The organism is Mucilaginibacter sp. (assembly GCF_041663085.1).
Classification (GTDB): Bacteria; Bacteroidota; Bacteroidia; order Sphingobacteriales; family Sphingobacteriaceae; genus Mucilaginibacter.
Map to the genome: position 1 here is coordinate 173,014 of NZ_JBAZRC010000001.1, position 57,141 is coordinate 230,154.

The window sequence follows — 57,141 nt, forward strand, 5'->3', positions numbered from 1 at the left end:
TTTAAATGACATTAATCAGCTATTGGTCTGCCGGTTAAATAATCGCGAAAATGGAGTTCTATTCTTAATTAGGGTGGAAAAGCAAGGGAAAATGTGGGCCAAATAGTGCTAATTACCACAGTAAATTTACATGCGCGATAATTTATTTACGAAATTCAAACAGTACGATAGTCGAACTAAATAGATGAAAAAAATATTTATCCCTTCATGGAAGTCACGAGTTGAGCGAGATTGGCAATAAGTGTTTCCTGCTCCGATTCGCTCAATTGGCCTAATACCTTTTTTGCCATGATTTCTTTTCGGTTTTTGAATTCTTTAAAAGAGGCTTTTCCTTTTCGGTCAAGTTCAACTTTTACGACACGCCGATCGTCATTAGAATTATACCGTAAAAGGAATTTGTTGGTGACAAGTTTATCAACAATAGTGGTCAATGTACTCAGGGGAGCTTGTAAAAAATCAGCTATATCACTCATTTTAACACTCCGTTTTTCCCCGATAAAAGAGACAATGAATAATTCTTTTTCATTAAGATCCCCGCAGAGCTTGCAGCAATTCTCTGACTCACTTTTTATCGCACTGCTCAAATTATACATGATGGATATGAATTTTTCCTCTTTTGCCGCTTCTACTACCATATTGAATTTACAAACCTGACTTTAATTTTAAAGGATAATTTTACGCTACAAAAATAGACGATTAAATCAAAAAATACAGTATTCCATAGTCTGGCCATTTCCATTTATTCGTCGTCATACATTTTATCCTTATCCATCGGAAGGCGGGAAACCAAAAATGCACCCATAAACCCTGGATTACGTGACCTTTACCATACAATTTTACGACACAAGCATTTGTGATAACAGGGATTTGAGGTACCTATTTGCCTGGCCAATATCGCTTTGAAAGCGCTTCGGGTCAATATCCGGACTATCCTGAAGCCAAAGTTTGCTATGAACGATGACGATCTGCCTGAAAGTACCCAGTAAAGTATAAAAGATCATCCTGATATTTATATCCGGCTTAAATGACCCGTTGGTTATTCCCGCCTTAACAATTCCTTCCAATAGGCTGAACTGCTTCTCCGTGATTTCTTCGGACAATTGCGATGAACGTTCAATACTCCTGAGCAATTGCTCCTGGAGCATAATATAGGTACTCGTGCCATCTGCAAGTAGTTTAGCCGTGTAAAAATCAATTAACTGGTTAAGCTTTTCCATCTCCGTTAAACGCTGATCAGCAAGTTGCGCGCTTATGCTACTGAGATCATAGATGGACCTTTCGAAAATAGAGAGCAGTAATTGTTGCTTTGATTTGAAATAGTAGGATATCATGGAGCTATTAACTCCTGCCTCACGGCCCAGTTCCCTAATGGAAGTGGCCTGGAAGCCCTTTTTTGCAAATAATTTTTCAGCCGCTAGCTGAATTGCCGACCGCTTATCCCGTTCCATGGTCATTTTATCACTCCTGTATAACAATGTTTAAAAAGTCTCTTTCATTTTAAAAGCCTATGATCCTTACTTGCCAAATATATTATTAATTTCGCAATGTTCGAGTGTCGAATAATCTATAATTGGTAATAATGGCATGGGGTTAAAAAAGAAAGTAATGGAGCCTTTCAAATGCTACAGGTAACCACATTTAAGGCCATTTAAAATAAGACCGGAGACTGCTATAATTTGTTAGGTAATTATATTAGTTAAGTAGCCGCAGTGATGTCAATGGAGAGGAAAACCGATGAAAAAATTGAGTTTAAAGAAGTTATTAATCACGCTGTAAATGGTTGCGATATTCAAAACGGACGCTAAAACAGCGACTTGCAAAAAAAGTGTTAAAGGCACTTAATTCCAGCTTGCCCGGTTGCCTGTTTAATTTTGATCTGGATGATTGCGATTGTGTACAAGGTGAAAGTTATGGTTTTGAAATCGACGGAATCATTCAAATAGTGGGATCTCAAAGCGTTGAGATCTCACTATTTGATCAGCTATCGTTGTTTGACGACTGAAATAAAAAATGAAATGTTACCCTTCATTGGGTAGAGATGTATGCTGACGACTTGAAATATAGAAGATAACAAAATAAAATGCGGCTTTTAGGTAATGGCAAGAACAAAAGATTTTGATGAGTCAGAAGTGCTCAACAAAGCTATTTCAATTTTTTGGTATAGGGGTTATAATGGTACGTCTATGGCGGAACTGGTGAATGGCTTAGGGATCAGCCGGTCTAGCTTGTATGATACATACGGTAATAAACACTCCCTGTTTGTCAAAGCTCTGGAAAGCTACCATAATAAGGCCTTACACAGAATGAATACGATTCTTCACCAATGCACATCTGCAAAGGAGGGGATAAAACAACTCCTCGAACTTGCCAAAAGTGACCTGATGGGCGATTTAAAGCAAGATGGCTGCTTTTGGGTCAACGCGGCAGTTGAGATTGTACCGTACGACCCGGAAATAGAAGACATTATTACCCATTACAATCAGCAAGTGGAGGAAATCTTCCATAGCGCATTAAAAAAAGGTCAGGATAATGGCGAAATCCCATTGTGCATTAATACGATGGCTACTTCAAGGTTTTTTGCAAGTACTCTAAAAGGTTTAAGTGTTGTATCAAGGTCAAAAACAGACAATTGTGTTTTTGATGATACCATTAACGTGGCAATATCGGTAATAGCTGAATAGGCAACTAACCTACAGATATTTAGAAGTTTGATTATTTACTTGATAATGATTAGTGACGATATCGATAGGTCTATACATGGAAAAAAATTCATTTTTAATGTAAGGAATTGTTCGTTATGGCGACCAACTGCATAAACTAGTTATTCAATTAATTTAAAAAAAATGAAATCCATTAGAATATTTATAACCGTTGCGTGCCTGGGATTGGCAGCAGTGGTGACTCAGGCGTTTACCTTTATTAAAAGCGAAAAATTGACCAGGGCTGTGACACCGGGAAAAGGTTTTGCGGTAATTGAATTGTTTACATCCGAAGGCTGCTCCAGTTGTCCTTCTGCTGATGCACTTGTAGCCCGGGTGGAAAAGGAAGTAACCGACAAGCCGGTTTATATACTGGCTTACCATGTAGATTACTGGAACCGCCTGGGCTGGAAAGACGTTTTCAGCAGCGCTGAATACTCAGCCCGGCAGAACCAGTATGCTGACTGGCTAAATTTATCATCAGTTTATACGCCGCAGATTGTGGTAAATGGCCGTAAAGAATTCGTCGGTTCCGATGAAAGCACATTGCGCAATGCGATCAAATCTGACCTGGAAATAGCTTCGAAGTCCGAACTGGCTTTGAATGATATTAAAGTCAATGGTGACAATGCCACGGTACACTACACTACCGGCGCCGTTAATAACTCTGTCCTGATTGTTGCACTGGTGCAAAAGAACGCCACTACGAAAGTTCAACGTGGGGAAAACGGCGGCCGTACTTTATCTCATGTACAGATAGTTACCAGGCTAAAGAGTATTGCCTTAAACAATTCGAAAGACGGGACAGAAAACATCAGCCTGCCCCAAGGTTTTGATCCACTGAAATGGGAACTGATCGGTTTCGTTCAAAACAAAGCCAATGGTCAGATCACAGGAGCTACCAAAGCTCAATTTCCATCAGCAATGAGCGCTCAGGTCTCTAATTAATTCATATATATATTTAGCAATGGGTTTTAAGCCCATTGCTATTTTAAACCAATCGCCATCGAATAAAATTCTCCGGCAGAAAATGAAAGTAATCAAAGAAAAACATCCGCTTTTAATGCGCTGGACCCATTGGGTTAATTTTCCAATACTGACCATCATGATATGGAGCGGGATGCTTATTTACTGGGCCAATGATGAATACTCCATCACCCTCTTCGGGCACACCTTCGTGAAATTTTTCCCGGACTGGTATTATGACCTGCTGCACATCCCGGCGCGGCTGGCAGAAGGGATGGCCTTCCATTTCCTGTTCATGTGGTTTTTTACACTGAATGGAATATTTTACATCTTATACACCATCATATCCGGCGAGTGGCGCCAGTTGTTGCCTAACCGGCATTCCTTTAAAGAGGCCTGGCTGGTGATACTGCACGACCTGCACATCCGCAAGATGGCCCCGCCGCAGGACAAATACAACGCGGCACAGCGCATCGCCTATACTTCCATTATTGTCATGGGGTTCGGCTCAGTGATCACCGGGCTGGCAATATATAAACCGGTACAGTTTTATTATTTGACATGGCTTTGTGGCGGCTATCATTTGGCGCGTATCTGGCATTTTGCCCTGACCATTGGGTACGTACTATTCTTTGTCATACACATTGTACAGGTGATTTTGGCCGGGTGGAACAATTTCCGGTCTGTTATTTCGGGATTTGAAGTGATCGATGAACAACCTATAGCGTTAATAGAAACACCCAATGAAGATGAAAAAGCCTAAAAAAGAATTAACGATCGATCAGAAAATTAAGCGGAGAAATTTCCTCTCTTTCACCGTTTTCGGCGCTTTGAGTGCGTCGGCTTATGGCGGCTGGCGTTGGTTATATACCTCGCCCGAAGAAACTGCCGGTATAACCGCAGGTGCTCATAAACCGCTTCGCCGGGCATTGAATAAGACCGAAATTTTCTTTAGGAGACTGACATTTAACGAAAACCACCTGGTGAAAACCTATCCAAGATCAATGGCTGCCAAAGTCATCCGTCATAACAGTGATATAGGGTCGGAAGGGAAAATGCCACCTGAAGACTGGAAGCTGCACGTCAAGAAGAACTCCGGTGAAGTGTTACAGATCACACTCGATGACCTCATGAAACTACCCAAGACGGGGATCACTTATGACTTTAAATGCGTTGAGGGTTGGGACCAGATATCGCATTGGGAGGGTGTGCGGTTCATTGATTTTATCAATCATTATAACCTGCAACCGGAGGCTGAGTCTCAATATGTGGGTATGGAAACACCCGATCAGCAATATTATGTGGGCTTAGATATGCCGAGCGCATTACATCCCCAGACGCTGCTGGCTTATCAAATGAATGATGAATTATTGAACGGCAACCATGGGCAGCCGTTAAGACTGATCATTCCGGTTAAATACGGGATCAAAAACCTTAAACGGATCGGCACGATCACTTTCAGCAACACCCGTCCTAGGGATTATTGGGCGGAGCAGGGCTATGATTATTATTCAGGGTTGTGATAGGCTTTTAAAAGTTGATTTAACCGCTCCCGCAAAGCCCGGATTGATTTTGGGACCGTTTTTTATCAAATAAGGACTGATGACGGTGTTATCCAACTACCTTAAGTGTGCTTTTTGACTTGAATTACCGGACCAGCAATTGTCAAAACTGGGTGGAAATTCTCTTGCGGATACGGCTTAGTGATTGCGGTTTTACCCCGACAAACGAAGCAATATGATATTGGGAGATCCGCTGTTGAAGATCAGCATGGTTTTTTAAGAAGCGCTCATAACGAAGCTCAGGCGTCTCCATATACAAGGAACTGATATCCTGCAATAATTTTACGAACACCGCTTCAATGGCAACCCTGCCAAAGCGCTCCCCTCCGCGAACCGTCGCATAAAATACTTGCAGGTCGGCATGCGAAATCACAAAAATGATGCTATCCTCCAGGGCCTGGATGTTCTTTGAGGATGGGGCCTGCGGGAGAAAACTTTCATAATTGCACACAAATTCGTTTTCCTGTGAAAAATCATATATTTTTTCCTCTCCGTCATGATTGATATAGTATCGCAATAATCCCTTGGCCACAAATCCTACCTGTCTACAGATCCGCCCCTCTTCTAAAAAATACTCACCCTTTTTAAAGGTCTTTTCCTTAAATAATGTGGTGACGATAGCTATTTCTTCCGGGCTTAGCGCAATCACTTTTTGTATACTGTTAATTAGACTATTGATCATAGGGCATTGAATCTGGTGCAAATCAAAAATACACAACATGTTCGCATGTTGTGTATAAACCTGATTCGGCAAAGCCCATTACCTCGCGGACCTTAAAATTTTGGTTTCGACATTGATGATTTTGTTCCTATCGAATTCTGCGGTGTCAGCGGCAAACTCCGCGCTGTTCAAATAGCGTTCAGTCATTTCATCAACATCCGCATTGTCCGGAAAGGATACAAGGACGATGACCTGATTGGAGACGCCGGGTGTATGGCCGATCCAAACGCCTTTGACCTCAAAGCCGAACCGTGGAAGGTTTATCCTGTGTTTAGCCCAATTTGATGTGAAATATTGTGCGGCAGTTTCTTTATCCGCGAGGGTGTAAATTCGTAATTGGTCCATGATGTTGATTATTTTGATAGTTTTTTTATTTGAGGTTTGGCGTTCAATAACAGTGTGCCGACAATCGAACAAATCAGGGTCGCTACGATATGTGGTATAGCCTGCTGCACACCATTGTAGCTTTTGCTCAGAACGGTAATCATATCGGAAACCGGGATGATGGTCGCCACCACTAACATCATACCCAATGCCCGACGTTCTTTCATCAAAACCAAAGCGCATAACAGGATACCGGAAAAAATATCCCTGACACCTTTGATGTGGTGAAAGGAGTAATCTCCGTTGGCGTTAAAGCGGATGCCGAATGCGGCTGTTGCTGCTTCAGGAGAGAAGAAAAAGCGGGCTCCCAGGAAAATCATTCCAAGACCCAGTAAAAATGCGATGGCATAAGAGATTTGTGTTTTCATAATCATTTGTTTCTAATTAAATAATGAAACAAAATTATTATGCTCGCAACCGCCGTTCATGCACCTGGGTTAACAAATAAAAAAGCACTGATATTATATTATGGCCGGAGGGTGTAGGCCTTCAAAAGGACCGAAATCGAATTGGTATAATGCGCGTAACCTGAATGCGCACGAGAAAGTGGACTACTTTGGCAATTACGAATATCCCGAAGCGGTCATTATGATATCAGTGTTATCTTCGAGGCCTGTGTTAGAAGCATTAATATCAATATTCAAAGCCCCGGCGCTTGTCAGGGCTTTGAATGTATAAACTATAATTCAGGCGCTTCCGGGAAATCTACCGGCAATAGCGTAATCTTATGCAAATAATTGCTGATGATCTTGTCGCCGATAACGATGAGTATATCAATTAGGTTGGCCTCGTTGTACCCGGCGTTAAATAATGCTTCAACCGATTCTGCAGATGGCTCGCCACGGCTGGTTACGGATTCTTTTACAAATTCCGCGAGTGCGGCCAGCTTATGATCAAAGCTGATGGCAGCTTTTCTTATTTCAAGCACCTGCTCCTCTGTAAAGCCGTTCATTTTACCGACTACGGTATGCGCGGCCAGGCAGTATTTACAGTTATTGACCTGGCTAACGACCAGATTGATCACTTCGCGTTCCTTACCGTTAAGTGTGTTTTTACGCGACTGCAGCGCCAGGTAGTCGCCAAGCGCAGTATCGTTTTTAGCGAAATAGGCATAAAGATTGGGAACCATGCCCAGGTTCTTTTCCAGATTATCAAAAATGTGCTGATTAGTCTCTGAGACTTCTGCTTTGGTCGGTACAGTGAATTTTTTCATCGTTTGCTATCAATTATTTTTTAAATATTGCTCGTTTTAACTGGTCGCTATAGTTTATAGGCCTGTTAAACTTTAGATTGGTCGGAAAAGCTGCCATTTACTTTCAAAGTATTACGAAAAAGTAACTGATGTGACTGTTGTATGACGCTTCCATAGGACGCCGTTTTAAACCGATAATTTTGTAATCGTTAAAACCGGCAATTAAGCCATACCGGGTGGCCTTTTTTTGTAAGGCCGGCCTGATCTTTACGACTAAGTAAAAAATAAAGCAAACTAAATGTCATTACCTATGAATTTTGAAGAAAAAAAGATCCTGATCACCGGTGGATCAAGCGGTATAGGAAAAGCCATCATCGCCGAATTGTACCGTTTAGGCGCAAGAAATTTCGCTGTTGTCGGGCGTGACCCCGAAAAATTGAAAAAGCTGGGAACCAGGTTTCCTGAAGCGACATTTCTCTATCTGGAAGGCGATGTCGCTGACCTGGAACAGATCAGACATTTTACCACCACACTTACGGCACAATGGGGCAAGCTGGACATCCTCATTAATAATGCCGGGGTGGTCAGCGCCGGTCCGCTCGAGCAGATCAGCGATGAGGATATCATCGCACAGCAAAATATTAATGTTACCGGGTTGATCTTACTAACCAAATACGCCCTGCCACTACTAAAGCTAAGCCCCGAGGCGGCCATCATGAATGTTTCTTCAGGACTAGGCGCCATAGGCATGCCCTTTTATGCGCCGTACGCAGCTACCAAAGCGGCCGTACGACAATTTTCAGAAGCTCTTCGCCGTGAATTGAAGGATTTCCAGATCCATGTGATGACCGTCTACCCGGTCGCTACAGACACACCAATGATGGCAAGCGCCAACACCGGTAACATGGATACACCGGAAGCAGTGGCTGCTAACGCAATAAAAGGCTTGTCGAATGGCGAAATCGATGTTTTCATGGGCGGTGAACAAGCTGCGGCGAACCGTAAATTGAATTTCGAACATCCGCTGGAATTTGACGAAAAGGTAAAGGGAATGTACGATGCCATGCGGCAGCGAGCGACGAATCATCGTGCGATGTAAGCTTTGTTTTAGCTGGACGCTATAACCAGGCAATTGACCTTTAGAACAAGGTGCCGGTGTTGTTTTTCTTTTCACGTCCATCAAGCAAACCAGGCAACAACAGCCGGCTGGCCCACCGCGAAAAGAAGGTCATTCATTCATTTTGGTTACGAATGTCCTTGATCCGGTTATCTTGAAAATAAGATGATTGCGCAATTTTGTGATGTTAATTATTGAATTATTAAGTTTATGGGAAATCAGATCGAATCATCAATAAACAATCAGCCTGTCGCATTGGTGACGGGTGCTAACCAGGGCGTAGGCTCACAGATAGCCAAAGCGCTTGCTGCCGACGGATACGTCGTTTATGTAGGATCCCGCAACCTGAGCAACGGCGAAAAGGCCGCTGCCGAAATTGGCGTTAATGCGCATGCTGTCCAACTGGACGTAACGCAGCAATCCACGATCAATGCGGCAGTGGAACTTATAGAAAAAAAATCCGGCCGCCTCGACTTGTTGGTAAATAATGCAGGCATAGCACACGCCGGGAAGCCGGGCCGCACAGTAGAAGAGGTAATGGCATCCGGCAGGGCAGTCAACGTATCTTTGGACGAAGTGCGCACCGTTTGGGAAACCAATGTATTTGGTGTTATTGCGGTTACCCAGGCTATGCTGCCATTATTACGGAAATCAGCCGCGGCCCGTATCGTCAACGTATCCAGTGGCCTGGGTTCGCTGACCTGGATCTCCGACCCGGCTTGCTGGGCAAGAGATAACTTCGGCATAGTTTACGCAGCGTCTAAAACCGCACTAAATGCCGTTACCCTGGCTTTTGCCTTAGAGTTGGAAAAAGAGAACATCAAAGTTAATGCGACCAGCCCCGGCTATACAGCTACCGCGCTGAATAATTTCCAGGGAACTGATAGCCTGGAGGTGGGGTCTCGCGAACCTGTGCGTGTTGCGTTGGAAACAAATGGTCCGACTGGAACCTTTACAGGACCTGAAGGCCCGATGCCCTGGTAATTTTATTTATGACCGGCCACTGAGAAAGTCGCCGGTCATAGTTACTACCTTTCAAAATGAAAAGCGAAGCACCCCCAGTCAGTAAGATAGAATCCATAACAGAAATACACCGTATGCTGGGTATTCCCGGCCCGGGTCATCCGTTGATCAGTTTGCTGGATTCTTCAGAATTAATGAACCTATGCCAGTTCCCCGTAAGCTACGTTATTGGCTTTTATAAGATCACATTCGTGACGAAGCTGGCCGGTAAATTCCGTTATGGCCAGGGTTATTACGATTTCGACGAGGGAAGCTTGATGTTTACGGCACCTAACCAGGTGGTAGGCCATATTGAATCTTATACGGATAACGAAGGCTTGTCGCTGTTCATTCATCCCGATTTCCTGCAGGGTTATCCTTTAGCGGCAAAGATCAAACAGTTCGGGTTTTTCTCTTATGCGTCCAACGAAGCGTTGCACCTTTCTGATCAGGAAAGATCAACCATGCTGGCCATTTATAATATTGTTCGTGCAGAACTGAACAGCCGGATAGACGACTTCAGCCAGGAGGTGATCATTGCACAAATCGAATTGCTGTTGAGTTATGCCAAACGCTTTTACAAGCGCCAATTCCTGACACGGCAGATCGTAAATAATGACCTGCTCCGGCAGGTTGAAGACTTGCTGGATAGTTATTTTAATAACGATACAAATGTAATCCGGGGAATCCCCACTGTTCAATACCTGGCGGAACGACTGAATTATACCCCTAATTATTTAAGCGATATGCTTCGTTCACTCAGCGGACTGAATGCCCAACAGCATATCCATCAAAAACTGATCGAAAGATCAAAGGACCTGCTTTCCACCACCAACCTTGCGATCAGCGAAGTTGCCTATCAATTGGGCTTTGAGCACCCGCAGTCTTTCAGCAGATTATTTAAAATGAAAACTAAAGTATCTCCTGCAGCATTCAGATCAGCTTTCAATTAACAATTTAATCCCAGCAGTGATAATTAGCAGATAGATGAATCAGCAGTGTGCAGTCAGGATCACTGCACTATCTGGCATTTAAATAAGCCCGGGACTAACTTGTCATAACTTAATAGGCCTTTTGAACTGTTTGAAGCAGTTCATGCGGATACCCCATCGTTACGCTACTGACAGTTTTCCAAGCGTTCAAGCTGTTCCTGGTTTAAGTCAACATCAAGTGCCTTCAGGCTGTCAATTAAATGATGAAGTGTACGGGCACCAACTACCGGGAAAGCATTTTTGGTCAGCGTCCACGCCAATGCTACCTGGCCGGGAGTGGCATTAACTGCGGCCGATATAGACTCCAGCGTATCTAAAACATCCTTTTTAAAAGCATTTTCTATCGATCCGTCCAGCGCAGAAATTGTCAGCCTGCCAGTTTCCCCTTTACGGTATTTGCCAGTTAATAATCCTCCGGCTAAGGGGGAATACAGCATAGTGCCTAACCCGAAATGGGCTGCCATTGGCAGTAACTCCCGGTCTGCGGTACGTTGAACAAGGTTGTATTCGACTTGCAAGGCGGTCAATGGAAGTGCGCTGGCAATAGCTGATGCTTTCCAGGCAGGAAAATTAGCCAGTCCCGAGTATAGTATTTTACCTGATTTAACGAGGTCTTCCAATCCCCGGACCGTTTCTTCCAGTGGAGTAACGCCATCATCATAATGCGGCATATAAATATCTATGTAATCCGTATTCAGCCGCTTTAAACTCCCCTCTACAGCCTGACGCATAGCCTTGCGGTGATTTCCCAAATTAGCCGGTGGCGGGCTCGTTTCGCTGCTGCGTGTGTATTTGGTGCAAATAATGAAGTTTTGCCTTTGTGACCTCACAAAAGCGCCAACGATCTCTTCCGCTTGGCCTAATTGATACTGGTCTGCAACGTCAATAAAATTGCCGCCCGCATCGGTATAGGCGTTAAGGATCTTAGATATTTCATCAGCGTGGGCTCCGTAACCCCGGCGTTCGCCAAAACTTGCGGCGCCCAAAACGAGTTCACTGGCCGGAAGGCCGGATCGTGTTCCGAATAATTTGTACTTCATATCGCAAAACTCGCGTGATGTGCGGATAGTATCAAGTACGGCTAAATTCAGCCGTATCATATAAGACAATAGGATGACCTATATTTGTGTATGTACGAAAGGAAATTACCGCTGCAATTTGAATGCGGCCTTCACCTTTTTATGGAAGTAATGAACGGGAAATGGAAGATCAACCTGATCTGGTGTATTTACAATGGTATCAGGCGACCTGGTGAATTACATCGCAGAATACCCAAAGCCTCCCGGCGATTGTTGGATGTCCAACTGAAGCAATTGACAGATCTCGGTATCATTACGAAAACAATTTTTGATCAGCGGCCTTTAAAGGTCGAATATGAGTTGACATCACTGGGCCTCACCTTGATTCCTGTGATAGAAGTTACCGCACAATGGGGCGAAACTCACCGCAACGCGCTGGAGCCTTTGTTTCAGCTTTAAGATTTGCCTGATTCCAAGTCCTCGATGCAGAGCGAGCATTAAGTATATTGCAACATTAGTCGTCCGTTTAACCAGGCTTTCCATGCTATCTGTTCTAAAAGGACACCTATATGATCCTAAAGATGACTGTCTGAATGCTAATGAAGTCAGTCAGCTGCTGCATTTTTGCTGCGCGGCAAACGCATCGCCGGTGCGCAAACGGTTCCAAGTTCCGATCAAGCGCATTATTCAGGACTTCACTTGTTTACCCGCTTCGCTGGGAAAAGCTGCGCTTACCTTCACGCTGCCCTTGATACCTTGCTTGAGGACCACTTTGCCAACCGACCCGGTCAAAAGGCATAACCAGCCCTTCGGGAGCCTCGTCCGGCAACGGTAGCCGGAAGGGCTTTGTCCTTCAGCCCGGTTTAAGTGCCTTCAGCCTACACTTCCAGGTTTTTTATTCAGAGCCATCCCCGGACTGCTGTTAGTTTTTAATTCCTTTTCATTTAGCCTTTGCTTGAGGCGAATTTACCCCTCTTCAGCGGCCAAGGCCAGGCAAGTGCCGCTTAAAAAATCTCCACACCTCCGCTTTGCTCCGGGTCGTATTTTTTGCGGCAGCCTTGTTCCGCTCGCCCCCCGCGCAAGTATTCTGCCTCTATCAAAGGCCAAATGAGGGTTTTGCCGAAATGGTCATTGAAAAACAGATTTTTTAACAAATAAATTTTAAACGAGATGGAAATCACAGGAAGATTGGTAGCAGATGCTACCGTGAGAGCAGTAAACGAAGACAAAAAAGTAACAGGTTTCAGGGTAGCGGTTAACCGCCGTTACAAATCACAGGGGGAACAAAAAGAGGAAACCGCCTTTATCGATTGCACCTACTGGCGGGGTGAAAAAATAGCCTCTTTTTTAACAAAAGGCATGTTGGTGCAGTTATCGGGTTTTATGACCGCCGAGCCGTGGGTAAGCCGTGACGGTGAGCCGATGGCAAGCCTGCGCTTTCGCACCGAGGAAATCAATATGCTGACCAAATCGGCCAATAATGGAAATGAAAAGGAAACTGCTAAACAGGCAGGCGATAAAAATGGCATACTGAAACCAAGCGAACAATTCAATTAAACGATTGCAGACCAAATTAAAAACGGAGGTAATTGAATTCTGAACGATAAGTGATAAGGCCATGAATAGAAGAATGGATATTTACGATGTAGCGCACGAATGGGCGAACAATACGGATACGAACGCATCGGCAACATCAGCCAATTTGTTTTTTGCAGGTGGGGCGATTTATTCCTACGGCGACCATTTTATGATTGCCAAACACGTTTGGAACGAACAGGGCGAACATGCAGTGTTGTTTACCGAGCAGACGTACAGCAGGACAACAAGCAAACACGTTTCCCTTGTTGCAGGCGCATCCTCACATTTAACTAAACTGTTTGTACCCGACCCGTCATCTTCCAAAGCGGATTTATTTGAAAGTTGGCGCGAAGCGATGGTACAGGCTGCCCATAAGATGGGTTCGGCACGTAAACCCGCCAAATATATACTGGAAATACAGCAGATTTTCGAAAAGGCGAAACGCTACGCAGATTTTTTTAACTACCAACTGCCTGAAGAATTGGTAAAAATAGCAGGCGTTGAAAACCTGTCGCAGTTTGTAGACTACCTGCAACAGGAAAGGGAATTACGGGAAGCCATAGAAAAGAAAGAACAAAGAAAAAGGCTTTCCGCTCAAAAAAAGCAGTTGGCAGACTGGCGGTCGTTCAAAAAAGATTACCTGCGGATTTATGACGGTTTGGACTATTTACGCCTGAATGTAAAGACGGGGCAGATCGAAACCACGCAGGGTGTAAGGTTTACTTTATCCGCAGGGCATCAGCTATACCGGTTTGTAACGGCTGTCATCGCCAAAGGCGGTTGCACCAATTGCGGGGAACTATTCCTGGAAAGGTATGCCGTTAGCGAGGTGAACAAAGATTTCATTCGGGTGGGGTGCCATAAGGTCACCCTTAAAGAAATCAAATCATTTGCTAAGCAACAGGGGTGGCAATAAGCCACCCCATTTTAAACACTAAAATTTACGAAAATGAGAATGTACGAGAAAACAAGAAACGGCATTGAGTATATAGACGAGATTGCCAGTATCGAGGGAGCGGGTTTTGTATTATTCCCGACAGCGGAACAAACACCGAAAATGGTCAAAGAGGCCATAAGGGAAATATTTAATGACAGGGATGTGGTGTCTTTAAAGGTGGCTAATGAGAAAGATTGGGACGAGCGTTACCGCTCGGAAATATTCGCCCATCCTTTCTCCCGCCCCCTCCGTTGGTACGAGATTAATGCAGACGATCAAAGCGAGCTCCGTGCGGAAAGGCTTAAAGGCACTACGGTCTTGGATTACATCAACCGATTTGTTTTACCGTTCACGGCAGAAACCAAAGCAAGGAACATCGCACGTTACGGCGATAATATCATAAACTTATGAGAACGTATCAGCACTATAGCCTATCCTGCGCCCTGCTATTAATAGCTATCGGGCTTTTTATCCGCTATCAAATCGGCAGGCGCAGGTTTAACCGAAGGGGTATTGGCGGTTTACAACAATTCCCCACTTACGGCAGGTTCATGTTTATCATGGCCGTTGAAAGGGTTATTTATTTTATCGGAACACTCTGCCTGCTGACAGGTTTGGTTTTACTCGCCATCGCAGGCATTACACATCACTCTAAAATTTAACAATTATGAAAACGAATTTTTTTCAGCAAATAGCAGGATTAGGCTTTAAGGGTAATTTCCTGCTCAATATCAATCAGGATGAAACAGGGGTACAAACCGTATCGGTCGTACTCAAAAAAGATAAGGCTATCGACGGCTTGCCACCGATGCTTTTTAAGGCGACCGCTGACGAACTGGACGAGGGATTTTTTGAGCAACTGGCACAGCCTGTCAGGCAAACCGCAGGATTGATAAACAATATAGAAAGCTATCAAAAGGAACTGGAAAAGGCGAAGAAGAACGGCAAACCCGATAAGGCCAAAGCAGGCAAACCTGCTGAAAGCGACCCCGAGGACGACGAACAGGACGAGCAAAATAACCTGTTTACCCCGCCCGAGGACGACAAGCAGGCCAAAGCCGAAAAGAAACGGCTGTATGATGAAGCGATGGAAAAAGTAAAGCAACTGGCGCAGAATACCAAATATGCCGAAGCCCTTTCCAACCTGCCCGATGTAGCAGAATACCCCGACAAAGCCGAAGCCATCGAAAGCAAACGCAAAACCTTGCAGGCTGGTAAAGAAGCCTACGACAAATTAACCGCAAGTTTTAACGAATAATATAACTCCATTATGAAAGCGATGATTTTACCGAGGATTTTCCTGCACAAGGAGAACGGGCAGGAAATCCGGTTGACCGACCCCAACGACAGGTTCACGATTGCAGAGGTGCAGAATTTCTATGCAGGTACTTACCCCATACTGACCAACGCCAAAATTACCGGCCCTGAAATTAAAGACGATGAAGCGCAGTTCCGCTTTGAAAGCACGATGGGAACGAAAGGTTAAATTATGAAAAAGCAAACAGTAAACAGGGTTATTAAAATTAACAGGAAAGGCGACCAATGGAAAACACAGCAGTTATTCGGCGAACTGGCAGAGCGGTTAAACCGCCTGCCCGATGCAGACGAGGTCAGGCGCAACCCGCTCCGAAGCGCACCCGCAGGGCTGACGGAAATGGTTTTTTAAACCACAGTTTCCTGCCGTTTTGGTCTTTCACAGGTAACAGGGATAGGATTGCAGGGGAGTATTTTAACTCTCTTGCGAATCTCTGCAAATACTATGGGTTAGCTTACCCCAAAACGGATTTACCTTTCCCGCAGAATATTTATGCGTCTTGGGAAACAGTAGAAAAGCAGGTGCGGGATATTGACCGTGAAAATCATTGTATGATTATACAGGATAAGCATAGGCAGGCAGTACTATCCGTGGTCAAAACTTTGGATTTGAGCCATTGTCTTTTTTATATTCCTGTCAGGACTTACTGGCAATGGTCACAATGCGGGGAACAACAAGCCATCACCGAACTGGTAACGGTCATTTTCGCTTACCTGCATCAAGTGGTAGATATTCCTTTTTATGCCGAGAATGGCAGTTTTATGGATTACCAGTATGATACCTTAGAACAATGGATGAGTGAAACAGAGAACGAGGGAATGAATGACGAAGAAGATAAGGAATGGAGACAGCAACAGGAAGATACCCTGTATGAGTTAAGACGGGCGGGTGGTCATATCATGCCCATTATCAAAAATCCTGACTGGCTCGGTAAAATGGAAAGTGTCATTACTAACTACCGTCACCGGGATAAAAATGAACTGGAATGGGAACTACTGGCTATCGATTTTTTACAGCTTTACCGCCAGTACCCTAAACGCTCTTTAGCTGACGGCATCCACGAAGATTTGCTTTATCCTGACGAGGAAGAACGGATTACCATGTGGGAATACACCAGTTTCTATTGGAGCGACAAGGATTGTTTTCAGCATGAATTACTGGAAATGATCAACTGCGCATTTCAGGAAAGACCTGTCATGGATGAACCGACTGCCGTGTATTATTTCGATACCCTGCCCGAAACCGATAAAAAAGATTTTGAATTTGAGAACCGCCTGTTTGATTTGATTGAACGTTTACGGGACTTGTTAAATGCTTATGACCATGAAGAACATCACCCAACAGTTTAACAGCGGTTTCGAACCGTTCAAAGCCCTGCTGATTTATCGCTACGATAAAGCCGATGAAATCACCCAGTTCCATAGGGAGGAGAAAAGTACCGAGATTTATGTGGAAAGCTACGACATCGGTAGGAATGGCAAGCCCATCAATGCCCATCCATTGAACGAAAAGGAAGTGACCGCACTAAGCGATTTGTTGCAAACCTCTCAGGAGGCCAAGAGCAGCTACCTCAAAAGCAAGGGACTTTTGCCATCTAATATTTTGTATGTCAATCAGCAGGCGAATGGCTATGCTGTATGGCACACGCCACCGCAGGAAGTGAACCTGTTTTTTGTGGATGGACTGAATATACCGTCAGGTAAATTCCATGTGCCTGCCATGCTTTGGAAAGCCAATGCCGACCATTTAGCGGTTTACGGCTTAAAGGGCAAAACCAAACCGACAGAAAAGACCAAACTTTGCCACGCCCCATATTTGAACATATACACAAGCGGTCAGGTTTGTATGGGAACAGTGCAAATCAATATCGGTAAAAGCTCCAGCTTAGAGGAATTTACGAAAACATGGGAGCAGTATTTCTTTGACAGCAATTTTAGCCATTCCATCAGCGGGAATAACAGCACGAAAAGCAACACCTCCGAATTATGGCGTTCCCTTGCAGGGACAGGCAAGCCGTTCCCACAGGAAGAATTAATTAAAACCAGTTTAACCCTTAAACAAATCATCTAATGAGAGCCAGGAAAAATAGTAAACCTGCTGTACATATCGTACAAAAGGAATTATTACAACCGTACAATCCCGTTGTTGTTAACTTGATTGGAGCAGGCGGTACAGGCGGTCAGGTATTAACCGCATTGGCAAGAATGAACCATGCACTTAACGCATTGGGACATGCGGGATTATTCGTGCGCCTATTTGACGATGATACCGTAAATACCGCCAACCTCGGCAGGCAGTTGTTTACGACCGCAGAATTAGGTTTGCACAAATCAGTCGCCTTAATAAATCGTATCAACCGCTTTTTCGGCACAAACTGGCGCGCGGAAACTACCCGTTATGACAAGGCATCGTTAAAAGATAAAGATTTGGCGAGTGCCACGATAACCATTTCCTGCGTAGATACCGTAGATGCCCGTTATGAGATAGCAGAAATATTAAAACACCTGACTGATAAATACGGTGGCCGTAACCGTGTACAGTATTGGATGGATTTCGGTAACAGCCGTTCGAGTGGTCAGGTCATTTTATCGACCCTCGAAAAAATCAAACAGCCTGCATCTAAATTATACCGCCCTGTAGAAAACCTGCCGATAGTGACCGAGGAATTTAAAGAACTACTGAACGCTTCAGAAAACGCAGATGATACGCCAAGCTGTTCACTGGCAGAAGCCCTGACCAAACAGGATTTATTTATCAACTCCGCACTGGCCAACTGCGGGGCATCCCTGCTTTGGCAGATGTTCCGTGAGGGTATTCTGTTTAACCGTGGATTTTTCTTAAACCTCGCAGATTTCAGGACACAGCCGATTAAAGTCGCCTGAATTATTCAGGAGTATTTAATGCCCGCCAAATCCCCGGCGGGCGGGCATGCGCCCGCCCCGTTTCGCCCCGTAATTTATATGGGTAAATGATATGGGTGAAATTACGGGGCGCTCCATTAGCAAAAGAATCACCCTTCATTTAACGAAGATTCCCTACGCTGCCATTCAAATATATCCCTGCGTCAGGCAGCATCGGCACCTTTACCGATCTTGATCCGTTTACTTTTGACCTCACCGCTCAGCACTTTATTGATATCCTCAATATTGTAATAAAGGATTCCCCCGACTTTGGAAAAAGGTATCGTACCGTTTTCCCTAAGCGTTTGGAGGGTATTGTCGGAGATCTTAAGCAGGTTTTTGACCTGGTAACTCTTAAGCCATTTTTTGGGTTCCTCAATTGCCTGACCCAGCAGGCTCCTGATCTGGTTCATTAAGTTCTTGCCGAACTCCTGTAGATCTTCCTTGGTGATGATTTCTGCTGCCATATCTTGCTTGTTTAATATATAACGGATACAAAAATGGCATTTACCTCCTTAGGTTTAATCCGATTTCATCCGAGTCGGATAACAGATTTTATTATTAGGGCGCAAATTAAACAGACCATAGCAAGTGATTTTGTAATTTTATTACAGATCGGGTAAAGCATTGGAATAGATAGTTTAAATAGTGTTGCCCCTATGCTCTAATAGGCGACATAAGCAAACAATCATATGTTAAGAGACAATTTAAAAGATGGAAGGTACTTCGAGGAATACATTAATTATCAAACTGAAAGAATAAAAAAGTTTGAAGCCTTAGTTGAAAAAGTAGCATCAGAAAAAGGAACCGACGATCGAGGAGCATTAAATGCTTATATTCTTTACAAGGTTTTTATATTGATCAAATTAAAGCCATATGAACACACACATTGCTGATCAACTGATAGGGATGGCGCAGCGCGACCTGCAAGTGCGGGAAAAGCTATTAAACGAAGGCCGGCTCTCACCGGGCTATAGCCCCGATATGGAGCGGGTCCATAAAAACAATGCCGCACGGCTGGAAGAGATCATCGACGCAATCGGGTATCCGACAAGGTCAAAGGTTGGCCAAGAAGCCAGTGAAGCGGCATGGCTTATCGTGCAGCATGCCATCAGCGAGCCGGCACTGATGAAAAGGTGCTATGCGTTAATCGCTGAGGCCGGTGACGATGTAAGCCCGCAAAATCAGGCGTACCTTTACGACAGGATATGCTATTTTGAAGGCAGACCGCAAAAGTATGGCACCCAATTCGACGGCCGTGGCATGTATCCGGTCGAAGATAAGGTAGAAATGATGCGCCTGCGCGAAGCATTGCAGCTCAGGGCGCACGACGAAGACCTGATCGTCGAGTGTGCCGCCTACGATCATAACGTGGATCTGCACCCTGATGGTGATGATGAATTCAACCGCTGGCGAAAAGAGGTTGGATGGAAATGATTTTGTCTGAAAGGGCAAACACAGAAAATATTCACCAGATATAAGTAAAATGCCCAAATGCGGGATTTGCCTTGATCATGCGTTTTATAAAGTGACAGTTAAATCGTCCTTTTTTAACTGCATTTTTCGTATATTCGTGTAATGTCTGACGATTCGGTTTATCACCTTAATTTAGTTATTGACGATCTGACAAATAGTATCCGTCAGGTTGCCAATGGTGAAAGTTTTGAAACAGATATGTCGCTTGCGAAGAGTGAAGATATAAAGTTAGTCACTAAAAAAGGCGGCTGGCATTTTTCATGGAGGGCTGAATTTAAACAAACCGATCGGGAGGTTTATAAATTAACCTTGGCCGATGAACCGGAAATATTACAGGGACTGATCAGTTTAAGTGATATGGATGGTTATGTATATGTGCACCTGGCAGAAAGTGCGCCGATTAATTTTGGGGCTGATAAAAAGCACGAGGGTGTTGGCGGAAACCTTTTTGCCTATGCTTGCAAAAGGTCATGGGATGCGGGTAACGAGGGATTTATCTCCTTTCAGGCAAAAACAAAACTGATCAGTCATTATGAACAGGTTTTAGGAGCGGTACATAATGGCGGGCATAACATGATCATTTATCCGCAAGAGGCATTATTTTTGATTAAACAATATTTTAAAGTTTGAATTATGGGATATATCAGAGAACCAAAAAACGTTGACCTGGTTGTAGCGCCGTCGGTTTTTACTGAAGCTACCAGGCAAACAATTGCTCAGGCAATAGCACAATATAAAAAAACAGGACAAAAGCCTGTAAGCGTAAGAGTAGCAACACAGGGCTCTGTAAAAGTGCCCACACATATTGGTCGTACTAAGACGGCAGCCGTTCAACCTGAACGGGTTTCAAGAAAGAGGGCTAAAGCATAATTCCGGCTACTAACATTCTACATAGCAAAACACCCCGGCCTAAAAGACCGGGGTGTTGTTATTTATGCCGCTTGTATATATGTGGATATGATGAATGAGACCACCATTTAAGCGTAAGCAAAGCAATAAGATAAAGGTTGGACTTGTCACGCATTTTTCTTAAATTTTCAATAATATAGGTATTTCTGTGTCATTAAGCTTCAAAGCAATGGTGTAAGGCTTTTTTAGAACCGCCGGGGTTTGGTTTGGCCGAAACGGCAAATACCATTAAGGCCAGTCCGCAACGAAGCGTCGTAAGCGGTTAGTTGTTTACGGGCCTGAGCAGTGAAAAAACAATTGTGCACGCAGTGCGTGCACAATTGTTCTGTTGATGATTTGTTAAACGAATTGTGCAGATAGTGCCGCACAATTATGACACTTATCTTTATTTGAATTGTGTCCACGGTGTGGACACAATTCAAATTCCTACAACAATAAATTGTGTACGCACTGCGTACACAATTTATAACCGGAACTATTTAATTGCACATTTATCCGTAATTAATTCCTGTTGCTCTAATGAGCGCAATTGTGATCTCAACCAAAACCTTCAGGTTTATATCCGATCTGTGTCCTTGGCTTCTCTTTCTGTTCCATCAATTCATCTAAGTATTTAAAAACAACTTCCATATTGGCACTTTGATTTTTAAGTTGATTTTTAATTTTTTCAATTTCAGTTCTTATATCCGCATTATCTATTAGCAACATCCTTATTTTCGTAAAAATTCTTACGATCTGTATGTTGATCTGAATTGCCTGGTCGCTGTTTAGAACACTTGATAGCATTAAAACTCCATGCTCTGTAAAAACATTGGGTAATAACCGACGACCACCTCGGCCCTTTTTTGACATCACAAATTGTGATGTCAAAGATTCGTACTCTTCAGGAGTTAGTTGAAACATGAAATCACCAGGAAATCGTTTGATGTTTCTGGATACCGCTTGATTTAAAACACGGGTTTCAATCTGATATAAATCAGCAAGATCACTGGCAAGCATCACTTTTTGGTTCCTGATGTAATATATTTTATTCATGACAACCTCGTCAGGAATAAATGATTTAAAATCTTTCTCTATCATAATCGCATATTTTAAATTCAAACTTCAACTAACTCTGTAATTCTTTGATTGGCAATTAATCGTGCCTTCAATGCCTGCATATCCCGATTAACCTTTTTATCTTTCATCTTGGCGTAGATCTGTGTTGTGCTGAATTTGGTATGACCAAGCATCCTGCTCACTGTTTCCAGCGGAACGTCATTTTCAAGGGTAACGGTGGTCGCAAATGTGTGCCGCGCGATGTGGGTCGTCAACACCTTCTCAATCCCGGCCAGATCGCCTATCTCCTTTAAATAGGCATTCATTTTCTGATTGCTTTTTACAGGGAGTAACCGGTTCTCAACGATTCTGCAGTTGTGATCTGCATATCGGTTAATGATCTCTATCGCTTGCGGGATCAATGGCACATTAGACTCGATCTCTGTTTTTGTCCGGGTTGTTTTGACCCAGGTAACTTCATCTGCACCCGTGATAACATGCTGAGGTGTTAGCTTGTCGACATCTATAAATGCATAACCTGTATAACAGCAGAAGAGAAAGGTGTCCCTAACTTCTGCTAATCGCTTTACCTTAAATTCATAAGCTGCCAGGGCGCTGATCTCTTCCCATTCCAGTTCAACCCTTTTAACCTTATTGTATGTGCACTTGAACAAGTTAAATGGATTATGGCTCATCCATTGATTATTGACGGCGAGGTTAATGATCTTTTTTAAATTTTTGATGTACCGCATTGCCGTGTTATGCTCGATGCCGTCTACGGTTTTTAAATACATCTCCAGGCCGGTCACAAATGCGTAGTCAATGGATTCCAGGTAAACGTCAGGCTTCTTAAACCGAAACTGGATATACTCTGCCGTTTTCTTTCGCACTGTTTTATACTTGGTCAAAGTGGCCTTTACGAAATCCTTGTCTACTAACTTTTCAAGATCATTATTGTGCTCATCAAAAACCTCCAGGAGCATCCGGCGCTTTTCTTCTTCTCCGGTAAATTTGCGTTTGATCTTTTCGGCAGTTATAAAATCTTCGAGCCTCTTTAGATCTTCGAAAGCCCTGCGTATACCGTAGATCGATTCGGAAATGGTGGCATTGACATCTTTAGCATCCTGGCCGTTCCCTTTTAAATACCCGCTTTCTACATCCCACTTTTCGGGGTCGACTTTTCTGCCAAGTGAGATTTCCGAACGTTTGCCTAAATAGGTAATCCGCGCATAAAGGGGGACCATTCCCTGTGAATCTGTTTTCCGTTTGTCGGCCCAGATCAGGACCGAGAATTTCTGTACATTTTTCATTTGAATGAATTTTAAAATACTTGTTTAACTGTGATGGCTTGGAAACTCGCTTCCCGTGACCTTCTTTTTTAATATCAAGCGCTTTAAAATCAATCAATTAACCTCTTATTCGGTGACCTTTTTTAAGGTTGTTAAACAGGTCACCGAATTGGACACAAATACTGTAAAAACAGCATTTTTTGCCGGAACCGGAACCCTCGGACCAAACGCTTCCGTGCGTTTGAGCCCTTTTGATATTTCCCAAATTTCAGATCACTTCTGAAGCCAAAAATTTGATATAAATTGAGGTTTTTTGAGTCCAAAATTTATGATTATAATTATTTGACTATCAATTAGTTAATCATTGATTTGGTGACTAAATTAGGAGGTTTGAACCAGTCACCGAATAGGTCACCGGATGAGTCATAAATGCTGAGGTTTTATGCAATTTTTTGAGCAAAAAAAAACGCTTAGACCAGAAATCTAAGCGTTTTTGAGAGTTTTTAAGGCTCTTTTAGCGGAATGGACGGGACTCGAACCCGCGACCTCCTGCGTGACAGGCAGGCATTCTAACCAGCTGAACTACCACTCCGTTTGGGATTGCAAATATACGCACCTTTTTCTTTTACACAACTCTTTTTTAAAATTTCTCATTTTTATTGTTTTTGGCCTAATTGGCGTCAAATAGACGGTTTTTAAAAAATTACTTTAAATTCGTTTTTTAATACCCAATTATTAATCGTCCACGTAATTCTTAAAGAACAATAACATGCTGTTATTAGGCATTGATGTAGGCACCTCTTCGGTAAAAGTATGCATTGTTGATGCTGAAAACCAGCGCGTTATTGCTTCCGCGCAATATCCTGACGAGGAATCGCCCATCAAAACCCTGCAAACTGGCTGGGCCGAGCAATCGCCAGATATGTGGTGGCAGCAAACGCAGCAAGCCCTGGCACTTTGCAATAAAAAGGGTGGTTACAACCTTAAAAATATTTCTGCAATTGGCATTGCTTACCAGATGCACGGGCTGGTTTTGGTAGATAAGGAGCAGAAAATTCTGCGCGACAGCATCATTTGGTGCGATAGCCGGGCGGTAGAAATCGGCGATAAGGCCTTTACCGATATCGGTACCGAAACCTGCCTGTCGCATATGCTTAACTCGCCAGGCAACTTCACGGCGGCAAAACTGGCCTGGGTAAAACAAAATGAACCGGGAATTTACAAACGCATAGATAAGATCATGCTCCCCGGCGACTACATAGCCATGAAACTTACCGGCGAGATAACCACCTCGGCTTCGGCATTATCAGAAGGTATCTTTTTCGATTTTCAGTTTAATGGTATCTCAAAAGATATTACAGATTATTTTGGCTTTAGCGATACGCTGTTCCCAACCGTTAAGCCGGTTTTCTCGGCCCATGGCAGGGTAACGGAAAAGGTCGCCGCCTTATTAGGGCTAACAGCAGGCACCCCGGTTACCTATAAAGCCGGCGACCAGCCCAACAACGCCTTATCCTTAAACGTGCTGAAACCTGGTGAGGTGGCTGCAACAGCAGGCACCTCCGGTGTTATATATGGCGTAAGCGATCAGTTGGCTTTCGACCCACAATCGCGCGTAAACACTTTTGCACATGTCAATTATACCAATGAGCGTAAAAGGCTTGGCGTTTTACTTTGTATAAACGGCACGGGCAGCTTGTACCGGTGGATAAAGAATACATTCGGCACATCACTTAGTTATGAGCAGATGAATAAACTGGCAGAAGGCGCCCCGCCGGGCAGCAATGGCCTGCGTATACTGCCATTTGGCAACGGTGCCGAGCGAATGCTAAACAATAAACAGGTAGGCGCGCACCTGCACAATATAGACCTGAACCTGCATACGCCCGCTCATATCTTTAGGGCTGCGCAGGAAGGTATTGCCTGCGCCTTCAGATACGGGCTGGATATTATGCGCGAGAACGGCATGAACCCAACTGTGATCCGCGCAGGTAAAACCAATATGTTTTTAAGCAACCTGTTTACCCAAACATTTGTGAACGCTACTGGTGTTCCGGTAGAGCTTTATAACAACGATGGCAGCCTTGGCGCAGCATTAGGGGCGGGCATTGGTGCCGAGATCTTCCCTTCACAGGCAGAAGCATTCAGCAAGGCGGAGCGGGTTGGCTATGTGGAACCTACTGGTGCCGCTGCTTTCGAAAGCATATACCAGGATTGGAAAAACATCCTTGAACAGCACCTGGAAGTGAAGCAGGACGACAAGAATCAGGATGCAGGACGTGAACCTGTCAATAAATAATAAATCATTATATAAATCTACTACTATGAACATTGTAACCGGTGATAAAGAGTTTTTTAAAGGAATAGAACAGGTACAGTATGAAGGCCCAAGGTCTGATAACCCGCTGGCATTTCGCTGGTATGATGCCGACAGGGTGATCAACGGTAAATCCATGAAAGACCACCTGCGCTTTGCCTGTGCTTACTGGCACTCGTTCTGCGGTAACGGTGCCGATCCGTTTGGCGAACCAACCCACATCTTCCCATGGGCCGTAAAGGCTGATGCTGTAGAACGCGCCAAAGATAAAATGGACGCCGCATTTGAGTTCATCACCAAAATGAATTTACCCTACTATTGCTTCCACGATGTGGATGTGGTTGATTATACCAATGATGTTACGGAGAACGACCGCCGCCTGCAGGCTTTGGTTGAGTACGCCAAACAAAAGCAAGCCGCAAGTGGTGTAAAATTGCTTTGGGGCACATCAAACCTGTTTAGCAACCGCAGGTATATGAACGGGGCTTCTACAAACCCCGATTTTCATGTACTGGCACATGCCGGGGCGCAGGTAAAGGCAGCTATTGATGCTACCATTGCCCTTGGTGGCGAAAACTATGTTTTTTGGGGCGGCCGCGAAGGATACATGACCCTGCTGAATACCGATATGAAACGTGAGCAGGAACACTTCGCTAAATTTTTGCACACTGCTAAAGATTATGCACGTAAACAGGGCTTTAAAGGCACGTTTTTTATAGAACCAAAGCCATGCGAGCCAACCAAACACCAGTATGATTATGACGCGGCAACAGTATTGGGCTTTTTGCAGAAGTATGACCTGCTGAATGATTTTAAACTGAACCTTGAAGTTAACCACGCCACGCTGGCCGGTCATACTTTTCAGCACGAACTGCAGGTAGCTGCCGATGCGGGGTTGCTGGGTTCAATAGATGCCAACCGGGGCGATAACCAGAATGGCTGGGATACCGACCAGTTTCCGAATGATATTACCGAGGTTACTGAATATATGCTGATTATACTGCAAGCCGGTGGTTTTGCAGGTGGCGGTATAAACTTTGATGCCAAGATCCGCCGTAACTCTACCGACCCGGCCGACCTGTTTTATGCCCACATAGGCGGGATGGATGTTTTTGCAAGGGCGCTGATCATCGCCAACGACATTTTGCAGCGGTCGGATTATAAAAAGATAAGGCAGGAACGTTACGCTTCGTTTGATAGCGGCAAGGGTAAAGATTACGAAGCCGGAAAACTCTCGCTTGAAGATCTGCGCCAATACGCTATAGATAATGGCGAACCTGCAACCATCAGCGGCAAACAAGAGTATCTTGAAAATTTGATTAACCGATATATATAACTATTATTAGCCTCCCAATTTATAAACCTATTTTAAACCCCTTAGCAGATAAATGAAGACCCTATCTAACGGCGATTATGCTGTGTTTTTTATCTATTTTATAATTGTATCGTTATACGGATACTGGATCTACAGGCGTAAGCATAATGCCGACGCAACTTCTAAAGATTATTTCCTGGCCGAGGGGTCGCTTACGTGGTGGGCAATTGGCGCATCACTTATAGCCTCGAACATCTCTGCCGAGCAGTTTATCGGCACCAGCGGTTCGGCATTTAAAATGGGGCTGGCTATATCTACCTACGAGTGGATGGCGGCAGCTACCCTAATAATCGTAGCCATATTTTTTATTCCTATATACCTGAAGAATAAGATCTTCACCATGCCGCAATTCCTGCACCAGCGGTATAACGGCACAGTAGCTATGGTAATGGCTATTTTTTGGCTGTTGCTATATATCGTGGTAAATTTAATGTCTATACTTTACCTGGGCGCATTGGCCATAAGCGGCATCTCCGGAATTGATATAACAGTATGTATCACACTACTGGCAATATTCGCGGTTTTTATTACCCTGGGTGGCATGAAGGTGATTGGCTATACCGATGTTATACAGGTATTTGTATTGATACTGGGCGGGCTGGTTGCTACTTATTTGGCGTTAAACCTGATCAGCGAAAAATCGGGCACTACCGGTTTATGGAACGGGCTTAGCATTATGCGCACAGAGGCTGCCGACCACTTCCATATGATATTTGACAAAAGCAATCCTAATTATATGGAGATGCCGGGCTTATCGGTACTTATTGGTGGTATGATCATCGTAAACCTCAATTACTGGGGCTGTAACCAATACATCACCCAGCGCGCCTTAGGTGCCGATTTAAAAACAGCTCGTGCGGGTATCCTGTTCGCGGCATTTTTAAAATTGCTGATGCCTGTTATTGTAGTATTGCCGGGCATTGCAGCTTACCTGCTTTATCAAAAAGGGATGTTTCACCAGGAGATGATGAGCTCAAAGGGTGTTATGGATCCAAACAAAGCTTATCCATCGCTTTTAAATTTATTGCCTACCTACTTAAAGGGATTGTCGTTTGCAGCACTTACAGCAGCTATTGTGGCATCGCTTGCGGGTAAGGCAAACAGTATTGCCACTATATTTACTTTAGATATCTATAAAAAAGCCATTAAACCCGATGCTACCGACAAATCGTTGGTAAGGCTGGGTAAGATCTCTGTTGTGGTAGCTATGGCGCTGGGGGTAATTATGTCACTGCTTATTGGCGAACAGCTAATGGGCGAGGGTAAACAGGGGTTCCAATACATCCAGGAGTATACCGGCTTCGTATCGCCGGGCATATTTGCCATGTTCATCCTGGGCTTTTTCTGGAAAAAGGCTACTTCTAACGGCGCATTGTTTGCCACCATTGGCGGCTTCTGCTTCTCGGTATTTTTTAAGTTTTTACCACGCTACACCAATTTGGAATTTTTAAACCAGTTTGGATTTTCAAAGCTGAACGAAAAGGGTGTTTATGAGATCCCGTTTATTGACAGGATGGGTTTCGTGTTCCTGCTATGCGTTTTGGGCATGTACATCATATCAAAAATTGATCATGCCAAAGGTGTTAAAGCTAACGGACTGGAAATTGATGCCTCTATGTTTAAAACATCGCGCGCGTTTACTGCCGGTGCATTACTGGTAGGCGGTATTATTGTAGCGCTGTACTCATTCTTCTGGTAGTATCATTTAATTATATATCCAAAAGCGGCTTTGAAAATGGCCGCTTTTTTTATGTGTTGTTAATATCAAAACAAGCGCATACCATAATTTGTTGCTAATGTAAACCCATACGCCATGAACAACGCTGCCGATAATATACCGCCACAAACCGAAGGCGAAAAAACAGATGTTATCCACTTTGTAGATTGTGGATCTGCGCAGGAAGCACATCATTTGTTTCTTTTGGCTAAAGACCGCCTTAAAGATATCTCGCAATGGCATGTGTTGAGTGGCCCGCATTCGGCTAAGTTTGCCATAACAGATGCTGCAGGTAACGAAGTTTATAAAATGGCCGAAAAAGGCGACCTGTTTTATATTAACCTGCCCGCTCCCGGCCCGCTTGCCGGCGATGGGAAGGAATGGGTAAGGATAGAGGCGATAGAAGAGGTTGACGACGCCACCGCCGAAAGCGAATATATCACCATGACCGTAAGGCCTGTTGCCAGCCCTATGCACCCGGATAGGGCCATCGCGCACTTTTTTGCCCACCAGTCAACCAATACATTTATTGTAGAGCGGTACCTGACCCATGTTAGCGCGGCATCATACGGACGTAACGAAACGCCCAATAATAAGGGCGTTGGTTTGTATGATACCGTTCGTAATACCATCATCGCCCTTGCGGCCCGCGAAGGCCTCTCCGGGCCGCAATGGAAATCGCTGGTTAGCGGCATCTTAGAAAAGTAATAAATTTTATTTAGCTATCTTTTATTTAAACTAATGGCTAAGTTTATAGTCTAAATGTTTATCACACTTATAAACTTCACCAAATTGAAAAAAATAACCTTACTTACAGGAGCAGCTTTATTATGCTTATCCGGCGCCTTTGCCCAGGTGGGCGTAAATCCGGCAACTTCACCATTTATTTTTACTGATTTTACAACAGGAACCGTTTTCCAAAAAAACGGCGCAACACTTGATGCTGTACTTAACTACAACACCATAACCCAGGAGATGATGTTTGACCAAAATGGCAGCAAGCTGGTTTTAGATCAAAGCGGCAATATAGATAGCATTGCTATCCAGGGCCGTTTACTTGTACCCGGTAAAGTAGGTTTTTATGAAAAGCTTACAAAAACGCCCGTTGCCTTATATGCACAATACAAAGGTAAAATTGTTAAAGGGGATGCGCTTGGTGGCCGCATAGGCACCTCAAATTCAACCCTTAACGGCACACTGGGTGGCAGTAAGAGCAGTTCAGACAAACCCGGCAATTATGATATTAAACTGGCCGACGGCTATATAATGGATACGCAAAACATCTATTGGTTAAAAAAAGGTAACGATTATGTACCAGTACCTAATTTAAAAGCTTTCGCTAAGCAGTTCCCCGGTAAAGAAGCCCCTATAGATGCTTTTATAAAAGAAAACAACATTGCCTTTGGTAAGGTACAAGACATGATAAAGCTAACAGAGTTTAGCAATAAATAAGTTTTTTTTATCCCGTATAAATACTTTAAACACAGAAAGGCCCCTTTTATAAAGGAGCCTTTCTTATTATCAATGGGTAGCCTTAGTCCCTGTGTCCGCGGTCGTGGCCCCTATCATTACCATGGCCTTTGTTATTACCACGGTTATCATGTTTTACAATTTTAGTAGTATGTTTTACCACTGTGCGGTTCTCTACACGTACCGGGCGGTTACTATTTGACCAATGGTTACGGTATTTAACATCACGGCTATCACGTATTATGGTTTGGCCGGTACGGCCTCTGTAACCTGCGTATTTGGTACGATAGGTTGTTGCATGCACCCATGGGCGGGGCTCGTTCACAACAACTTTATAGCCGTTATATATATTGTAGTTACTATACCTTGGTGGTAAACTTGCCCTGCGTACCCAACTGTTATTCTCCAGGTATACATATTGATGGGCCGGTACATCATAATAGGTATCAATATCTGGCATGTAGTAATAATCGGCATGGTCGTAACCTGTTGGCCCCCACTCGGGCTGGCTGCCAATGTTAATGCTTAAACTAACTTGCGCACTTGCTGTTTTGTATGCTATGCAGCTTAAAAATATGGCTGCTGTAATAATTACCTTTTTCATAGTTGTATATTTTTGCAGGTATGACAGCTACCGCGAATTATAGTTTAATAAAAAGAAGGGGTATAACATGGATGTTACACGATTAGAGTCAAGATATAAGAATCAAGACACAAGACGTAAAACAGCAAAGCCTTTCAAATTAATTTGAAAGGCTTTGCTATCTTGATTCTTATGTCTTAACTCTTGATTCTTACATCAATCGTCACTATCATCTTTATCAGCCGCTTTTTTACCGGCCATGGCCAGCATCGGCTTGCCAATAGTTTTATAATCGCCTACGCCTTTTAGTATAGATGCAAGCTGTGTTTTATCCTGCATAACTTTTACAGCCGCGGCAAGCTCCTTGTCATATTTAAAGTTGGCTTCATAGCGGCCTTTTTCGTATTCGTAACGGGAAGCTATCTCATTTTCAATTACCTGCTTAATTTCATCCTTATGCAATTGCAGATCGTTTTTTTTACTGCTGGCCATTTTGGCCTTTAGCGCATCGTACTCGGCTTGTATTTCGGCAAATTGCTTCTCTTTTGTTGCCTGTGTTTTTAAGCTGTTCAGCATTTTTTCTGATACGGTGCTGTAGGTATAATTCTTCCCGTCTAAAAACTTAATAAAGTCGTCATAGTCCCCGTCCGTCAGCGCAAACGATTTTGGGTCGATAGGTTTTAAGTGCGTGTTACGGTATTTGGTAGCATAATCAAATATCAGCAGCTTACTTATCAGTGTTTGGGTAATGTTAGCAAAGCGTTCCTGCTTTATAAAAACATCCGGGTAAATACCGCTGCCATCATAAACCGAACGGCCATTTTTTGTTTTAAACTCATGAATGGCCGAATCTGCCACTTTTATAACGCTGCCGTCATCTTTGCGATGGGTGTAATCAATCTCCTGCACGCAGCGGCCCGATGGCACGTAATATTTGGCAACCGTAACCTTCACCAGACTGTTATACGGCAAATTAAAGGTTTGCTGCACCAGCCCTTTACCATAACTACGCTGGCCTATGATAATGGCCCTGTCAAGGTCTTGCAGGGCGCCCGCAACAATTTCTGATGCTGATGCCGAGCGGCTGTTTACCAGCACCACCAGCGGCAGGTTAGGCTCCATAGGGGTGCTAACGGTATTGTATGTAAAGTTTTTCTCTTTTATTTTACCCCTTTGCGATACCACCTGCACATCCTTTTGCACAAACAGGTTCACAATTTTAACAGCCTCCTGCAAGATGCCACCACCGTTCGATCGCAGATCAAGGATGATACCGTTAGGGTTGTTTTTCTTAATAGCGGTTAAAGCGGTAGTAACTTCATCGGCCGAGTTCTCTAAAAATTTGTTCAGCTTAATGTAACCCATGTTACCGGCCACCATGCCCGAGTAAACCACATTTGGCTGCTTTATCTCGTCGCGCACCAGGCTTTTTACTACCGGGGCTTCGGCATCGCGTTTCATTAATAATTTAATTGTCGCGCCTTTAGATCCTTTTAAAAGCTGGCTTACCTGGTCGTTGGTTTTGCCGGCAAGTTCAACATCGTTTATCTTCAACATTTGGTCGCCCTGGCGTATATCAGCCTTTTGCGCCGGGAAGTTGGTGAACACATCAGATATGTAAATCTTATTATCGCGAACAAAAATACTGGCGCCTATACCGCCGTATTGGGTACTTACGTAGTGCAGTTTATATTCTTCAATTTCAGACTCGGGCACAAACTCGGTGTACGGGTCAAGGCCATCCAGCATGGCATCAACGCCGGTTTTTATTAGTTTAGCCGAGTTGATATCATCAACATAGTTTATGTTAACCTCTTTATATACCGATGCAAATACATCCAGGTTTTTAGATATCTGGAAAAGATCGTCCTGAAAACTCCATACACTTATAGCCAATGCCAAAGCCCCTGCATACAATGCCGGTTTTTTGAATTTGCTTATAACCCTTTTATCCATCATCCTTAACCTCTTGAAATATAAATATATAAAAGCCTAACGGCTTTTTATAATAAACTGTTTTTAAAGGCGGTTAGTATCTATGTTTACCAAAGCTTTTGTAAGGGTAAACACCACGTATTTACGGTCGCGGTTAACCAGGTCCATTAAGCGCGTTATCAGGCTTTCTTCCTGCCCTTCGGTGTATTGCAACTGCTCGTCGGTAAGGTGGTTATATTTTCTTTGCACCTTTATTTTTATACGCTCCCAGTCTTTATTACTGATAGTTATCTCTGCCATAAAATAAATTATTTAGGCAAAAATATAAAAAATACACCGCAGCGTACGTTTAATATGCTGCGGCGTGTTAAACTTTTAAAAACAATACGCATCAAACCGTTTTTATAAACTAAAACCATACTACTATGAAAAAATGTTTTTTAAGCGTGGCCATACTGTTTATGGCTGTAATAAGTGCCAAAGCGCAGTTTTCGCTGGGTGCTAAAGCGGGTATCAATTTTTCCAAGATCAACACCAGCAACGTAAGCGAATCTACCATTACCGGTTACCAGGCCGGCCTGTTCGCCCGTTTTGGCAGCAGCCTTTACCTGCAGCCCGAGGTTTACCTGGGCAGCAGCGGGGGTAAATTTGATTTTAATAACAACGGCGGTACCGTTACTACCGAAGGTAAAGTTAGGTTCACTACTTTAAACGTGCCTTTATTAATAGGCAAGGGCTTTGGTGGCGATAACCTTAACTTTAGGGTGATGGCCGGCCCGATTTTTAGCTATGTGTTAGATAAAAACCAAAGTTTTAACGACAACGTAAGCGGCGCGTTTAATGATTTTGGCGACTACAAAAAAAGCACCCTGGGCTACCAGGTTGGCGGTGGCGTTGATATTGGCCACATTACTGCCGATCTGCGTTATGAGGGCGGCCTAACCAAAATAAACGAGAACTACGGCCAGCGCCAAAACATCTGGGCGTTAAGTGTAGGCTTTAAATTCTTTTAATAAAGATTAATAAATTCAAAATCAAAAGGTCGCGGCGTAAAGCTGCGGCCTTTTATTTTTTCAACCGGTGTTGTAAGCAGCCCGCTTATTTTAAGATATTTGTAAATCAAAGGAATAAAGCGCAAATGTTATTAGCCCGATACCAGAAAGATTTGATTGAAGCAGGATGTGACGAGGCCGGCCGTGGATGCCTTGCCGGGCCTGTGTTTGCCGCTGCTGTGATCCTTCCGCATAATTTTAAGCATAAGCTGCTTAACGACTCCAAACTAATAGCAGAAGAGGCACGTTACGATTTACGTGCCGAAATTGAGGAAAAAGCCATTGCCCATGCCGTAGCCTGGTGCGATAACGTAGAGATAGACGAGATCAACATCCTTAATGCTTCTTTTTTGGCTATGCACCGCGCTATTGATAAACTGCTTTGCATCCCCCAGTATTTAATTATTGATGGTAACCGCTTTACTCAATACCGCGATACCCCGCATGCCTGTATTGTAAAAGGCGATTCGAAATACTTTAGCATAGCAGCTGCATCCATACTTGCCAAAACCTATCGCGATGATTACATGAAGCAAATTGCTTTAGAGCATCCCGAATATGAATGGCACAGCAACAAAGGCTATCCCACCATCAGCCATCGTAAAATAGTGCTGAACCTTGGCCATACGCCATATCATCGTAAAACTTTCCGCGTAACCGCCCCCGAACTGGTTGATTTATAAAAGTTAATTGCCAAACCCTCCAAGGTTTAATACATTTGAGCAACCAATTTTACCGGCCTTGAGGATACTGATATTAACACACCGCGCCCCGTTCCCACAAAATGGGGGGTACCCTATTGTGGTAGGCAATACCATAAAGGGCCTTGTGGCCCTTGGGCACGATGTATCCCTGATATCCCTCAACGTAAAAAAGAATGCTATACAACCCGAAAGGGACGTGCTGCTTGACCAGATAAATTATATTGAATACAATATTGATATCCGCATTACAGCGGTTGAGGCGGTAAGTAACCTGTTCACCAAAAACTCTTATAATATAGACAGGTATTATAACGCCGGGTTTGAAAAACTGCTGTTTAGAAACCTAACCGACAATAAGTACGATATCATCCAGATTGAGGGCATTTTTGTAGCGCCTTACCTGGGCGTCATCCGCAAAAACTCAAAAGCGAAGGTCATTTTCAGGGCGCATAATATTGAGCACCAGGTTTGGCAAAAGCTGGCCCAGCAAAAAAGCGATCCCTTTAAACGCTGGTACCTGCAATTGCTAGCCCGCCGTATTAAAAATTACGAGCTGGAGCTATTTAATAAGTTTGATGGTATTGTGGCGTTTACCGAGCAGGATAAAGCTTCGATATTATCATACGGGGCAAAAATACCTATCGTAGTTTTGCCTATAGGGGTAGACCTATCTCTTTACAAGCCCGACCATACCAAAACCGATTTCCCGAGCCTGTTTTTCCTGGGATCGCTGGATTGGCTGCCCAACCGGGAGGGCATTGAATGGTTTCTTGATAACTTTCATAAAGACCTGGTTGATGGCCACCTGAAAGCAAAATTCTACGTTGCCGGCCATAACATCCCCGAGGAGTTTGATGATTACGAGGTACTGGGCAAAGTGTTCATCCACGGTGAGGTGGATGACGCGCTGGAGTTTGTGAACAGCAAAAGTATTATGGTGGTTCCGTTGCTATCGGGCGGGGGCATGCGGGTAAAAATTGTGGAGGGTATGGCCATGGAAAAATGCATCATATCTACCACGCTCGGCGCCGAGGGTATCAACATCAAAAATGGCAGCAATATTATCATCGCCAATAATGCCGATGAGTTTTACAACGCCATGCTTAAATGCATCACCGACGAGCATTATTGCCGCCAGATAGGCCGCAACGCCCGTAAGCTGATAGAGCAGCAGCACGATGTAAACACTATTACCCGCCAGCTTGCCGATTTTTATCAATCAATTGTGTAAACAGCCCCCTTCAATACAGCTGTATAGTTTATTATTTAACCACAGAGAGTTAGCAGAGAATCACAGAGATTTTCTGTGAATTATTTCGATGATCAACAGAATCTCTGTGCTTTTTCCTCCGGGCGCTCTGTGGTTAAAAGAACATTTGGTTATTACATGATCTATTTAGCCTCTCCCCAAACCTTCGCCGGGAAATTGGATCTGAATAGTAACACTATTTTGCTATTTTTGCCCCGATATTAAATAACATGAAGAACACAGCTTTAACACAAGTACATACCGATCTGGGCGCTAAAATGGTGCCATTTGCCGGATACAATATGCCGGTACAATACGTTGGCATTAATGCCGAACATGATACCGTGCGTAAGGGCGTAGGCGTATTTGATGTAAGCCACATGGGCGAGTTTATTTTAAAAGGCGAAAAAGCGCTTGACCTGATACAGCGGGTTACCAGCAACGATGCCTCAAAACTTTATGATGGCAAAGTGCAGTACTCTTGCCTGCCCAATGAAGATGGCGGTATAGTAGACGACCTTTTGGTTTACCGGATAGACGAGAAAACCTACATGCTGGTGGTTAACGCATCAAACATCGAGAAAGACTGGAACTGGATAAGCAAATACAACACCGAAGGTGTTGACATGAAAGATATCTCTGACCGTACCTCGTTATTGGCCGTACAAGGCCCTAAAGCTGCCGATGCGCTGCAAAGCCTTACCGATATCGACTTGGGTTCGATGGAGTACTACACCTTTAAAAAAGGCACATTTGCCGGTATTGATAATGTGGTAGTTTCTGCAACCGGCTATACCGGCGCAGGTGGTTTCGAGATCTATTTTGATAACGAGCACGCAGAATATATCTGGAACGAAGTATTTAAAGCCGGCGAGCCTTTCGGTATTAAGCCAATTGGGTTAGCTGCCCGCGATACCCTGCGTTTAGAAATGGGCTTTTGCCTGTACGGTAACGATATTGACGATACTACATCGCCATTAGAGGCCGGTTTAGGCTGGGTTACCAAATTCACCAAAGCATTTACAAATTCTGAAGCATTACAACAGCAAAAACAAGCCGGTGTTGAGCGCAAGCTTATAGGTTTTGAAATGATAGACCGCGGTATCCCCCGCCACGATTACGAGATTGTTGATGCCGACGGCAACGTTATTGGTAAAGTAACCTCAGGCACCCAATCACCATCGCTGCAAAAAGCAATTGGCCTGGGCTATGTAAAAAACGAATTCGCAAAAGAAGGCAGCGAGATCTATATCCTTATCCGCGATAATAAAGTAAAAGCACAGGTTGTAAAACCACCGTTTTATAAATAGGCGCGAAGCGCCGTCATTGAGTCATTAGGTCACTGCGTCATTTTTTGGATGAACGGTGACCTAATGTTTTTTTCAATGAATAATGACAAGTGACCAATGACTAAAAACTTAGACGTTTGCCTGACCCCGGCGCTGATACCAGTATATAAGGTAGAAGATTATACGGTGGTGATCATTGATATTTTCCGCGCTACATCTTCCATCTGTTATGGGATAGAGAACGGGGCGGAGGCTATTATCCCGGTATCGGAAGTAGAGGAATGTGCCGCTTATCGCGAAAAAGGCACCGGTTACCTGCTGGCAGCCGAACGCAATGGCGAGGTGGTTGCCGGTTTTGATTTTGGCAATTCGCCTTTCTCATACACCGCCGAAAAGGTGGCGGGTAAAACAATTGTGCTTACTACAACCAACGGAACCCATGCCCTGCATCTTTCGCGCAGTGCAAAGCAGATTTTGATAGGTTCTTTCCTGAATATTACCTCATTATGCACCTACCTAAAGGGGGTGGAGGGTAATATCCTGCTGGTTTGCGCCGGTTGGCAAAACAATTTTAACCTGGAGGACGCACTTTTTGCCGGTGCAGTTATCGAGCAACTGAAAGATAGCGGCTACACCTTAGACGACCCCGCCATTGCCGCTAACGACCTGTTCCAGATTGGTAAAAATGATATCAGTAAATACCTCGGCAAAACGTCCCATGGCGAACGCCTCCGCAAATTAGGTATCGAAAAAGATATTGCGTTTTGCCTGCAGGTTGATTTGACCACCGCCATCCCCGTACTACAAGGCGAGAAGCTGGTTAAACTTGTTTAACAGCCCTGCGCCTGCGCCATCTTTTAATGATTACAAATACTATTGCAAAAACAAAGCTGTCGCGAGTTTAGCGCAGCGTAACTCGTGATGCGGCACAAGGTAAGCTTTCAGCTTAACACACTAAACCATCAATAAAATTTCTATCATACCTTTCCCATCTGCATAATCGCGTGCGCTACTGTAAAGATAATGTTCCGGCTCATCAACCCACCCCGCAGTTACCGGGTTGTTATGAATATAATCTAATTTTTGATCGATAACAGTGTTGCTCCACAATTCAATAGGATGATTTCCTTGTTGCCAAAATTGATACGTTTCATTGTTTGAATTTTGCTTCCCTTCCCGTTCAAAAAACCACAATAGCCAGTCGCGTCTGCTTTCCTGAACGTTTTCGCTGATTGCTTTTAGCAGCATTTTAGAAGTATGTCTTTTTATATCTCTCAAGATATCCTGCATGGGTTGGCCTTTAGTGCCAATTATCAAATGGACATGATTGCTCATAATTACCCATGCATATAATTCAAGACCTTTGTTTTGAATACAATATTTTAGGCTGTCAACTAATATGTCCTTATACACCCTTCTTGTAAAAACATCTATCCATCTAACTACAGAAAACGTCACAAAGTACGGTCGCTCTTGATCATGAAATTTATAACCTCTACTCATTCCGTTAAATTAATAATATCTCTATAAAGCTGAAAGCTTTATCAATGCCGTGTCACGGGTTACGCTGCGCTAAACTCGCGACAGCACAGAGAGAAGCTGGTTAAACTTGTTTAACAGCCCTGCGTCCTCTCCACCTTTTTATCAATACAAACACCGCTGCAAAAACGATTAGTAACGGCCAGTTTGATATCAGGCCAAAAAACAAGTTCTGCAGAAAATCCCAGCCATTGGTCAGCGCACTTTTTAGCTTATAGCCAAAGCCATTACCGGCGGCAACCTGTTCGGGCTGTACGGTATAAAAAGTGATGTTTAACGAGCTATAGGCAACCTGTTTGCTCATGTAGTTCAACTGGCCCTGGGTAGCTTCGATGTCGCTGCGGATCTCGGTAAGTTTTTCTTCAATATCCAGCAGGTCGCGCATTCTACCGGCACGGCTTAACAGGTTCAGGTAACGTTTTTCCAGCTGTAGTTTATTATCCAGCCGGGCTTTGGTATCGATAAACTCCGAGGTAACATCTTTTACGCGAATGTTACGGCTATCTATCTTGGTTGCGGTTGATGATACTATGCTTAAAAATGCATCAAAGTTTTTGGCAGGGATGCGGATAGTGATGGTGTATTCCTTGCTGCCCAGTGCGCCATCGGTTGTTTCGCTGTCGTTTTCGGCATAGCCGCCTAAATGCTTTAAAGAGCTGATGATCTGCTTACGGGTTTTCACAACGTCGGAGCTCTCAAAACGGATATCGCCTTCTTTGATGATCTTCTTTTCGATCTCAGCAGCGTGAGGTGCTTCGGGCATTCTTTCGCCCGCACCTCCCTTGTCAGATACTTGGTTGGCTTCAGCTTCAACAGTCTCGTCGTCGGCTTTAATTACCGGGGCAGTAAATTTTTGTGATGCCATCGTTTTTTCGGCAGGAGGCGGTGGTATCATCACTTCTGATACTTTAACCTTTTCTTCCGATTGATGCTTACATGCTGCAAATACCAACCCGGTGGCAAGCAGAATAAATAACAGGTGCTTTTTCATAATAACATAGATTTGGTTAGTTAATAGCAAATCTACATTATTATATTTCGACTTTACAAATTAAACAGAATAATATTCTGTTTAATTTGCTTTTATAGAATTATATAACGTAGACGGCTATTTTAATTTCTCATTATTCTGGTGCCTGTCTGCATCGCGGATGTTTTTCTTTTGCATATTCTTCTCCAGCGCGTCAGTCAGGTCAATACCGGTTTGGTTGGCCAGGCAGATCAATACAAACAGCACATCGGCCATTTCATCTGCCAGGTTCACCTCCTTGTCCGATGCTTTAAAGGATTGCTCGCCGTATTGCCTTGCCATAATGCGTGCCACCTCGCCAACCTCCTCCATTAACATGGCGGTATTAGTTAGCTCATTAAAATACTGTACACCGGTTGTTTTTATCCAGTTATCTACAAGATGCTGCGCTTCTTTAATTTCCATAAAACAATATTACAATAATTTAGTAAAGGCTCGTTGAACAGTTTAATTCCCTCCCTGGGGAGGGGTGCGATGGTCTGTGTGGTAGCAGGGAGGGGTTATTCGTGATGTATATCGTAAAACCCCTCCCTGCACCCTCCCGTTGGGAGGGAATCGCGCAGGCCAATGCTTTAATTTATCCTGGGGATTGATTTCTGTATACAATCATCGCTTTGCAAGTTCCGTCCTCGCAGGGTCTTCTGAAAGAGACCCTGCGCCCGCATGCAAGGCATCGCTGGTTCATGATGTAACACGTTGCGAGATTTACTCACCCCGACATTGTTTCGCTCGTCGACCCTCTCTGCTTCGCAAAGAGGGTGGGGGAATTTGGATTTCTTAAACCCTCTTTACGCGCAGCGAAGTGAGGGTCGCGCACGTAGTGCCGCGGGGTGAATAAACTCGCCACCCTGCAACCACTCACCCAATCAACCACTCTCTACTCACCCAATCCCCAAAACCCTTATCTTTGCACCCGATATGACGATGAGTGCGGGTACCCCTTTCCAATTTTTAGATCAGGACCTTTTACTGTTACCACAAAAAGCTATTTACTGGCAGCAGGAAAAAGCCCTGCTGGCGGCTGATGTGCATTTTGGCAAGGTTGGGCATTTCCGTAAGGCCGGCATCGCCATCCCACGCAATATGGAGCAGGACGACCTGGCCGTATTATCAGACCTGATCCATGAGTACCATCCCGAAAAGCTGATCTTCCTGGGCGACCTGTTCCATAGCGATATGAATAACGACTGGGATTGGTTTGTGCTTTGGCGCAGCCAGTTCCCCAGGCTGCAGATCGTCCTGATAAAGGGCAACCACGACATCATCAGCGATAAACATTATACTGACCTTGGCATCACCCTCTATAAGGAGCTAATTATGGGCCCCTTCCTGATGCTGCACCACCCGCTGCCCGATCCGGAAGTAAAAGCCGAAGGCGGTTATGTACTATGCGGGCACATCCATCCCGGCGTTAGCCTGGTTGGCCGAGGCAGGCAAAGCGTTACGCTGCCTTGTTTCGCGTTTGGTAAAAACCAGGCTATCCTGCCATCATTCGGCAAGTTTACGGGTAAAGTGGCCATCCTGAGCCGCAAGGCCGATAAGGTATTCGGGGTGTTAAAAGACAAGGTTATCGCCATCGGCTGATCCAACAGGGCGTTTTGAGGCCGTTTATTGGCGAATGAAAGCGTTATAATATCCTTAGAATTGGTGGCAACACTTTGTCACCTGCGTTTTTTTACAACAACCTTATTATGAGTAGTTTATAAATTTCAACGGCGTTCACGGCAGTGAACGTGAACACTTGCAGAGTTTGGTAAACTTTCATAAGTGCCCTGCCCGGGCATGCGCCCGGGGATAATTAAATATTTTCGCCATAACTTATTGTTTTTCTATTAGTTATTCGTAAATTCAAAATACCAAATAACCCCAAAGTATGAAAAGCGTAAAACACATCCTTGCCCGTAAGGGCAGCAATGTTATTGCTGTGCCTGCCCAAACCACCGTTTTAAATGTGCTGAAGCTGATGTCGGAAAAAAATATTGGCTCGGTAGTGGTAACCGAGAACGATAATTATATTGGCCTGGTAACCGAGCGCGACTATGCCCGTAAGATCATACTAATGGGTAAACACTCTGATGATACTACCGTTGGCGAGATCATGAGCAATAATTTCCCAAAGATAACGCCTGAATCATCGGTAGATAGTTGTATGCTCATCATGAGCGAGAACAACATCCGCTACCTGCCGGTTTTTGATAAGGAAGAGCAGCTTTGCGGTATCATCTCTATTAACGATGTGGTTTACGAAACCATCCACTCGCAAAAAGAAACGATAGAGCAGTTGCACAGTTATATTCAATCAACATAACGGGCTTTTAAAACCATTCCCTTTTTTAAAAGTTACTTACTTGCAGGATGAACAGCCTGTAAATAAGTATGTCCTATTCTTCTAAACAACAAGCTACCCCCATTATGATAGGTGCCGAGGTTTTTATTGAACCCGGGCAAACACCCGAAGAAATAGACCTTTGGTTTCGCCGCCTGCAGGAAGCCGGCATGACGGTTACACGCATCCGCCTGTTTGAAACTTATATGCACCGGCCTGATGGCAAATGGGATTACACCTTATTTGATGAAGCCTACAAGGCAGCCGATAAATATGACATCAAAATTTATGGCAACCTGTTCCCGGCCACTGCCTTTACCGACCTGGGCGGATTAAAATTCCCAAAAGATGAAGACCACCTGGGCGCTATAGCACGATATATTGAGAATGTGGTTACTCACTTTAAACAGTTCAATTCCTGCTATGGCTGGGTACCCGTGAATGAGCCGGGGGTTGGCCACTTTCCGCAGGAGCAGTTCGCTACCGATAAATACCAGGCGTGGAAAAAAGAACAGGCCAACCCCGAATATACCAGCGGCGGTTATGATCATTTCGATTTTGCCGATGAGCGCTTTCACCTGTACTACAATACCTGGTTTTTGAAATGGCTTACCGATGAGATCCATAAGCATGATGCGGGGAGCATTATCCATGTAAATAACCACGCCATATTTAAAAATGTGGCCGAATATGATTTTACCAACTGGCGCGATTTTTTGACCAGCCTTGGCGGCTCGGCGCACGCCAGCTGGCATTTTGGTTATTTTAACCGCGGGCAATCTGCATTGGCTGTTGCCGCTAATTGCGAAATCATCCGCTCGGGTGCAGGCGAGATCCCCTGGTTTATGACCGAGCTGCAGGGCGGGAATAATACCTACAGCGGTTTTTTAGCGCTTTGCCCTACAAAAGAAGAAATAAGCCAGTGGTTATGGATAGCTATAGGCTCGGAAAGTAAGGGCGCTATATTCTGGTGCTTAAACCCTCGCTCGTCAGGTATCGAAGCCGGCGAGTGGGCCATGCTCAATTATCATAATGAACCATCCGACAGGCTGCAGGCCACCGCCGATGTAATAGAAATCGTTAACGAGCACATCGGCTTTTTTGAAGATGCAAAAGAAGTACCATCGGGCATTAATATCCTGTACACCCGCGAATCGCTTTGGATCGAAAAGAAACTACAGATGGGCGGCAAAAGCTATGAAGGGCGCGATGAAGGAGGGGTGATGAAATCGGCCATTGCCTATTTTGAAGCCTTGAGTGAAGCCGGGGTACAGGCCAATTTTAAAGAGATAAGTGAATTTGATTTTACGCACGGCGATTACAATGGGGTAGCCATCATTCTGCCACACCAAATTTCTATACCATCCAAATACTGGCCTTTACTGGAAGACTTTGTGCAAAAAGGGGGTAAGCTTATTGCCGATGGTTTAACAGGTTACTACGACGAAAACGCCGTTGCCACAATGCGCCTTGGTTTCCCTTTGCGTAATTTATTCGGTGCCGATGTGTTGGAATACAAAGCCATAGATGATATGGAAGAACTGGTTATTGACGGCGTTGTATTGCCTGCATACCAGTGGCGCGGCACTTTAAAACCATATAAAGCAACCTATTTATCCTACAAGGCTGGTGAGCTTTGGGCTACGCAAAATACCCTTGGCAAGGGTACTGTTTACTGGCTACCCTCGCTTATTGGCCTGGGCATTCGCATACTTGGCGATTACGGCCACCTCAACATGTTCCTTGCCAAATCACTTGATTATACCTCATTAAACCTGCCTTTTATTTTTGAAGAACCCCAAAAAGGCGTGTTGATGAAAGTAATGGGCAACGATAAAGAATGGGTAACCATCATCATCAATAAATCGGAAGTTCGGCGCGAGTTTAAGTTGATACTGAAAAACCCATCGTTACAACCCATCGTTATTTTTGCCAACAACGGGGGTAAAGCAGGGGGTACCCACATCAGCATAGAGGCCGAAGAAACGCTGGTGATAAAATGGGTTTAATCAGTTTACTGTTTCTTCTTTTTCATGCGCCTTGCCTCAGCAAGTGCCGCATCCTCTGTTACGCGATAGGCAACAATCCTGTTTATCAGGTCAACCGGTAGCGGTTCATCCAATGGGAATTGTACCGAACCTTTTGCGCCTTTATAAGCTGATAGCTCATCCTTAAAATGTGCTATAGCACCTGCGCCGGGATAAAAACCAATATGCTTATCCCAGCCGGCAAAGTAAACCAGCACGCTGTTAACTTTATATGCAGGCATGGCGTAACTTATTACCTCCTGCGCCTGCGGCACAGCTTTTTTTATAACCTGGCGTATCTGCTGTAAACGCTTTTGTACATCTGCCGGAAAGGCAGCTATATATTCATCCGCATTATTGGGTTTCTGCATGGCCATGGTATCAGGTTGGTTAACACTAATTTACAATTACCCCTGTTTGCTCATATCCATAAACAGCGCATTCCAGCGGTGGCCATCGGGGTCTGTAAAGGCGCAGCCGTACATCCAGCCCTGTATTTCGGCAGGCGGGGCAAAAACGTCACCACCGGCAGCGGTTACTTTTTGGGCTATTTCTTCAACCTCGGCACGGCTTTCGGCGCTAAAAGAAAATATTACTTCGGTGCCTTTATTAGTATCTGCTATAGCATTTTGAGTTGCTCCTTTAAATACATTTTCTACAATAAGCATCACAATAGTCTCTTTATCTCCTACTACAAGCGGGGCCATTGTATCGCTGTTACCTGGTCCGTCTTTAAAAGAAAAGCCAATAGCTGTAAAAAACTTTCTTGAAAGGTTAAGATCCTTAACCGGCAGGTTCATCCATAATTCCTTAGTCATGATGTTAGTTTTAATGGTAAATAATTATATATCAAAGATATGGCGGCTAATGCATATGCAGGGGGTGTTATTGCGACCATTTAAAGGGTAAATACCGACATTTCGTTACATATCTGCTAAAACGTTATTCGTACTTATCTGTTTAATTGATTAATAGTCTAATAATAATTAGGAAACGACAAATGTTTTTTCATATTTGTTTAAATATTTACCCTATACAACATCTCACCAGTGAATATTGACCTTACTAACTGCGATAGAGAACCTATCCATATCCCCGGGAAAATCCAATCTCATGGGTTTTTGATTGTTATTAACCAGGATGACCTTATCGTTTATCATAGTGATAATATTGCAGATTTTATCCCTGATATTACGCCTAACCTATTAGGGAGGTGTATCAGTACCATTGAGCCCATTATAGGAAAAAACGAACCGCCAAACTTCATTCATCAGCTTACAACATTTGGTAAAACTAATGGGTTTGATCAAACCAATCCCTTCAATACAGATATACGGGGCAAGGCTTTCCACCTGATCATATCTGCTACAGCAGATTTCTACTTACTGGAGTTTGAACCTGCGTACTCTGACAGTGCTACCGACGTACAAAAAATGATAGGCCGTTCGATATCTGAGATGCTTGCCGACAAAAACCTTCAGAACCTTTTAAACAATAGCGCCAAACAGGTAAAAAATGTAATCGGATACGACAGGGTAATGATTTATCGCTTTGCCGAGGATGGGCATGGCGAGGTTATAGCTGAGGCTAGAAATGCTGACCTGCCATCATGGTTAGGGCTGCATTATCCCGCATCAGATATACCTAAACAGGCCCGCGAACTATATAAGGTAAATTTAACCCGTTTAATTGCCAATGTGCATACCACGCCCGCGGCTATTTTAACGGTAGCAGATAACGAAGTGCCGTTGGATATGACCAGCTCGCATTTACGTGCGGTTTCACCCATTCACATCCAGTATCTTAAAAATATGGGGGTCGAATCCAGTTTCAGTATTTCGCTAATATACAAGGGCGAGCTTTGGGGCCTTATTGCCTGCCATAATTACTCGCCAAGGTTTATAGATTACCGTTCGCGCGAGTCGGCTAAGCTGATAGGGCAGATCTTATCATCAGCCCTTGAATTTAGGCAAGACGAGGAGAACCAGCTTATCCAGGAACTTTTTAAGAGCGCGGTTGACCAGCTAAGCCGATTGATGTTAAAGGATAATAACATTGACAATGCTTTAACCGCCCATAACGTAACCCTGCTTAACGCGGTTGATGCTACCGGTGCCGCTTTGATATTTGAGAACAACATAACAAAACTTGGTATTACCCCAAACGACCAACAAATAACCGGGCTGGTTAGCTGGTTAAAAACCCATATAACCGACAATTTTTATTACACTAACCAATTGCCATCAGAATATTCAGCAGCAATGTTGTATCGTGATATAGCATCGGGTATAATGGTTACCACCTTATCGCGCGAGTTTGGCGAATACGTTATATGGTTTAAGCCCGAGCAACTGGCAACAATTACCTGGGCGGGCAACCCCGAAAAACCGGTAGAAGTAAACGCTGATGGGATCTCACATATATCGCCCCGTCATTCTTTCGAGGCATGGTCGCAAACGGTATCGGGTACCTCAAAAAAATGGACGAACGAGGAAATAAAATCTGTTGTACGTTTACGTAGCGAGATCACTTACGCCATCAATCAAAAAGCCGGCGCCATTCGCCTGCTTAACGAAAAACTGAAACAGGCATATGAAGAACTGGATACCTTTAGCTTCACCATATCGCACGACCTGAAGAACCCGATATCGACCATAAAAAGTTTTTCGCAAATATTGCTGCGCGATAAAGACATGAAGCCTCAATCGGTTAAAATATTAGAGCGGATAAATAAAGGCGCCGATAAAATGAACAACATGATCAACGAGGTGCTGGATTACTCCCGCATTGGCCGGTCGGAACTGGTTCTCTCGGATATTGACCCTGCGCCGATGATACATGATATTGTACGCGACCTGTTGTTGATATATGATATTGACGAAAGCTGTATCACTATTGGCCCTACCCCCAAAATACAGGGCGACGCGGTAATGTTATCGCAGGTATTCTCAAACATCATCAGCAACGCTGTAAAATACTCGATGATGGCCGATCTGCAAAATGTACGTATTGCCGGTACAGAGGGTGATAACGAAGTGATATACACCATTACAGACAACGGTTTAGGCATAGATATAAAACAACTGCCGCGTATATTTGAACTCTTCCACCGTACCGATAATGTGGGCGATATAGAAGGATCGGGGGTGGGCCTTGCCATTGTAAAGCGTATTGTAGAAAAACACCGCGGTAAAATATGGGTAGATAGTGAACCCGGCAAAGGCTCAACTTTTTATATCGCGTTTAATAAATAGGGAATTACATGTTAGGAGACGCGAAGTATCGCGTCTCTACATCAACCGGATCAGTGCGCTTTTGCAAACCACTCGCCAAACTTCAAAAAAGTTTCGTTAGCGGCAGCTATCACCACGGCTTCCTGCCCGGGGTTTTGGGCCTGGTTGTTTAGAGCTTGTTTAAAGGTGCCCCACATCTGTTCGGTTTTATCACCATAGCCTGAAAAAAAGGACATGCCCTTGTCAAAGCCCAGTTGTTGCTGCATCATTTTACTAATGATCTTACCACCCAGCGTAGAACCCTCAATAACGTATAAAGCGCCAAGGGCCTCTAAATGATCATTGATTCTTGGCAGGTAATTTCCTGTTGCTTTTGCAGGTACGCCATCACCCAGCGCCAAAATATCGTCTGCTATTGCCTGGGTTTTGCGCCGTTGCGTACTATCTGTTAGCAGGGTACCATCAATAGTTTTATTAATTTGTGTTTCCAATCCGCCAAAATAGCCGTAAAACAACTTTAACAGGCCGGCATACTCCTGCGCCGAACGGATGGATTTTAGCCTGCCAATCAGCGCTTTTTCTAATATTTGATGATTTTGTTTGGTTTCCTCTTTTAATTTATCTGATAGCATGCTTTTCTGTCAATTTTTATACAAATAAAACCGTGCCGAATCGCCTCTTTGTATGGCATTCAATGCTGCAGACCTTTCTTCGAATGCGGCAAGTTCCTGGGGGGTGAACACTGTTTCTATAGGATATGTTTGATGCGTATCGGGTTCCATTAAAGGGATACCCCGTTCATACAATTCGCTACCCCAAAACTGGAACGCGGTAGAGTCAAAGATCGTTTGCTTTATGGTAAAGCCGGCTTTCTCGGCCAAAAGGTCCATACTTTTTAAAGTATGAAGCACAAAATGCCTTGGCGCATCTAACTGCACCCAGTTCTCTTTATAAATATCCCATACTTCGCCCAAAATGGGGATACATACTAAAAACACGCCCCCCTTTTTTAACAACCGGTGGCATTCCTTCAATTCCTTAACCTGCTCATCCATATGTTCTAAAACATGATGGGTAATCAGCACATCATAAGTGTTTGAGGGTAATTCAGAAAGGTCCTTTTTTAAAACTTTAACGCCATAACCGTGGTCTATCTCGTGGCCTATAAATTTGTCAACGCCGGTAACATGCTGAAACCCCTCATTAAATAACAAGGAAATAAGCTGGCCTTTGCCGCACCCAATATCCAGTATTTTTGCATTGGGCATGGTGTTAATGGGTTTAAGGTACCCCAGTGTTTTATTGTCTGATGTTTTGTATTTCTTCCTCATGCGCATACCACCCCTTAGCCGCTTTAAAAAGGGAAGCCGCTTTAACGGTGGTATTATTTGGTTAAACGACATGTAATATGGCGGGTAATGTTTATTAATATCAGCTGGCACCTGCAATATCTGGATGCAGCCACAATTAGGGCATTCTCCATACGGGAATTCCTCGCGGGTGCCAAACATCATTTCTTTAAAGGTGTACTTTGGGTTTAAAGGGGTACTACATACCCTGCAGTTTACTGGCGTCATATTATACATTAGGCTGAATTTCAAAGTTAGGATAATTTTAAAACTACTCTCCTCATGTACGCAAATGCCTCATGGATGTATAAATGCTTAAACACTTGCTATTTACAATTATAATAATTAGCATTGTGTAATAATGACACAATAATTATTGCGATCATTATATAACCAATTATCATAGCTGTTAATCCCTTACGCTAAAAACTTTTTATGAATAAAAACTACCTGCTGCTGCTGGCATTATTGCCTGCCGCTGTATCTGCACAAACCAAATGGACCGAAACCAAAAACGGCAACATTGCTTTTGTAAGCAATAAAGGCGGGCAAAGCCTTGGGTATTCAACTACATCGGGTGTTAAAATTTTAACCGTTAATGGCCTCGCCTTTAAAGATTTGAACAAGAACGGCAAGCTGGATAAGTATGAAGACTGGCGCCTGCCGGTTGACGTACGAGCAAAAGACCTTGCCTCAAAGATGAGTGTTGAACAAATTGCCGGGCTGATGCTGTACAGTCGCCACCAGATGATCCCCGCTGCACCGGTTGGGCCGTTCGCAGGTTTTTATGGCGGTAAGCCATTTGCCGAAAGCGGCGCTAATCCGTTCGACCTGTCAGATCAGCAGAAACAGTTTTTAGAAAAAGATAACGTACGCCACGTGTTGGTTACATCGGTACAAAGCCCGGAAGTAGCCGCCAAGTGGAGCAACAATGCGCAGGCATTTGTAGAAGGTATTGGCCTGGGAATACCGGCCAATAACAGTTCAGACCCACGCCACGGCACTGTGGCTACTGCCGAGTATAATGGCGGTGCAGGTGGCACTATTTCTATGTGGCCGGGTTCGCTTGGCATGGCAGCTACGTTTAACCCTGCCGAAACCCAAAAATTTGGCAAAATAGCCGCGCAGGAATACCGCGCGCTGGGTATAGCAACAGCACTATCTCCACAGGTTGATATCTCTACCGACCCACGCTGGAACCGGGTAAGCGGCACCTTTGGCGAAGACCCGCAGCTGGCTGCCGATATGGCCCGTGCTTATATCGATGGTTTTCAAACCTCAACGGGTACAAAAGAAATAAGCGGAGGCTGGGGCTACAACAGCGTTAACGCCATGGTGAAACATTGGCCGGGTGGCGGTGCGGGCGAAGGTGGCCGCGATGCGCATTACGGCTTTGGCAAATATGCCGTTTACCCTGGCAATAATTTTAATGAGGCCATGATCCCTTTTACACAAGGCGCGTTTAAGCTTGCCGGTAAAACAGGTATGGCTGCTGCAGTGATGCCTTATTACACGATCAGTTTTAATCAGGATACCAAAAACCACGAGAATGTGGCCAATAACTACAATAAATACATCATTACTGATCTGCTGCGCAACAAGTATCATTACGATGGTGTGGTTTGTACCGATTGGCTGGTTACCGGCGATGAAACGGTTATCAACAGTTTCCTGTCAGGTAAATCATGGGGGATGGAAAAAGCTACCATTGCCGAACGCCATTACAAAATACTGATGGCGGGAGTAGATCAGTTTGGTGGTAATAACGATATGGGCCCGGTTTTAGAAGCTTACAAAATGGGCGTAAAAGATCATGGCGAAGCTTTTATGCGCGCCCGGTTTGAGCAATCGGCTGTGCGTTTGTTAAGGGGGAGTTTCCGAACAGGATTATTTGAGAACCCTTACCTGGATGTTGAAGTGACCAAAAAAACCGTGGGCAACCCCGAATTTATGAAGGCGGGTTACGAGGCGCAGCTAAAATCTATTGTGATGCTGAAGAACAAGGCGAACGTGTTGCCCCTGCAAACAGGCAAAACAATTTATGTGCCTAAGAAATTTACCCCGGCAGGTAAAAACTTCCTGGGGATGCCTTATCCCGAAAAAACAGAATACCCGGTAAATATAGAGACCGTTAAAAAGTATTTTAAAGTAACCGAAAACCCTGACGAGGCCGATTATGCCCTTGTATTTATTGCCAGCCCTATTGGCCATGGCGGTTATAGCGAGGATGATGCCAAAAGCGGGGGCAATGGCTACCTGCCGGTATCTTTACAATATGGCAAATACACCGCCGAAACTGCCCGCGAAACCAGTATTGCAGGCGGAGACCCTTTAGAAACATTCACGAACCGCAGCTACAAGGGCAAATCAGAAACATCAACCAATGTTACCGACCTGGCCATGGTAACCGATACTTACGCCAAAATGAAAGGCAAGCCTGTTATTGTATCGGTGAACCTGAATAACCCAATGGTTTTTGCCGAACTGGAAAAACAGGCCAGTGCCATTATTGCCGATTTTGGTGTACAGGGACAAGCTAACCTTGATATCCTGACCGGCAAAGCAGAACCATCAGCTTTATTGCCGCTGCAAATGCCATTGGATATGAAAGTTGTAGAAGCACAATTTGAAGATGTACCGCATGATATGAAATGCTACACCGACTCTGAAGGCCATACTTACGATTTCGGTTACGGCTTAAACTGGAAAGGTGTTATTAAAGATGCCCGCACAGCAAAGTATAGTAAACCGGCTGTAAAACCGTAAATTGGTTTTAGTTTATTATTTTAACCACAGAGTTCACAGAGATTTACACAGAGAGCGCAAAGAAGCTTACTAAAAAACCTTTGTGGCTTTTCCTTTGTGTACTCTGTGGTAAAAAACCTTAATCCTAAATTATGAAGCGCTTAATTATCTTATCATTATTCCTTGTAACTGCTTATGCTGTAAACGCTCAAAGCGATCTCAAAATAGTAGAAACCGATGCCGGTAAAATATCAGGAACGGTAAGTGAAGATAAAAGCGTCAGTATATTTAAGGGGATACCCTTTGCCGCGCCGCCCGTTGGCGAACTTCGCTGGAAAGCCCCGCAACCGGTAACCCCATGGGCTGGCGTTAAGGAGTGTACCGATTTTGCCAAAAGCCCTATACAGGGCAAACCAAACGAATTTGGCGTTTATACCCGCGAGTTTTTGATCAAAGACGAACCCCTAAGCGAGGACTGCCTTTACCTGAACGTTTGGACGGGCGCAAAAACATCTTCCGAAAAAAGGCCGGTGATGGTTTGGATCTACGGTGGCGGCTTTGTAAGCGGCGGTACCAACGTGCCTATTTATGACGGAGAAGCATTGGCTAAAAAAGGCATCATACTGGTAAGCGTTCCTTACCGTGTTGGAATATTGGGTTTCCTTGCTCACCCGGAACTGACGAAAGAATCGCCTGATCATGCATCTGGCAATTACGGGTTAATGGATCTGCTGGCTGCATTAAAATGGATTCAGAAAAATATTGCGGCTTTTGGCGGTGATCCGTCTAATGTAACCATTGCAGGGCAATCTGCAGGATCGATGGCTGTAAACAGTTTGGTGGCATCGCCCTTAGGTAAAGGCCTGTTCAAAAAAGCTATTGCCGAAAGCGGCGCCAGTTTTATTGCAGGACCATTTGGCGGCACTACCCTGAAACGGGCAGAGGTGGCCGGTGTAAAATCTGCCGAAAGGCTTGGCGCAACATCGTTAGCCGATTTGCGTAAGCTGCCCGCCGAAACATTACTTAAGCAATTTGGCGGCGGCCCTATCGTTGATGGCTACGTACTTCCGGAAAGTATCGGTGCAATTTTTGCCGCAAATAAAGAGAACGCTGTGCCTGTACTCACAGGTTGGAATGCCGACGATGCATTTCTTGGTCCGCTTAAAAACGCGGCAGAGTATACCGCCGATGCAAAGAAAAAATACGGTAACAAAGCCACGGAATTCCTGAGACTTTTCCCGGCATCAACAGATACGGAAGCAGAGGCTTCACAGATAGCTATTTCCCGCGATCAAATTTTCGGTATACAAAACTATACCTGGGCAAAGGTGCAAAGCGCAAAAGGCAAAGCAAAGATTTATGTATACCGCTTTACCCGCCGCCTGCCCGCTACCGAAGCATTTAAAAAATACGGCGCTTTCCACACCGGCGAAGTGGCATATGTATTCAATAACCTAAAATTCCTGCACCGCCCGTTTGAGCCTATCGATCATCAACTGGCCAATACCATCTCATCTTACTGGGTAAATTTTGTAAAAAGCGGCAACCCTAATGGTACAGGACTACCTGCATGGCCCGCATTTAATACCACCACTAACCAGGTAATGTACCTGGGCGAAAAACCCGCGGCAAAATCATTAGCAGATAAAGCCGCGCTTGAGTTTATGGTGAAGGATGTGAAGTAAAAAAATGAGTGAGTCATCCTGAGCATGTCGAAGGACACAGGGGCATAGTCAGTTAATGGTTCGACAAGCTCACCATGACAAGTTTCTCACGTCCGTGCAATAACATGGCGGCAAATTGTATTATTACAAACCGTACCTTTAGATAAACCCGTAATACACCTATCATGAGAATCTTTACCAGGCTTACCATACTCCTGCTGTGTTTTATCGTTTCCAACTTATCCGCGCAAAACATTAATCCTAATCTGCTGAGTAAACAATGGAAAGCCCAATGGGTCACCGTACCTAATGAGCCCAACAACGGATACGGTGTTTATCATTTTCGCAAGAGTGTTGACCTCCCTACCAAACCCGCCAGGTTTGTGATCCATGTATCGGCAGATAACCGTTACAAACTTTATGTGAATGACAAGCTGGTTAGCATGGGCCCAGCCCGTGGCGATACCTATTACTGGAATTACGAAACCATCGATATAGCCCCTTATTTAGAAGGGGGCAAAAACACTGTTGCCGCTTTGGTTTGGAACGATGGCGACACCCGCCCCGAAGCCCAGATCTCGGAACGCACGGCGTTCATATTACAGGGCGATACCGAAAAAGAAGAGATCCTGAACACCAACAAAACCTGGAAGGGTATCCGCAATAAAGCGTATGCGCCGTTAACGGGCGTGGGCTACTCTACCTACTACGTTGCCGGACCGGGCGAAATGCTGGATATGCACGAAACTATAAAAGATTGGACAGCCAACAGCTTTAATGACGGCCAATGGCTGCAAGCTCAAAAAATAGATAATGGCAACCCAAAGGGCATAGCCAATGCTTTTGGATGGATGCTGGTACCATCGCCCATCCCTCAAATGGAATTGAAAACGCAGCGGCTGGCATCCTTGCGCAAATCAAAAGGCTTTACCGCCCCGGCTGGTTTCCCGGCTTCAAAAACCGCAGTTACTATCCCGGCAAACACCACCGCATCTATGCTGCTGGATCAATCTTTTCTGACCAATGCTTATTTAACCCTGAATATGAGCGGGGGCCACAAAGCCGGCATTTCCTTCACTTACTGCGAATCGCCGATGGTGAACGTGGGCAACACCTATCAAATGGTAAAGCCTAACCGCAACGATGTAGATGGGTATAAATTTGTTGGCCGTAAGGATAGCATCACTGCCGATGGCTCGGCAAACCAAAGTTTTACAACGCTGGCTTTCCGCACGTTTAGGTACATATTGGTAAACATTACCACCAAAGACCAGCCACTAATCATTGATGATATTTACGGAACCTACACCGGTTTTCCTTTTAAACTAAATGCCAAAATACAAACCGGCAACCCCGAAACCCAGCAGATCATGGATATTGGCTGGCGCACCGCCCGCTTATGCGCGGTAGAAACCTACTTTGATTGCCCTTACTACGAGCAACTGCAGTACGTTGGCGACGGTCGCATCCAGGCCATGGTTTCTTACTATAACACCGGCGACGACCGCCTTGCCCGCAACGCTCTTAACCTGATAGACCACTCGCGCATTGCCGAGGGGATAACGCTGAGCAGGCACCCGTCATACAGTCCGCAGATCATATCTACCTTTTCGCTTTGGTATATCAGCATGCTGCACGATTACTGGATGTACCGCAACGACCCTAAATTTGTAAAAGATAAGTTGGACGGCGTGCGGCAGGTGCTGGCGTTCTTCAGCAAGTACCAACAAGCCGATGGCTCACTAAAAGATTTACCTTATTGGAAATTTGTAGACTGGATAAACAAAAACTCATCCGACAAAAAAGGCTGGGATTTTGGTCAGTCCCCAAAAGATGGCAATGGCAACTCGGCAATATTGGATATGCAGTTATTATGGACATACCAACAAGCTGCCGAAATGGAGGCCCAACTTGGACTGCCTGTTTATGCGCAGCAATACCGCGCTAAGGCAGCGCAGCTAAAACAAACCATTCAAAATAAATACTGGGTTGCCGGTAAGGGGCTTTATGCCGATACCAAAGATAAAGACACTTACTCGCAGCATGCAAATACACTTGCTATTTTAAGCGGGGTATCAACTGGTGCCAACGCCAATGCCCTTGGTAAAAAGCTGGAGAGTGACGCCAGCCTGGTAGAATCGACCATTTATTTTAAATACTATGTACACCAGGCCATGGTAAAAGGTGGTTTGGGTGATGATTATATGAGCTGGCTGGATATTTGGCGCAACAACATCAAAATGGGCCTCACCACCTGGGCCGAGATCTCTGACCTGGAACATAACCGGTCCGACTGTCACGCCTGGGGGGCCAGTCCTAATATCGAATTTTTCCGAACGGTGCTGGGGATAGACAGCTATGCGCCGGGTTTCAGCAAAATAAAGATAGAACCGCATTTGGGCAAAATGGAAAACGCCTCCGGCGAGATGCCGCACCCTAATGGGACAGTGGCGGTTAATTATGCTAAAACCGGTGCCAAATGGAACATCAGCATCAATCTGCCTGTAAAAACGGATGGGGTTTTGGTTTGGAAGGGAAAGAGTTATTATTTAAAGGGCGGGAGGAATACGCTGATTATATAATTCATTAAGACCCTGCTGTCGCGAGCTTTCATCTGTGGTAAGCTGAAAGCTTACCCTGTGCTTTATCACGAGTTACGCTAACGCTAAACTCGCGACAGCAGGCATTTTGTAGAGGCGGGAAATTTCCTGTCTCCTTTATCACACCTATAACTCTCAATTCCGTTGCTTCAATGTCATAAAACCCAATTAATAAAAACCGCTTTAGGGTAATGGGGTTAGTATTACAACGTGTTCGCTGATAAAATAACACCCGCATTACAATTATGTTATGCGTATGCTGTTTATTTGGCGTTTAATATTATAGCTAAATAATATCTATTTATTATTAAAAATGTGATATTTACGCACTGAAACCTGCTTATACAATTCAACCCATATCACCGGTTACATGAAAACAACGCCTTCTAAGTTAAAAATCCTTTCAATTGATATCGGTGGCTCCAGTATTAAAGCTACTATCCTTGACAGTAAGGGCAACCTTACCATGGATTATAAAAAAACAGCAACCCCCAAACCGGCTAATCCCGAGAATGTGGTTAAGGCTATTAATGCACTGGTGAAAGATTTTCCGGCTTTTGATAAAATATCGGTAGGCTTCCCTGGCTATGTACGCAACAGCATTGTAAAAACAGCGCCAAACCTGGGTAACGATTACTGGAAGGATGTTGATTTTAGAAAACTGCTGCAGAACGATTTGGGCAAAGATGCACAGGTTGTGAATGATGCCGATATGCAGGGCCTTGGCGTAGTAAGCGGCAAAGGGCTTGAAATGGTAATTACCCTGGGTACAGGTTTTGGCACCGCTCTGTTAATGGACGGGCACCTGTTGCCGCACCTGGAGGTATCACATCACCCTGTATCAAAAGGCCGCGATTACGATCAGTATATTGGCGATAAGGCGCTTGATGAAATAGGCGAAAAAAAGTGGAACCGCCGCATCAAAAAGGTTTTTGAAATATTAAAAACCGTATTCAACTACGACTATTTATATATAGGCGGCGGCAACTCTGACCTGCTTGATTTTAAGCTGGACAAAAACATGAAAATAGTAACCAATGCCGACGGCATTAAAGGCGGGGCCAAATTGTGGCAGGAGGATAAGCACCCCGTTACACATACCGCAATGGCAACCCCAACCAAATAATCATCTTTCTTTACTTACAACAATGGAAAAACAAAACAAAGAACTGGAACAATTAGCAATAGATACCGTAAGGATACTTGCGGCAGATGCAGTACAAAAAGCAAATTCGGGCCACCCGGGCACGGCAATGGCTTTAGCCCCAATGGGCCATGTACTTTGGACCAAGTTTTTAAATTATAATCCCAAAAACCCTGATTTTGCAAACCGCGACAGGTTTATCCTTTCTGCCGGTCACGCTTGTATCTTACAATATAATTTCCTGTACTTAACAGGGTATGATCTTTCTTTAGATGATATCAAACAATTCCGCCAGTTAAACAGCAAAACGGCAGGCCACCCCGAGTACGGTTTGGCACCGGGCGTTGATGTTACAACCGGTCCGTTGGGCCAGGGTTTTGCAAACGGTGTTGGTTTTGCCATTGCCCAAAAACATTTGTCAGCACGTTATAATAAACCAGGTTTTGATCTTTTCAACTACAACGTCTACTCAATAGTGAGCGATGGTGATATGATGGAAGGTGTAACTTCTGAAGCGGCTTCACTGGCAGGTCACTTACAGTTGGGTAACTTAATTTACTTATACGACGATAACCACATCTCTATTGAAGGCAGCACTGATATAGCCTTTAACGAAGATGTTAGCGCCCGTTTCCGCGCCTATGGCTGGCACGTACAGGATCTGCCGGATGTTAACGATACCCATGCCTTAGAGCTG

The 57,141-nt window shown here is 44.3% G+C and carries 61 protein-coding genes and 1 tRNA gene (1 of these 62 only partly in view); 41 read left to right on the plus strand and 21 right to left on the minus strand.

The genetic code is table 11. The annotated features are described in order from the left end of the window. Positions 1–197 precede the first annotated feature (197 nt). Together WC615_RS00775 and WC615_RS00780 are read right to left on the minus strand one after the other, a co-directional pair. Positions 198–635: a MarR family winged helix-turn-helix transcriptional regulator gene (locus WC615_RS00775; protein ID WP_372976236.1), complete on the minus strand. Its 438-nt coding sequence runs from the start codon at positions 633–635 to the stop codon at positions 198–200. A gap of 201 nt (positions 636–836) precedes the next feature. Next, positions 837–1,454: a TetR/AcrR family transcriptional regulator gene (locus WC615_RS00780; RefSeq protein ID WP_372976237.1), complete on the minus strand. Its 618-nt coding sequence runs from the start codon at positions 1,452–1,454 to the stop codon at positions 837–839. Positions 1,455–2,096: 642 nt separating this feature from the next. Between WC615_RS00780 and WC615_RS00785 the strand changes: the two genes are divergently transcribed. The 4 genes from WC615_RS00785 to WC615_RS00800 all read left to right on the plus strand — a co-directional run bounded on the left by WC615_RS00785 (position 2,097) and on the right by WC615_RS00800 (position 5,188). Then, the gene (locus WC615_RS00785; protein ID WP_372976238.1) at positions 2,097–2,681 is read left to right on the plus strand and encodes a TetR/AcrR family transcriptional regulator; all 585 of its coding nucleotides are present in this window, start codon (positions 2,097–2,099) and stop codon (positions 2,679–2,681) included. 162 nt (positions 2,682–2,843) lie between these two features. Beyond that, on the plus strand, positions 2,844–3,647 hold the full coding sequence (locus WC615_RS00790) for a DUF1223 domain-containing protein (protein ID WP_372976239.1): 804 nt from the start codon (positions 2,844–2,846) through the stop codon (positions 3,645–3,647). Between the two features lie 82 nt (positions 3,648–3,729). Beyond that, positions 3,730–4,428 carry a cytochrome b/b6 domain-containing protein gene (locus WC615_RS00795; protein WP_372976240.1) on the plus strand — a complete coding sequence of 233 codons (699 nt, stop codon included), beginning with the start codon at positions 3,730–3,732 and terminating at the stop codon, positions 4,426–4,428. Beyond that, the gene (locus WC615_RS00800) at positions 4,415–5,188 is read left to right on the plus strand and encodes a molybdopterin-dependent oxidoreductase (protein WP_372976241.1); all 774 of its coding nucleotides are present in this window, start codon (positions 4,415–4,417) and stop codon (positions 5,186–5,188) included. The genes WC615_RS00795 and WC615_RS00800 overlap by 14 nt, the downstream gene beginning before the upstream one ends. Before the next feature lie 142 nt (positions 5,189–5,330). Here the strand turns inward: WC615_RS00800 and WC615_RS00805 are convergent, their stop codons facing one another. The 4 genes from WC615_RS00805 to WC615_RS00820 all read right to left on the minus strand — a co-directional run bounded on the left by WC615_RS00805 (position 5,331) and on the right by WC615_RS00820 (position 7,545). Then, entirely contained in the window at positions 5,331–5,909 is a 579-nt protein-coding gene (locus WC615_RS00805) for a Crp/Fnr family transcriptional regulator (RefSeq protein ID WP_372976242.1), read from the minus strand. 78 nt (positions 5,910–5,987) lie between these two features. Then, complete coding sequence (locus WC615_RS00810) at positions 5,988–6,293, minus strand: NIPSNAP family protein (protein WP_372976243.1); 306 nt, start codon at positions 6,291–6,293, stop codon at positions 5,988–5,990. 8 nt (positions 6,294–6,301) lie between these two features. Continuing rightward, on the minus strand, positions 6,302–6,700 hold the full coding sequence (locus WC615_RS00815; RefSeq protein ID WP_372976244.1) for a DUF4267 domain-containing protein: 399 nt from the start codon (positions 6,698–6,700) through the stop codon (positions 6,302–6,304). 311 nt (positions 6,701–7,011) lie between these two features. Next, positions 7,012–7,545, minus strand: a complete 534-nt coding sequence (locus WC615_RS00820; RefSeq protein WP_372976245.1) for a carboxymuconolactone decarboxylase family protein — start codon at positions 7,543–7,545, stop codon at positions 7,012–7,014. Between the two features lie 289 nt (positions 7,546–7,834). On the opposite strand from WC615_RS00820, the gene WC615_RS00825 reads away from it, so the two are divergent. The 3 genes from WC615_RS00825 (at position 7,835) to WC615_RS00835 (ending at position 10,596) form a co-directional block, all read left to right on the plus strand. After that, positions 7,835–8,623, plus strand: a complete 789-nt coding sequence (locus tag WC615_RS00825) for an SDR family NAD(P)-dependent oxidoreductase (protein WP_372976246.1) — start codon at positions 7,835–7,837, stop codon at positions 8,621–8,623. Between the two features lie 228 nt (positions 8,624–8,851). After that, a complete protein-coding gene (locus tag WC615_RS00830; RefSeq protein ID WP_372976247.1) occupies positions 8,852–9,625 on the plus strand; it encodes an SDR family NAD(P)-dependent oxidoreductase in 774 nt (257 codons plus the stop codon). Between the two features lie 56 nt (positions 9,626–9,681). Further along, positions 9,682–10,596, plus strand: a complete 915-nt coding sequence (locus WC615_RS00835) for a helix-turn-helix domain-containing protein (protein ID WP_372976248.1) — start codon at positions 9,682–9,684, stop codon at positions 10,594–10,596. Between the two features lie 164 nt (positions 10,597–10,760). Here WC615_RS00835 and WC615_RS00840 read toward each other — a convergent pair whose 3' ends face one another. Beyond that, positions 10,761–11,735 carry an aldo/keto reductase gene (locus WC615_RS00840; protein ID WP_372976249.1) on the minus strand — a complete coding sequence of 325 codons (975 nt, stop codon included), beginning with the start codon at positions 11,733–11,735 and terminating at the stop codon, positions 10,761–10,763. A gap of 30 nt (positions 11,736–11,765) precedes the next feature. Between WC615_RS00840 and WC615_RS00845 the strand changes: the two genes are divergently transcribed. The 11 genes from WC615_RS00845 (at position 11,766) to WC615_RS00895 (ending at position 18,366) form a co-directional block, all read left to right on the plus strand. Further along, positions 11,766–12,113, plus strand: a complete 348-nt coding sequence (locus tag WC615_RS00845; RefSeq protein WP_372976250.1) for a winged helix-turn-helix transcriptional regulator — start codon at positions 11,766–11,768, stop codon at positions 12,111–12,113. A gap of 711 nt (positions 12,114–12,824) precedes the next feature. Next, the gene (locus WC615_RS00850; RefSeq protein ID WP_372976251.1) at positions 12,825–13,211 is read left to right on the plus strand and encodes a single-stranded DNA-binding protein; all 387 of its coding nucleotides are present in this window, start codon (positions 12,825–12,827) and stop codon (positions 13,209–13,211) included. Between the two features lie 61 nt (positions 13,212–13,272). Further along, positions 13,273–14,148 carry a hypothetical protein gene (locus WC615_RS00855; RefSeq protein WP_372976252.1) on the plus strand — a complete coding sequence of 292 codons (876 nt, stop codon included), beginning with the start codon at positions 13,273–13,275 and terminating at the stop codon, positions 14,146–14,148. A 33-nt stretch (positions 14,149–14,181) separates the two neighbouring features. Continuing rightward, on the plus strand, positions 14,182–14,580 hold the full coding sequence (locus WC615_RS00860; RefSeq protein WP_372976253.1) for a hypothetical protein: 399 nt from the start codon (positions 14,182–14,184) through the stop codon (positions 14,578–14,580). After that, a complete protein-coding gene (locus WC615_RS00865) occupies positions 14,577–14,831 on the plus strand; it encodes a hypothetical protein (RefSeq protein WP_372976254.1) in 255 nt (84 codons plus the stop codon). The genes WC615_RS00860 and WC615_RS00865 overlap by 4 nt, the downstream gene beginning before the upstream one ends. Before the next feature lie 5 nt (positions 14,832–14,836). Continuing rightward, the gene (locus WC615_RS00870) at positions 14,837–15,427 is read left to right on the plus strand and encodes a PRTRC system protein E (protein ID WP_372976255.1); all 591 of its coding nucleotides are present in this window, start codon (positions 14,837–14,839) and stop codon (positions 15,425–15,427) included. A 12-nt stretch (positions 15,428–15,439) separates the two neighbouring features. After that, entirely contained in the window at positions 15,440–15,655 is a 216-nt protein-coding gene (locus WC615_RS00875) for a PRTRC system protein C (RefSeq protein ID WP_372976256.1), read from the plus strand. A 3-nt stretch (positions 15,656–15,658) separates the two neighbouring features. Next, positions 15,659–15,835, plus strand: coding sequence for a hypothetical protein (locus tag WC615_RS00880; protein ID WP_372976257.1), 177 nt, complete (start codon positions 15,659–15,661; stop codon positions 15,833–15,835). 200 nt (positions 15,836–16,035) lie between these two features. Then, positions 16,036–16,833 (plus strand): hypothetical protein, encoded by a 798-nt coding sequence (locus tag WC615_RS00885; RefSeq protein ID WP_372976258.1) that lies wholly within the window; start codon positions 16,036–16,038, stop codon positions 16,831–16,833. Beyond that, a complete protein-coding gene (locus WC615_RS00890; RefSeq protein WP_372976259.1) occupies positions 16,808–17,554 on the plus strand; it encodes a PRTRC system protein B in 747 nt (248 codons plus the stop codon). Before WC615_RS00885 ends, WC615_RS00890 begins: the two co-directional genes overlap by 26 nt. Continuing rightward, entirely contained in the window at positions 17,554–18,366 is an 813-nt protein-coding gene (locus tag WC615_RS00895; protein WP_372976260.1) for a PRTRC system ThiF family protein, read from the plus strand. Before WC615_RS00890 ends, WC615_RS00895 begins: the two co-directional genes overlap by 1 nt. Positions 18,367–18,548: 182 nt before the next feature. On the opposite strand, the gene WC615_RS00900 is transcribed toward WC615_RS00895, so the two are convergent. Continuing rightward, positions 18,549–18,851, minus strand: coding sequence for a helix-turn-helix domain-containing protein (locus WC615_RS00900; RefSeq protein WP_372976261.1), 303 nt, complete (start codon positions 18,849–18,851; stop codon positions 18,549–18,551). 225 nt (positions 18,852–19,076) lie between these two features. Here WC615_RS00900 and WC615_RS00905 point away from each other — a divergent pair, with 225 nt between their 5' ends. The 4 genes from WC615_RS00905 (at position 19,077) to WC615_RS00920 (ending at position 20,730) form a co-directional block, all read left to right on the plus strand. Next, positions 19,077–19,280, plus strand: a complete 204-nt coding sequence (locus WC615_RS00905) for a PoNe immunity protein domain-containing protein (protein ID WP_372976262.1) — start codon at positions 19,077–19,079, stop codon at positions 19,278–19,280. After that, the gene (locus WC615_RS00910; RefSeq protein ID WP_372976263.1) at positions 19,261–19,821 is read left to right on the plus strand and encodes a DUF6624 domain-containing protein; all 561 of its coding nucleotides are present in this window, start codon (positions 19,261–19,263) and stop codon (positions 19,819–19,821) included. Before WC615_RS00905 ends, WC615_RS00910 begins: the two co-directional genes overlap by 20 nt. Before the next feature lie 141 nt (positions 19,822–19,962). After that, the gene (locus WC615_RS00915) at positions 19,963–20,490 is read left to right on the plus strand and encodes a hypothetical protein (protein WP_372976264.1); all 528 of its coding nucleotides are present in this window, start codon (positions 19,963–19,965) and stop codon (positions 20,488–20,490) included. 3 nt (positions 20,491–20,493) lie between these two features. Continuing rightward, positions 20,494–20,730 (plus strand): hypothetical protein, encoded by a 237-nt coding sequence (locus WC615_RS00920; RefSeq protein ID WP_372976265.1) that lies wholly within the window; start codon positions 20,494–20,496, stop codon positions 20,728–20,730. A 576-nt stretch (positions 20,731–21,306) separates the two neighbouring features. Here WC615_RS00920 and WC615_RS00925 read toward each other — a convergent pair. The 3 genes from WC615_RS00925 to WC615_RS00935 all read right to left on the minus strand — a co-directional run bounded on the left by WC615_RS00925 (position 21,307) and on the right by WC615_RS00935 (position 23,688). Beyond that, positions 21,307–21,849 (minus strand): ORF6N domain-containing protein, encoded by a 543-nt coding sequence (locus WC615_RS00925; protein ID WP_372976266.1) that lies wholly within the window; start codon positions 21,847–21,849, stop codon positions 21,307–21,309. A 17-nt stretch (positions 21,850–21,866) separates the two neighbouring features. Next, positions 21,867–23,117 carry a site-specific integrase gene (locus WC615_RS00930; RefSeq protein ID WP_372976267.1) on the minus strand — a complete coding sequence of 417 codons (1,251 nt, stop codon included), beginning with the start codon at positions 23,115–23,117 and terminating at the stop codon, positions 21,867–21,869. A 497-nt stretch (positions 23,118–23,614) separates the two neighbouring features. After that, positions 23,615–23,688: transfer RNA gene (locus WC615_RS00935), tRNA-Asp, on the minus strand. Positions 23,689–23,865: 177 nt separating this feature from the next. On the opposite strand from WC615_RS00935, the gene WC615_RS00940 reads away from it, so the two are divergent. The 5 genes from WC615_RS00940 (at position 23,866) to WC615_RS00960 (ending at position 29,957) form a co-directional block, all read left to right on the plus strand. Further along, positions 23,866–25,395: a xylulokinase gene (locus tag WC615_RS00940; protein ID WP_372976268.1), complete on the plus strand. Its 1,530-nt coding sequence runs from the start codon at positions 23,866–23,868 to the stop codon at positions 25,393–25,395. A gap of 25 nt (positions 25,396–25,420) precedes the next feature. Next, a complete protein-coding gene (gene xylA / locus WC615_RS00945) occupies positions 25,421–26,749 on the plus strand; it encodes a xylose isomerase (RefSeq protein ID WP_372976269.1) in 1,329 nt (442 codons plus the stop codon). Between the two features lie 52 nt (positions 26,750–26,801). Then, positions 26,802–28,487: a sodium/sugar symporter gene (locus WC615_RS00950; RefSeq protein WP_372976270.1), complete on the plus strand. Its 1,686-nt coding sequence runs from the start codon at positions 26,802–26,804 to the stop codon at positions 28,485–28,487. A 114-nt stretch (positions 28,488–28,601) separates the two neighbouring features. After that, entirely contained in the window at positions 28,602–29,213 is a 612-nt protein-coding gene (locus tag WC615_RS00955; protein WP_372976271.1) for a hypothetical protein, read from the plus strand. Positions 29,214–29,297: 84 nt separating this feature from the next. Then, on the plus strand, positions 29,298–29,957 hold the full coding sequence (locus WC615_RS00960) for a hypothetical protein (protein ID WP_372976272.1): 660 nt from the start codon (positions 29,298–29,300) through the stop codon (positions 29,955–29,957). Between the two features lie 82 nt (positions 29,958–30,039). Here WC615_RS00960 and WC615_RS00965 read toward each other — a convergent pair whose 3' ends face one another. From WC615_RS00965 to WC615_RS00975, 3 genes are all read right to left on the minus strand, one after another. Continuing rightward, entirely contained in the window at positions 30,040–30,579 is a 540-nt protein-coding gene (locus WC615_RS00965) for a hypothetical protein (protein ID WP_372976273.1), read from the minus strand. Positions 30,580–30,774: 195 nt separating this feature from the next. Continuing rightward, on the minus strand, positions 30,775–32,517 hold the full coding sequence (locus WC615_RS00970) for a S41 family peptidase (RefSeq protein ID WP_372976274.1): 1,743 nt from the start codon (positions 32,515–32,517) through the stop codon (positions 30,775–30,777). A gap of 60 nt (positions 32,518–32,577) precedes the next feature. Then, positions 32,578–32,793, minus strand: coding sequence for a hypothetical protein (locus tag WC615_RS00975; RefSeq protein WP_191175480.1), 216 nt, complete (start codon positions 32,791–32,793; stop codon positions 32,578–32,580). 125 nt (positions 32,794–32,918) lie between these two features. Here WC615_RS00975 and WC615_RS00980 point away from each other — a divergent pair, with 125 nt between their 5' ends. The 5 genes from WC615_RS00980 to WC615_RS01000 all read left to right on the plus strand — a co-directional run bounded on the left by WC615_RS00980 (position 32,919) and on the right by WC615_RS01000 (position 37,621). Beyond that, positions 32,919–33,506, plus strand: a complete 588-nt coding sequence (locus WC615_RS00980) for a porin family protein (RefSeq protein ID WP_372976275.1) — start codon at positions 32,919–32,921, stop codon at positions 33,504–33,506. A gap of 125 nt (positions 33,507–33,631) precedes the next feature. Then, positions 33,632–34,228 carry a ribonuclease HII gene (locus WC615_RS00985; protein WP_372976276.1) on the plus strand — a complete coding sequence of 199 codons (597 nt, stop codon included), beginning with the start codon at positions 33,632–33,634 and terminating at the stop codon, positions 34,226–34,228. Positions 34,229–34,286: 58 nt separating this feature from the next. Continuing rightward, positions 34,287–35,480: a glycosyltransferase family 4 protein gene (locus WC615_RS00990; RefSeq protein ID WP_372976277.1), complete on the plus strand. Its 1,194-nt coding sequence runs from the start codon at positions 34,287–34,289 to the stop codon at positions 35,478–35,480. Between the two features lie 248 nt (positions 35,481–35,728). Next, on the plus strand, positions 35,729–36,808 hold the full coding sequence (gene gcvT / locus WC615_RS00995) for a glycine cleavage system aminomethyltransferase GcvT (protein WP_372976278.1): 1,080 nt from the start codon (positions 35,729–35,731) through the stop codon (positions 36,806–36,808). A gap of 96 nt (positions 36,809–36,904) precedes the next feature. Further along, positions 36,905–37,621: a 2-phosphosulfolactate phosphatase gene (locus WC615_RS01000; RefSeq protein ID WP_372976279.1), complete on the plus strand. Its 717-nt coding sequence runs from the start codon at positions 36,905–36,907 to the stop codon at positions 37,619–37,621. A gap of 120 nt (positions 37,622–37,741) precedes the next feature. Here WC615_RS01000 and WC615_RS01005 read toward each other — a convergent pair whose 3' ends face one another. The 3 genes from WC615_RS01005 to WC615_RS01015 all read right to left on the minus strand — a co-directional run bounded on the left by WC615_RS01005 (position 37,742) and on the right by WC615_RS01015 (position 39,761). Next, on the minus strand, positions 37,742–38,290 hold the full coding sequence (locus WC615_RS01005) for a transposase (protein ID WP_372976280.1): 549 nt from the start codon (positions 38,288–38,290) through the stop codon (positions 37,742–37,744). A gap of 100 nt (positions 38,291–38,390) precedes the next feature. Next, on the minus strand, positions 38,391–39,317 hold the full coding sequence (locus WC615_RS01010) for a DUF4349 domain-containing protein (RefSeq protein ID WP_372976281.1): 927 nt from the start codon (positions 39,315–39,317) through the stop codon (positions 38,391–38,393). Between the two features lie 117 nt (positions 39,318–39,434). Further along, the gene (locus WC615_RS01015) at positions 39,435–39,761 is read right to left on the minus strand and encodes a nucleotide pyrophosphohydrolase (RefSeq protein WP_372976282.1); all 327 of its coding nucleotides are present in this window, start codon (positions 39,759–39,761) and stop codon (positions 39,435–39,437) included. 519 nt (positions 39,762–40,280) lie between these two features. Between WC615_RS01015 and pdeM the strand changes: the two genes are divergently transcribed. The 3 genes from pdeM to WC615_RS01030 all read left to right on the plus strand — a co-directional run bounded on the left by pdeM (position 40,281) and on the right by WC615_RS01030 (position 43,691). Further along, entirely contained in the window at positions 40,281–40,940 is a 660-nt protein-coding gene (pdeM, locus tag WC615_RS01020) for a ligase-associated DNA damage response endonuclease PdeM (RefSeq protein WP_372976283.1), read from the plus strand. Positions 40,941–41,229: 289 nt separating this feature from the next. Beyond that, positions 41,230–41,664 carry a CBS domain-containing protein gene (locus tag WC615_RS01025; protein ID WP_372976284.1) on the plus strand — a complete coding sequence of 145 codons (435 nt, stop codon included), beginning with the start codon at positions 41,230–41,232 and terminating at the stop codon, positions 41,662–41,664. A 68-nt stretch (positions 41,665–41,732) separates the two neighbouring features. Then, on the plus strand, positions 41,733–43,691 hold the full coding sequence (locus WC615_RS01030; protein WP_372976285.1) for a beta-galactosidase trimerization domain-containing protein: 1,959 nt from the start codon (positions 41,733–41,735) through the stop codon (positions 43,689–43,691). Between the two features lie 5 nt (positions 43,692–43,696). On the opposite strand, the gene WC615_RS01035 is transcribed toward WC615_RS01030, so the two are convergent. Next, complete coding sequence (locus tag WC615_RS01035) at positions 43,697–44,086, minus strand: iron chaperone (protein WP_372976286.1); 390 nt, start codon at positions 44,084–44,086, stop codon at positions 43,697–43,699. Positions 44,087–44,116: 30 nt separating this feature from the next. Further along, a complete protein-coding gene (locus WC615_RS01040) occupies positions 44,117–44,527 on the minus strand; it encodes a VOC family protein (protein ID WP_372976287.1) in 411 nt (136 codons plus the stop codon). A gap of 231 nt (positions 44,528–44,758) precedes the next feature. Between WC615_RS01040 and WC615_RS01045 the strand changes: the two genes are divergently transcribed. Beyond that, on the plus strand, positions 44,759–46,963 hold the full coding sequence (locus tag WC615_RS01045) for an ATP-binding protein (RefSeq protein ID WP_372976288.1): 2,205 nt from the start codon (positions 44,759–44,761) through the stop codon (positions 46,961–46,963). Between the two features lie 50 nt (positions 46,964–47,013). On the opposite strand, the gene WC615_RS01050 is transcribed toward WC615_RS01045, so the two are convergent. Beyond that, positions 47,014–47,574: a biliverdin-producing heme oxygenase gene (locus WC615_RS01050; protein ID WP_372976289.1), complete on the minus strand. Its 561-nt coding sequence runs from the start codon at positions 47,572–47,574 to the stop codon at positions 47,014–47,016. Between the two features lie 9 nt (positions 47,575–47,583). Continuing rightward, entirely contained in the window at positions 47,584–48,519 is a 936-nt protein-coding gene (locus WC615_RS01055; RefSeq protein WP_372976290.1) for a class I SAM-dependent methyltransferase, read from the minus strand. Positions 48,520–48,726: 207 nt separating this feature from the next. Here WC615_RS01055 and WC615_RS01060 point away from each other — a divergent pair, with 207 nt between their 5' ends. From WC615_RS01060 to WC615_RS01080, 5 genes are all read left to right on the plus strand, one after another. After that, positions 48,727–51,057, plus strand: coding sequence for a glycoside hydrolase family 3 N-terminal domain-containing protein (locus WC615_RS01060; RefSeq protein WP_372976291.1), 2,331 nt, complete (start codon positions 48,727–48,729; stop codon positions 51,055–51,057). A gap of 131 nt (positions 51,058–51,188) precedes the next feature. After that, entirely contained in the window at positions 51,189–52,721 is a 1,533-nt protein-coding gene (locus tag WC615_RS01065; protein WP_372976292.1) for a carboxylesterase/lipase family protein, read from the plus strand. 164 nt (positions 52,722–52,885) lie between these two features. After that, complete coding sequence (locus tag WC615_RS01070; protein ID WP_372976293.1) at positions 52,886–55,282, plus strand: alpha-L-rhamnosidase C-terminal domain-containing protein; 2,397 nt, start codon at positions 52,886–52,888, stop codon at positions 55,280–55,282. 388 nt (positions 55,283–55,670) lie between these two features. Continuing rightward, positions 55,671–56,426 (plus strand): ROK family protein, encoded by a 756-nt coding sequence (locus WC615_RS01075; protein ID WP_372976294.1) that lies wholly within the window; start codon positions 55,671–55,673, stop codon positions 56,424–56,426. Positions 56,427–56,448: 22 nt separating this feature from the next. Further along, on the plus strand, positions 56,449–57,141 hold part of the coding region annotated (locus WC615_RS01080; RefSeq protein ID WP_372976295.1) for a transketolase family protein (this coding region is incomplete at its 3' end). The annotated region continues 675 nt past the right edge of the window; 693 of 1,368 annotated nt are visible.

Excerpts from the sequence above, each read along its gene's own strand:
- WC615_RS00775 (WP_372976236.1), bottom strand. The coding sequence starts at position 635 with ATGGTAGTAGAAGCGGCAAAAGAGGAAAAATTCATATCCATCATGTAT.
- WC615_RS00780 (WP_372976237.1), bottom strand. The coding sequence starts at position 1,454 with ATGACCATGGAACGGGATAAGCGGTCGGCAATTCAGCTAGCGGCTGAA.
- WC615_RS00785 (WP_372976238.1), top strand. The coding sequence starts at position 2,097 with ATGGCAAGAACAAAAGATTTTGATGAGTCAGAAGTGCTCAACAAAGCT.
- WC615_RS00790 (WP_372976239.1), top strand. The coding sequence starts at position 2,844 with ATGAAATCCATTAGAATATTTATAACCGTTGCGTGCCTGGGATTGGCA.
- WC615_RS00795 (WP_372976240.1), top strand. The coding sequence starts at position 3,730 with ATGAAAGTAATCAAAGAAAAACATCCGCTTTTAATGCGCTGGACCCAT.
- WC615_RS00800 (WP_372976241.1), top strand. The coding sequence starts at position 4,415 with ATGAAAAAGCCTAAAAAAGAATTAACGATCGATCAGAAAATTAAGCGG.
- WC615_RS00805 (WP_372976242.1), bottom strand. The coding sequence starts at position 5,909 with ATGATCAATAGTCTAATTAACAGTATACAAAAAGTGATTGCGCTAAGC.
- WC615_RS00810 (WP_372976243.1), bottom strand. The coding sequence starts at position 6,293 with ATGGACCAATTACGAATTTACACCCTCGCGGATAAAGAAACTGCCGCA.
- WC615_RS00815 (WP_372976244.1), bottom strand. The coding sequence starts at position 6,700 with ATGAAAACACAAATCTCTTATGCCATCGCATTTTTACTGGGTCTTGGA.
- WC615_RS00820 (WP_372976245.1), bottom strand. The coding sequence starts at position 7,545 with ATGAAAAAATTCACTGTACCGACCAAAGCAGAAGTCTCAGAGACTAAT.
- WC615_RS00825 (WP_372976246.1), top strand. The coding sequence starts at position 7,835 with ATGAATTTTGAAGAAAAAAAGATCCTGATCACCGGTGGATCAAGCGGT.
- WC615_RS00830 (WP_372976247.1), top strand. The coding sequence starts at position 8,852 with ATGGGAAATCAGATCGAATCATCAATAAACAATCAGCCTGTCGCATTG.
- WC615_RS00835 (WP_372976248.1), top strand. The coding sequence starts at position 9,682 with ATGAAAAGCGAAGCACCCCCAGTCAGTAAGATAGAATCCATAACAGAA.
- WC615_RS00840 (WP_372976249.1), bottom strand. The coding sequence starts at position 11,735 with ATGATACGGCTGAATTTAGCCGTACTTGATACTATCCGCACATCACGC.
- WC615_RS00845 (WP_372976250.1), top strand. The coding sequence starts at position 11,766 with ATGTACGAAAGGAAATTACCGCTGCAATTTGAATGCGGCCTTCACCTT.
- WC615_RS00850 (WP_372976251.1), top strand. The coding sequence starts at position 12,825 with ATGGAAATCACAGGAAGATTGGTAGCAGATGCTACCGTGAGAGCAGTA.
- WC615_RS00855 (WP_372976252.1), top strand. The coding sequence starts at position 13,273 with ATGAATAGAAGAATGGATATTTACGATGTAGCGCACGAATGGGCGAAC.
- WC615_RS00860 (WP_372976253.1), top strand. The coding sequence starts at position 14,182 with ATGAGAATGTACGAGAAAACAAGAAACGGCATTGAGTATATAGACGAG.
- WC615_RS00865 (WP_372976254.1), top strand. The coding sequence starts at position 14,577 with ATGAGAACGTATCAGCACTATAGCCTATCCTGCGCCCTGCTATTAATA.
- WC615_RS00870 (WP_372976255.1), top strand. The coding sequence starts at position 14,837 with ATGAAAACGAATTTTTTTCAGCAAATAGCAGGATTAGGCTTTAAGGGT.
- WC615_RS00875 (WP_372976256.1), top strand. The coding sequence starts at position 15,440 with ATGAAAGCGATGATTTTACCGAGGATTTTCCTGCACAAGGAGAACGGG.
- WC615_RS00880 (WP_372976257.1), top strand. The coding sequence starts at position 15,659 with ATGAAAAAGCAAACAGTAAACAGGGTTATTAAAATTAACAGGAAAGGC.
- WC615_RS00885 (WP_372976258.1), top strand. The coding sequence starts at position 16,036 with ATGATTATACAGGATAAGCATAGGCAGGCAGTACTATCCGTGGTCAAA.
- WC615_RS00890 (WP_372976259.1), top strand. The coding sequence starts at position 16,808 with ATGAAGAACATCACCCAACAGTTTAACAGCGGTTTCGAACCGTTCAAA.
- WC615_RS00895 (WP_372976260.1), top strand. The coding sequence starts at position 17,554 with ATGAGAGCCAGGAAAAATAGTAAACCTGCTGTACATATCGTACAAAAG.
- WC615_RS00900 (WP_372976261.1), bottom strand. The coding sequence starts at position 18,851 with ATGGCAGCAGAAATCATCACCAAGGAAGATCTACAGGAGTTCGGCAAG.
- WC615_RS00905 (WP_372976262.1), top strand. The coding sequence starts at position 19,077 with ATGTTAAGAGACAATTTAAAAGATGGAAGGTACTTCGAGGAATACATT.
- WC615_RS00910 (WP_372976263.1), top strand. The coding sequence starts at position 19,261 with ATGAACACACACATTGCTGATCAACTGATAGGGATGGCGCAGCGCGAC.
- WC615_RS00915 (WP_372976264.1), top strand. The coding sequence starts at position 19,963 with ATGTCTGACGATTCGGTTTATCACCTTAATTTAGTTATTGACGATCTG.
- WC615_RS00920 (WP_372976265.1), top strand. The coding sequence starts at position 20,494 with ATGGGATATATCAGAGAACCAAAAAACGTTGACCTGGTTGTAGCGCCG.
- WC615_RS00925 (WP_372976266.1), bottom strand. The coding sequence starts at position 21,849 with ATGATAGAGAAAGATTTTAAATCATTTATTCCTGACGAGGTTGTCATG.
- WC615_RS00930 (WP_372976267.1), bottom strand. The coding sequence starts at position 23,117 with ATGAAAAATGTACAGAAATTCTCGGTCCTGATCTGGGCCGACAAACGG.
- WC615_RS00940 (WP_372976268.1), top strand. The coding sequence starts at position 23,866 with ATGCTGTTATTAGGCATTGATGTAGGCACCTCTTCGGTAAAAGTATGC.
- xylA (WP_372976269.1), top strand. The coding sequence starts at position 25,421 with ATGAACATTGTAACCGGTGATAAAGAGTTTTTTAAAGGAATAGAACAG.
- WC615_RS00950 (WP_372976270.1), top strand. The coding sequence starts at position 26,802 with ATGAAGACCCTATCTAACGGCGATTATGCTGTGTTTTTTATCTATTTT.
- WC615_RS00955 (WP_372976271.1), top strand. The coding sequence starts at position 28,602 with ATGAACAACGCTGCCGATAATATACCGCCACAAACCGAAGGCGAAAAA.
- WC615_RS00965 (WP_372976273.1), bottom strand. The coding sequence starts at position 30,579 with ATGAAAAAGGTAATTATTACAGCAGCCATATTTTTAAGCTGCATAGCA.
- WC615_RS00970 (WP_372976274.1), bottom strand. The coding sequence starts at position 32,517 with ATGATGGATAAAAGGGTTATAAGCAAATTCAAAAAACCGGCATTGTAT.
- WC615_RS00975 (WP_191175480.1), bottom strand. The coding sequence starts at position 32,793 with ATGGCAGAGATAACTATCAGTAATAAAGACTGGGAGCGTATAAAAATA.
- WC615_RS00980 (WP_372976275.1), top strand. The coding sequence starts at position 32,919 with ATGAAAAAATGTTTTTTAAGCGTGGCCATACTGTTTATGGCTGTAATA.
- WC615_RS00985 (WP_372976276.1), top strand. The coding sequence starts at position 33,632 with ATGTTATTAGCCCGATACCAGAAAGATTTGATTGAAGCAGGATGTGAC.
- gcvT (WP_372976278.1), top strand. The coding sequence starts at position 35,729 with ATGAAGAACACAGCTTTAACACAAGTACATACCGATCTGGGCGCTAAA.
- WC615_RS01000 (WP_372976279.1), top strand. The coding sequence starts at position 36,905 with ATGACTAAAAACTTAGACGTTTGCCTGACCCCGGCGCTGATACCAGTA.
- WC615_RS01005 (WP_372976280.1), bottom strand. The coding sequence starts at position 38,290 with ATGAGTAGAGGTTATAAATTTCATGATCAAGAGCGACCGTACTTTGTG.
- WC615_RS01010 (WP_372976281.1), bottom strand. The coding sequence starts at position 39,317 with ATGAAAAAGCACCTGTTATTTATTCTGCTTGCCACCGGGTTGGTATTT.
- WC615_RS01015 (WP_372976282.1), bottom strand. The coding sequence starts at position 39,761 with ATGGAAATTAAAGAAGCGCAGCATCTTGTAGATAACTGGATAAAAACA.
- pdeM (WP_372976283.1), top strand. The coding sequence starts at position 40,281 with ATGAGTGCGGGTACCCCTTTCCAATTTTTAGATCAGGACCTTTTACTG.
- WC615_RS01025 (WP_372976284.1), top strand. The coding sequence starts at position 41,230 with ATGAAAAGCGTAAAACACATCCTTGCCCGTAAGGGCAGCAATGTTATT.
- WC615_RS01030 (WP_372976285.1), top strand. The coding sequence starts at position 41,733 with ATGTCCTATTCTTCTAAACAACAAGCTACCCCCATTATGATAGGTGCC.
- WC615_RS01035 (WP_372976286.1), bottom strand. The coding sequence starts at position 44,086 with ATGGCCATGCAGAAACCCAATAATGCGGATGAATATATAGCTGCCTTT.
- WC615_RS01040 (WP_372976287.1), bottom strand. The coding sequence starts at position 44,527 with ATGACTAAGGAATTATGGATGAACCTGCCGGTTAAGGATCTTAACCTT.
- WC615_RS01050 (WP_372976289.1), bottom strand. The coding sequence starts at position 47,574 with ATGCTATCAGATAAATTAAAAGAGGAAACCAAACAAAATCATCAAATA.
- WC615_RS01055 (WP_372976290.1), bottom strand. The coding sequence starts at position 48,519 with ATGACGCCAGTAAACTGCAGGGTATGTAGTACCCCTTTAAACCCAAAG.
- WC615_RS01060 (WP_372976291.1), top strand. The coding sequence starts at position 48,727 with ATGAATAAAAACTACCTGCTGCTGCTGGCATTATTGCCTGCCGCTGTA.
- WC615_RS01065 (WP_372976292.1), top strand. The coding sequence starts at position 51,189 with ATGAAGCGCTTAATTATCTTATCATTATTCCTTGTAACTGCTTATGCT.
- WC615_RS01070 (WP_372976293.1), top strand. The coding sequence starts at position 52,886 with ATGAGAATCTTTACCAGGCTTACCATACTCCTGCTGTGTTTTATCGTT.
- WC615_RS01075 (WP_372976294.1), top strand. The coding sequence starts at position 55,671 with ATGAAAACAACGCCTTCTAAGTTAAAAATCCTTTCAATTGATATCGGT.